The organism is Streptomyces sp. NPDC058295 (assembly GCF_042880655.1).
Taxonomy (GTDB): Bacteria; Actinomycetota; Actinomycetes; order Streptomycetales; family Streptomycetaceae; genus Streptomyces; species Streptomyces coriariae.
The window spans coordinates 88312-138976 of record NZ_JBHVYO010000003.1; the positions used below are offsets into that span (position 1 = coordinate 88312).

A 50665-nucleotide genomic window follows, 5' to 3' on the forward strand; every position below is an offset into this window, starting at 1 on the left:
GCGGGCTGGTGGGAGGGGCGCCTGGGGGCCCTCGCGAGGCGGCGGGCGTGGTGGGGGGGCCGGGGGGGGCCGGCGGGGCGGGCTGGACCCCGCCGCCGCCCGGCCTTCGGGCCTGTGATCAGCCGCCGACCTGCTGGTTGTAGCCGGCCACGATGTTCTCCAGGGCCTTGTCGGCCGACTGCTGGCCGTTGATCGCCTTGCCGAGCTCCGTCTTGGTCGGGTCCTCGGTGAGGCTCTTGCCCTTCAGCACCCAGTTGGTCTGCGCGCCGCTGAAGTAGCCGGAGATCGGGGCGTAGAGCGGGATCGACTCGTTGTACAGCTTGAACGCCGCCTGCGCCGCCTCGGAGGTGAAGGGGTACTTCGGGTTCAGACCGCTCTCGACCGGCAGGAACCCGGACGCCTCGCACAGCGCCTGGTAGTGGGCCGGCTCGTACAGCCACGACAGGAACTTCGTCGCGGCGGTGGCCGCGTCGCCGTTGTTGTTGAAGCCCACCGTCATGCCGCCGCTGTTGACGTCGCTGGCCTGCACCGGCTGGGCGGGAGTCGGGACGCTCGCCCACTCGAACTTCTTGATGCTCTCCGCGAAGGCGGGGACCTGCCACACGCCGGACCAGAAGGCGACGACGTCACCGCTCTGGAACATGGCCGACGGGTCGGCGCCACTGGTCCACACCGACTTCGGCATGGTCTTGTCGTCGTTCCACCCGACGAAGGTGTTCACGGCCTTCTTGGTCGCCTCGTCCACCGAGAACTTGCCGGAGTCGTCCGCGTGGACGTACTTCCCGCCCATCTCGTACACCATGGCGCGGAGCCTGGACGGCGACTGGTCGAACGTCAGGGAGTACTTGGCCTTGGTCTTCTCGCGGACCTTGTTCGCCGCGGCGATGAAGTCGTCCCAGGTCCAGGTCTTGTCGGGCGAGGTCGGGAAGGAGACACCCGCCTCCTCGAAGAGCGACTTGTTGATGAACATGCCGGACGCGGTGACGTCCGAGGGGATGGACAGCACCTTCCCGGACGAGTCCTTGGCGACGAAGTTGGCGTTGATCTTGTTGGTCTTGTTGTTGGCGATGGAGCTGAGGTCGATCAGCTTGCTCGACCAGATCGGGTCCAGCGCCGGGACGGCCGCCACGTCAGGCAGCGAGTTCGCCTGCGCGGCGTTGTGCAGCTTCGTCGTGTAGCCGTCGTAGGGGATGTTGACGAGCTTGACGTTGACGCCGGTTTCCTTCTTGTACTGCGCCACCATCTTCTTCCAGCCCGCGTCCTGCCCCGGAACCGTGGAGATCCAGAACGTCAGCGACTTGGAGGTCCCGCCCGAGCCGGACCCCGACCCGCAGGCGGAGAGAAGCAGGGCACCTGCCGCGGCCCCGGCAGCGAGGGGAACCAGGCGGCTTATGCCGCCGCGGCCGAGTCGGCGGGAGCGCCGCACACCCACAGTGGTCATCTTCGATCCCTTTTTTTCGTCGTAGGGGACGGAGCACGGCGCCGACCGAGGCGGCACGGGTGCATTTTGCAGGAAGGTTGCTTTCTGATGGCGTCGGCCTCGCCCGGCCGCTTCGCCTCGACGGGTGGGATCCCCGGCCATGAGGGCCGTCGTCGCACAAGCGCGCCCTCGTGCGGCTGCCGTACTTCGCGTACCGGCGGGATGCTCCACCCAAGCCGGCGTCCCGACCGACTTAGAAAGCGCTTGTCCGGACATTGGCAGACCGAGTCGCGGGCCGTCAATCCTTGGCCCGCGCGGCCTCGGTCACGGTTTGGACTCCCCGGGCGACCGCAAGCCGCGCGGCACCCGTGACGGTGCCGGTGTCGCCGACCGTGCTGCTGACCACCTCGGTGGGCCAGCTCAGCCGCGCCAGCTCGGCCCGCACACCGGGCAGGAGCTGCGGATCCGCGCCCGTGCTGCCGCCCAGCACGATCAGGCCCGGGTCCAGCACGGCGGTCACGGCGGCGGCCAGCCGGCCCACGTCCGCGGCATGGCGGCCGACGACCTCGACCGCCGGGGCCCGGCCCTCCCCGGCGAGGGCGAAGAGCCGCTCGGTGCTGCGCGGGCAGGGACCGTCGGCGGCCTGCCAGGCCGCCGCGGCCCGGCGCAGCAGGGAACGCGCCCCGATGTACTCCTCCAGGGCCTCCTGGCGCGGCTCGCGGCCGTCGTCCCAGGGGTAGGGCAGCCGGGCCAGCTCTCCCGCGGCGCCGTTCGAGCCGCGCAGCACCGAGCCGCCGACGACGATGCCGAGGCCGATGCCCACGCCGATCCGCAGATACCCGAAGGTGTGCCGGCCGCGCGCGGCCCCCTCGTGCAGCTCCGCCAGCGCGGCGCAGTTGACGTTGTTCTCCAGGTGGACGGGCACACCCGGCGGCAGCGCGACGGCCATGGCGTCGAAGACCGGGCCCGCCTTGGCGGTCGCGGGACGCATGCCGCTGCCCCGCAGGTCCCGGGCGGCGACGTCACCGACGGCGACCACGATGGAGCGCAGCGGAACCCCGCCGGGCAGCGCGGTGAGCGCCTCACGTACGGCGTCGGCGGCATCCGTCCGGGAGGCGGTCGCCTCGGCGAGCAGGGTGCCGTCCAGGGCGCAGCCCCGGACCCGGGTGAGGGCGGGGCCGAGATCGACGGCGAGTACCGCGCCGGCGGCCGGCCCGAGACCGTATACGGCCGCCGAGCGGCCGGTGCCTCCGGAGGCGGTGCCGGAGTGCGCGGCGAGCCGGGCGCCCTCCAGTTCGGCGACGGCGGAGGACACCGTCGGCTTGGACAGGCCCGCCAGGCTCGCGAGCTGCGGCCTGGTCGCGCTGCCCGCCTGGGCCAGCACGGCGAACACCGCACTCGCGCTCTCGGTCAGGCGGGGGGCTTCCGCCACGTCGAGTTCCACAGTTTCCCCCACACGGGTACAGGGCCGCGCGCCCGGACCGATCGTCTCGGCGGGCTGCGGCGATGGGATGCTCCGACGTCGCGCGTTCCCGTCCCGCGGCGGCCCGGACGGGAGCCTGGACGGTCGAGTGCGCGATTACTCTTGACGCACTGTACTTCGTTAGTTAACTTCCTAACGAACTTCACGGTACTCGCCTGCCGTGCTCGTCAGAAGCCCGTCCCGGGGCTTCCCTAGTTCACCGATCCGCAATCCATCGGACACGGTTCGCCCGCCGTCGCAGCTCGACGCAGCAACGACGAAAGAGGATCCGTGCAGGACTCTCCACCTTCGGCCGCCCTCGTGGTCGGCGTTGACGTGGGCGGCACCAAAACCCATCTCCGCGCCCTCACGGGCGACGCCGTCGTGACCGACCACGTCCGCGCCAGCACCGGCTGGCGGCCGCACGATCCGGCCGCCGCCACACGCTGGCTGACCGGCCTCGTCCACGAGACGCTGCCCGGGGGCGCGCGCCCGGCCGCGGTCGCCGTGGGCGCGCACGCCTGCGAGACACCCCGCCAGTGCGCGGAGATCCGCGATGCCCTTCAGCTCTCCCTCGGTGTGCCCGCGCGCGTGGTGGGCGACGCCGAACTGCTCGTGCCCGCCGCCGGACTGGACAAGGGCGTCGGCCTCGTGGCCGGCACCGGCTCGGTGGCGGTGGGCCGGCTGCCGGGCGGCGACCCCGTCCAGGTCGGCGGCTGGGGTGCGGTCCTCGGCGACGAGGGCGGCGGCGCCGGTCTGGTCCGCGAGGCGGCCCGGGCCGTGTGGGCGGCCCACGACCGCGGCGAGGAACCCGGAGCCCTGGCTCGGGGCCTCCTCGCCGCTTTCGGCGTGCCCGAGGTCCCGGCGCTCGGCGCCGCCCTGGAGAGCGCCTCGGACGTCTCCGCCGAGTGGGGACGGCACGCGCCCGCCGTCTTCGTGGCGGCGGCCGACGGCTGCGCGCTCGCCCGCTCCGTGATCGCCGAGGCCGGTGCGGCGCTCGCCGGGCTCGTCGCCCGCCTCGCCGCACGCGGTGTCGCGGTCGACGACGTGGTCGTGGCGGGCGGCACGGTGCTCGGCCAGCCGGCGCTCTACGAGGCGTTCGCCGCCGGGCTCGCCGACGCGGTTCCCGGGGCACGGCCCCAGCCGCTCACCGTGCCGCCGGTCGAGGGCGCGGTGGCGTTGGCGCGCGCCCTGCTGTGAGGCGCGGGCCTCTCGTTCACCCGCAGGACACGCACCGGTCGCCGGGTCATCGCGGAAGCGACACGCCCCGGCCGTAGATCTTCGCTCGTACGCGCTTCCGGCTCGCACGTCGTCACCGGACAGCCGGTTCGCACCCGATCGCACGTGCCCCGCACGTATCCCCGTATCCCCGCAGGTATCCCGCACGTCCTCGCCGGCCGCACGGCCGAAGAACTCGAGAGAGGCACACTCATGCCGTCACCCGCCGGGCAGTCCACCCCCTCGGCCGTGAACAGAAGGCGCTTCCTGAAGGTCTCCTTCGGCGGCTCGGCGGCCCTGGTGGCCGCTCCGACGCTCGTCTCCTGGCTGGGCGCCGCCGACGCCAAGGCCGCGACGAGCCCGCTGCCGTTCGTCGACGACTACAAGACGAACGTCACGACGAACCTCACGCCCGAGACCAACGCCGTGGTGCGGATCCTGGGCGGCTTCGCCCAGGTGTGGAAGACCGGCGCCGCCTGGAACACCGGCACCCCACTGCGCCCGGAGATACTGCGCGCCAACATGCGCTACTGCATCGCGATCACCCGCTCCCGCACGGAGGCCGCGGGCCGGCAGGCGTTCGTCTACGACCGTCAGCACCAGAGCTACGCGATGATCGCCGGGCTCGGTCCCCTGACGGATCTCTACAAGAGCGGCGCCAAGGCCGTCACGTCGATCACCAGCGCGCCGGACACCACTCCCGCCACCACGATCAGTGACGCCGTGCCCGCGGACGCGCCCGCCGGCTCCGCCATCGGCGCCGGCTCCTACACCTCCGACCTCGGCCAGGTCGCCAAGCTCGTCGACACCGTGCGCGGCCCGTTCGCCTCCGGCAACCCGGGCAAGTACGCCTTCCAGTACCCGCGCCCGTGGCGCATGAACGAGAACAGCGAGGTCGTCGACACCGGGAAGACCGATGCCCTCGGCTTCCCGGTGTACGACTCGAAGGTGGTCGTCGTCCCGCAGCTGCTGCGTCAGCGCGGCACCTCCGCGACCGACGACGGCGGCTTCCCCAGCGGGCACACCAACGCCTTCCACCTGGCGTCGCTGGCGTTCGCGTACGCCGTGCCCGAGCGGTTCCAGGAGCTGGTGACCCGCGCCCTCGAACTCAGCCACACCCGGATCGTCTCCGGCATGCACTCCACCGTCGACGTCCTCGGCGGCCGGATCATGGCCACCGCCCTCGCCGCCGCCGCGCTCGCCGACCCGGCCAACGCCGCGCTCAAGGCGGCCGCCCGCGCCCAGGCCCTGGCCTACTTCACCGAGAAGACCGGCACCACGGCCGACACCCTGTCCGCCTACGCGCACTCCGACGCCTCGGACGCGTACGCCGACCGGGAGGCCAACGCGCGGGCCAACGAGCCCCGCCTGACCTATGTCCTGGAGCGCCAGGGCCGCAGGACGCCCCTCAGCGTGCCCAAGGGCGCCGAGGTGCTGCTGGAGACCCGGCTGCCGTATCTGACGGCCGCCCAGCGGCGCGAGGTGCTGCGCACGACCGCGCTGCCCTCCGGGTACGTCCTGCTGGACGGCTTCGAGCAGTGGGGCCGGCTGAACCTGTTCGCCGCGGCGGACGGGTACGGCGCCTTCGACTCCGACGTCACGGTCACGCTGGACGCGTCGAAGGGCGGTTTCGAGGCGGCCGACGTCTGGCGCCACGACATCGGGGGCGAGGGCGGTCTCACCAAGCGCGGCTCGGGCACGCTCACCCTGACCGGGCACAACCGCTACCACGGCGGCACCGTGCTGGCGGAGGGCGTGCTCGTCGCCGGGCACGCCAATGCCCTCGGCCAGGGCGATGTGCGGCTGACCGGCGGCACGCTGCGCGCGGACGCCCCGGTGCGGGTGCGGGGCGCGTGGGCCCAGGAGTCCGGCGCGGTGCTGGACCTGACGCTGCGCGGGCGCCACGGGCCCGTCCTCACGGTGTCCGGGCGGGTCCGGCTGGACCGGGGCGCCGTGCTGTCGCTGCGCCTCGACGCCGACCGGCCGCCGGCCGCGGGGACGACGGTCCCGGTGATCGACGCCTCGGCGCTGCGCGGTCAGTTCGACCGCGTCGAGCTGAACTCCGACCGTCTGCGCGCCGTACCCGTGTACACGGCAGACGGTCTGTCGGTACGACTCCTGAAGCGGTAGCACCCTTCGGGGCGGGAGCCGGTGCGGAGCGAGCCCCCCCGAGGCTGCTTCGCACCGGCTCCCGCCGCCGCCCGGGCGGTGTCACCGCAGGGCGGACGATGGCAACCCAACCGCATCCGGTTCTGGAGACCACCCCCGGCGCGGAGCCGGCGCGGCCCCCGCGGTCGGCCCGCCGGCGTCGTCTCGTCCCGGTCCTGGTGGCCGTCCTGCTGACCCAGATGGCCGTCGCGATGGTCACCACGGCGGTACGGCAGACCCCGACCATCGACGAGCCGGTGTACGTCGCCGCGGCGGCCGGCTACCTCCACGAGCACCGGGTGCGGCTCAACCCGGAGCACCCGCCCCTCGGCAAACTCGTCGTGGCCGTCGGTGTGGCCCTCGCCCGCCCGCACGTGGACGCGTCGTTCACCGGCAGTCAGGAGGCGGCGGGCCGTCACCTCCTCTACGAGTCCGGCAACGACCCCTGGCGGCTGATGCTGTGGGCCCGGCTGCCGGTGATCGCGCTGACCCTGCTGTTCGGCCTGGTGGTGTTCGCCTTCACCCGTGATCTCGCCGGGCCCGCGCCCGCGCTGGCGGCGCTGGCCCTGTACGCCTTCTCCCCGGACGTCGTCGCGCACGGCTCGCTGGCGACGCTCGACGTCCCGGCGGCGGGCTTCCTGCTGACCTCGGTGTGGCTGCTGTGGCGGGCCCGCGACGGCAGGGCGCGCCGGTACCTGCCGCTCGCCGGGGCCGCTCTCGGCGCGGGGCTCGCCACGAAGATGAGCACGCTGCCCGCGGTCCCCGTGCTGGTGGCGCTGGCGGCGCTGTCGGTGTGCGCCCGGCGGCCCCGCGACGCCCGGCGGGCGCTGCGGGCGGCGGCCGTGGTGACGGTGGCCGCCGTCGCCGTGGTCTGGGCCGCGTATCTCGCGGTCGATCCGCTGCTGCGCTGGGATCCCGGGGCGACCCATGTGCCCGCCGTGCACGGCCTGCACGGGCACCTGGTCCGGATGCTGCCCTTCCCCGAGGCGTACCGGGACGGCATGCGGATCCAGTTCGGCCTGGAGAACCGGTCGTGGCAGGGCTTCCTGTTCGGGCACCGGTACTCCGGCGCCCGTTGGTACTACCTGCCGGTCGCCCTGGTCGTGAAGACGCCGCTCGGCATGCTCGCCCTGTGGACGGCCGGGGCGGTCACGATGGCCGTGGTGCGACGGCTGCGGCCCGCGGCGCCGTACGTGCTGGTCCCGGCCGCCGTGCTGCTGGCCTCGGCCATGACCGGAGCGCGGGACCTGGGGACCCGGTACGCCGTCTTCCTGCCGATGTTCCTCGCGGTGGCCGCGGGGTGCGTCCTGACGGTGCGCCGGCGGTGGGCTCCCGTGGTGGTGGGGGCGCTGACGCTGTTCGTCGCCGTCAGCTCGCTGCGGACCTACCCCTACTACCTGCCGTACTCCAACGAGGCGTTCGGCGGACCGGCCGGGACGCATCTGCGGCTGCACGACTCCAACGTGGACTGGGGCCAGGACCTCGGGCGGCTGGCGGACCGGCTGCACGGCCGCTACCGGGGCGAGCGGGTGTGGCTCGTGTACAAGGGCAGCGGGGTGCCCGCCTACTACGGCATCGAGGCCTCCGACCCGAGGCGCGTGCCGCCGGGGCAGGTGCACGGGCTGCTGGTCGTGTCGGACTCCGCGGTGGCCGAGGCCAGGGACGGGCTGGGCGTACTGCTGCGCTCCAGCCGGCCGGTCGACGAGGTCGGCGACTCGATCACGCTGTACCGGCGGTAATCCACGATCACCGGGTGCGCGAGGGGCGTCTTCGCCCACCCTGTCCGGCGGGCGCCCTGAAGTATGTTGAGCCCGTGGAAGACAAAGGAGGCGCACCGGTGCCATCGCCGCAACAGGCACGCGCACAGGCATCCGCGATCACCTCGGGCAGAACCGGTCCGGAGACGGAGGTGTCCCCGACCTCCCGGCTCAGGGCGCTCTTCGACGGACCCCATCTGTCCCCGGGGCAACGGCGCATCGCCCAGTATCTGATCGAGCACATCACCGAGGCGGCGTTCCTGTCGATCACCGACCTCGCGGACCGCGTCGGGGTCAGTCAGCCCTCGGTGACCCGGTTCGCCGCGGCGGTCGGCTTCAGCGGGTATCCCGCGCTGCGGGAGAGGCTCCAGTCGATCGCGCTGGGCGCCCTGGCCGGCGGTCCGGCGGCGGCCGAGGTGAACCGGAGCAACGAGCTCCAGGCGGCGGTCGAGGCGGAGATCGAGAACCTGGAGAACCTGCGGCGCGACTTCGCCGATCCGGACCGGGTCATCGACGTGGGCCGCAAGCTGTCGCAGTCGACGCCGCTGACCATCCTGGGGCTGCGGATCTCCGTCTCGCTCGCCGAGTACTTCGCCTACGCCGCCCGCCGGGTCCACCCGGACGTGCGGCTGGTGACCCGGGGCGGCAGCGTCGCCTACGACGCGCTCCTGCAGTCCCGGGAGGCGGGCGGGACCTGGGTGCTGGCGTTCTCGATGCCGAGGCACGCGCAGGAGACGCTGACCGCCGTGCGGGTCGCGCGCAGCGCCGGTCTCAAGGTCGCGCTGATCACCGACCTGGCGCTGGGGCCGGTGGCCGACGAGGCCGACGCCACCTTCGCCACCGGCACCGGCTCCCGCCTGGTCTTCGACTCCTACGCCGCTCCCGGCGTGATGGCCGCGGCGCTGCTCCAGGCCATGACCGACGCGGGCCCCGAACGCACCCAGGCGCGGCTCGAGGAGTACGAGCAGATCGCCGAGCAGCACCACTTCTTCCTGCGTGAGTGACCGGCCTCCCGAAGGCCACCCCCCTCCCCCGGTACTTCACAGAGGGATCATTGCGGGCATTTCGCGCATGAATGTTTTCATACGTCTTGCAAAGCGGTCGGCATATATAAATACTGCTCACGGCCGCATCCGCCCGCCAAGGGCTCATGTACGAGCACCCGAAGCCGCCGTCCCCTACCCGCGTCGGCGCCCAGGGTGTTCGGGGCATCGCTCGCGCGAGCGCCCGTGGCGGCCCCGGTCTTCCCCTGGGCCGGGGCCGCCCCGAACCGTCGGACCACCGTCACGACGCCAACACCGGAAGCGATGATCATGACCCTGACGACGACGCGCATCAGCTCGGACTGGCCGTGCCAGGTCAAGACTCCCGGCAGCTACGACTGGGAGCGCTCGGCGGCCAAGTGGCTGCGCGAGCTGGTGCCCGCGCGCTACGCGAGCTACCCGGCGCTGCTGCGCCACCCGGTACTGCTCGCCCGCCACGCGCAGATCCAGGTCCAGAACGAGGTCCGGGTGGCCCGCACCGCTCTCCAGACCGCCCGCGCCGACCTGCCCCGGCTGGGCCTGCCGGAGTCCGTCATCGAGCACACGATCAAGATGTACGCGGCCGAGGTCATGCAGTTGCAGCACATCGCCCGCAGCGTCCGAGCGGTCACCCAGGCCCTGGTCGAGCAGACCTCCGGCCGCTGAACGGGAAGATCCGTTCGCATCCCCCGGACGGGCATCACGCCTGGCGGGAGCGTTGCCGCAGGACCTCGATCGAAGCCACCCCGATGTGCCATGCTCAAGGCGTGACGAGCGAACCCGCCCTGCCCCCGCAGTCCGGCGACGCGCCCGACGTGGCGGCACTGACCCGGGTCGTGGCGCGCCAGCGCGCGGAGCTGGACCGACTGCAGGATCTGGCGGCCACCGCGGCCGTGCTGGAGCGGGCCAAGGGCGCGGTGATGGCACAGCTCGGCTGCTCGCCGGACGCCGCGCAGGAGGAGCTTCAGCAGCGGGCCAAGGCCAGGGAGCGGACACTGCTCGAGGAGTGCTGGATCAGCCTGGGCACGCTCTCCCCCCAGCCGCGCGGCGCCACCGAGCCGACTCCGGCCGAACCTCTCGCGCCCAGGACGCCCGGGCCGGCCTCCGACGAGATCGACGCGGCGGCCCTCGGTCACCTGAGCCGGGCCCTCGTCCGGGTCGGGACCTCGCACGATCTCGCCCGGTGTCTGCTGGACCGGCTCACCGCGGACGTGGGCGCCGGCGCCGTCATGATCTTCGCTCGGCGGCCGGGTGGCGGCCTGGAGCTCACCGGGCACGCCGGCATCGACAGGACGCTGGCCGAACAGTGGAGCCGGGTGCCGCCGGTCAGCGGGATCGCCGCGCTGGACGCCCTCACCGCCGGGCAGCCCCGCTGGCTGGAAGACGTCCGGGAGGACGGCAGGCGGTACCAGCTGATCGGCGACCCGCCCGAGCGCTGGCCGTCCCGCGCCTGGCTGCCGGTGGTGACCGGCGAGTCGGCCGACGTCGTGATCGGGATCCTGCGCCGGCGGGAGGGCGTCTTCCCGCCTCCGGTGCGCGAACACCTGCTGGCCGTCGCCCAGTTGTGCGCGGGGCCGCTGCGCACCTTCGGCACCCGGCCGGGTCCCTCCGTCGGCGGGGCCGCGGACGGAGTGCAGACGGTGCTCGACCGGCTGCCCGTCGCGGCGGTGCTCCTCACTCCGCTGCGTACCGCGGCGGGCGACGTCGAGGACTTCCGCGTCGACGCCGCGACCAGCGTGACGTCCGACGCCCTCGGCCGCAGCGGGCGCGAACTGGTCGGCCTGCGCTTCCTGGAGTGCTGGCCGGAGGTCGCCCACGATCCGTTGTGGGAGGGCTGTCTCGAGGCGCTGGCCGGCGACCGCCCGTACGAGAGCGAGCCGTTCGCCCGGCAGCAGATGGTGTCCGGGGTCAGCGAGCTGGCCACCTATTCGGCGCGGGTGGTGCGGCTGGGCGACGGACTGGTCCTCAGCTGGGTCCGGCACGATCCGTCCGACCGGCAGGAGCAGCGGCTGGCGGACGTGCAGCGACTGGGCAACCTCGGCTGGGCCACCTGGAACCTGGACACGGGCGAGGGGAACTGGTCCTCCCAGGTCTTCAGCATCTTCGAGCGCGATGCCGCACTGGGCGTCGTCCCGCTCTCCGGGCTGCCGCGGCTCGCCGCCCCCGAGGACCTGCCGACGCTCGCCCGCGCCGTCGGCGAGCTGGTGCGGCACGGACGGCCGTGCGATGTGCCGTTCCGGATCGCCACCCGGGCCGGCGTCCGGCATCTGCGGGTGGTCGCCGAGGCCGTCTCGGACGCCCACGGCACGCCCGTCGAGGTGCACGGCTTCGTGCAGGACCTCACCGCGCAGCGCAACGCCGAACTCGCCCTCGTCGCGAGCGAGCGGGCCATGCTCACCCAGCACGGAGTGCTGGAGGCCGAGCGCCTGGTGGCCGCCCGGCTGCAGGACGCGCTGCTGCCCCTGCCGAAGGAACCCGTCCGGCTGGCCGGGCTGCGCGTGGACATCGCCTATCTGCCCGCGCAGTCGGGCCTCAGCGTCGGCGGCGACTGGTTCAGCGCCATCGAACTGCCCGACGGTGACGCCCTGTTCGTGGTGGGTGACGTGGCCGGGCACGGCATGGGCGCCGTGGCCTCGATGGCGCTGCTGCGGTTCACCGCCAAGGGCATGGTCATCACGGGCTCGACGCTGACCGGCGCCCTCAGCCGCCTCAACGCCCTGCTGCTGCACTCCCGCGACCCGCACGGCTCGGCCACCATGATGCTGGCCCGCTACAGCCCGCGCGAACGGCGGCTGGAGTGGGCGCAGGCCGGCCACCCGCCGCCGTTGCTGGTGCGCGCCGGCGAGGCGCACTACCTCGAGCGTCCCTTCGGGATGCTGCTCGGCGCGACCGACGCGCCCCGCTACGAGGCGGCGGAGGTCCACCTGAAGCCTGGCGACCAGATCCTGCTCTACACCGACGGTCTGGTGGAGCGGCCCTCGGAGAGCATCGACCGCGGCCTGGAGCGGCTGGCCAGGGCCGCCGCGCCCCGGGCCGGCGCCGCATCCGCCTCGCTGGACCAGTTGCTCGGCGCGACGCTGGAACCCGAGGGACGGGACGACGTGTGCGTGCTCGACATCCGGGTGCCGACGGACGCCGAGCGGTAGGACGGCTCAGTCGTCGCGGTGCCGCCAGTACCACAGCGCCCCGACGACGACGGCCAGCAGGAATACGACGGGCAGCACCAGACCCGGGATGCGGGACACGTTCATGCGGACGGCTTTCGGCTCGACGGGCCGAGGTGCCGAACGCGCGCCGACCCGCCGTCCATGGTGACACGCGCCACACCGCCCGGCCGTGGCCCGTTCCCGAGGCGTCACCCGGTCATCCGCCGGCCGAGGCGGTACGGGACTCCAGATCGCGGCGGGTGTCGTCGCCGTAGACACCGCTCTCGTCGCCCCGGATGCCGTACCAGAGCTGGAACCGCGCCACGGCCTCGGTGAGAACGGTGTCGTAACGGCCGTCGGTGGGGCCGTTGGCATACACGTCCGGGATGCGCAGCAGGCGCTGCTGGAGGTCGGTCACCCCGGCGCCGCTGTCCCCCTCCCGCAGGGTGCCGGCTCCGTCGGGGTCGGCGGACTCGGTCGCGGTGGCGGCCGGGGAAGGCGTGGCCGCCGCCGGCGGGGGTGTCTGCGCCGCGGCCTCGCCGCCCCGGCCCGGCAGCAGCAGCGCGCAGGCGAAGCCGACGAGGGCTGCCGCGCACACCCCGACCGTGATGGCGCCGCGTCGCACACCCGCACCGGACCCGGGGCGGGCGCGGGCCCGCGCACCGTCCGCCGCCGGCGCGGCGCGCGGTCCGCTCCGCACCCGCGCCGCACCTCCGCGGCCGTCGCCGCCGGGCAGGGGCGGGGGGCCGCCGCGCTCACTCGCCCAGTCCCGGCCGCCGCGTGGCGTCGGCATGGTCGTCCGCGCGGTCGTGGCCGGGGCCGCCGGGCGGGGGTCCAGTGGCGGGAGCTCCTCCGTCTCCGCTTCGTCCCCGGCCGCCTCGGGCCGCAGAGGTATCGCCTCGTAGGCGTCCGGGTCCTGGGTCAGTTCGGCCATCTCGCGGAACAGCTCCGCGAGGGCGTCGGTGTTGCGCGGTCGCAGGACCCTGATGGGTTCCAGGACCGGGCGTTCGTGCGGCTTTCCGGGTTCGTCCGATGTCGGCACGCTCGTCTCCCTCCCGTGGGTCCCCCAGGAGAGATACGGGCGGACGGGCGGGCGGGTTCAGCCGGCCAGGAAACGGTGCAGGGAGCGCTTCGTCGCGGCGACGAAGGCGTCCTGTCCGGCCTCGTCCAGGGCGTCGAGGGAGAGGTACGGGTTGAGGTCCTCCAGCTCGACCAGCAGCAGTTCACCGTCGGGGGCGCGGCAGGCGTCGACGCGCTGGATGCCGTGCGCGAGGCCGTTCCAGTCGATGAAGCGCCGGGCGAACTCCAGGTCCCGCACGGTGGGCCGGTAGGGCTCCAGCTGCCAGCGGCGGTCGGGGTGTGGTGCGTACAGGGCGTACTGGAAGTCGTGGTCGACGTAGGTGAAGGACACCTCGTAGGCGAAGTCGACGCACGGCTGGACCAGCACCGAGCCGTCGGTCAGGGCGGGCAGCGCGTCGGGCGGGAGGATCCGCAGGCCTATGGAGTCGGCGCCGAGTTTGGGCTTGACGACGTACCGGTCGGCCTCCGGCAGCCGGTGCAGGTCCTCGGGGCGGTCGACGGTGGGGATGACGGGGTGGCCGGCGGCGCTCAGGTCGAGGAGGTACTGCTTGCCGGCCATGTCGGCGCGGCCGGTGAGCGGGTTGTAGACGCGTACGCCGTCGTGGAGCGCGCGCTCCCGGAAGGCTTCGTACTCCTTCCGGTAGCCCAGGACCGGGCCGCTGTTGCGGACCACGACGCCGTCGAAGGAGTGCATCAGGGCGGCCGCGTCCAGCGGGTGGCACAGGGCCAGGTCGAACTCCGCGCGCAGCCGGGAGGTGAGGAAGACGTCCTCGTCGCAGTAGCGGCGCCCGCGCGCCTGGTAGGCCAGGTCGGTGACGTAGAGGAGACGGGGGCGGGCGGCGGACATGCGGTCTCCTGATGACGGTCGAACGGTGCGGAAAGGTTACGTCAGAGGGCGTGCGGGCGGACCGGGGCCGGACCGCCGCGGCCGGAGGGACCACCGCGGCCCCCGGGACTCTTGAGGGGGCGGTGGGCGCGCGGGTCGTACGATGACAGGACCGTCGTTTTTCTCCCGAAGGGCTCGTCGACTCCCGTGACCACCGCAACACTGCTCGACGGCAAGGCCGCCGCGGCCGACATCAAGAGCGAACTCGCCCTCCGTGTCCAGGCGTTGAAGGAGCGCGGCATCCATCCGGGGCTGGGCACGATCCTCGTCGGCGACGACGCGGGCAGCCGTTCCTACGTCGGCGGCAAGCACCGCGACTGCGCGCAGGTCGGCATCGCCTCGATCCGCGTGGAACTCCCCGCCGACGCCTCCCAGGCCGACGTCGAGGCCGCCGTGCTGCGGCTCAACGCCGATCCGACGTGCACCGGCTTCATCGTGCAGCTCCCGCTCCCGGCCCATATCGACACGCATGCCGTGCTGGAGCTGATCGACCCGGTCAAGGACGCCGACGGGCTCCACCCGACCAACCTCGGCCGGCTGGTGCTGGGCATCCCGGCCCCGCTGCCCTGTACCCCGCGCGGCATCATCGACCTGCTGCGGCGCAACCGGGTGGAGATCACGGGCCAGCAGTTCTGCGTCATCGGCTGCGGTGTCACGGTGGGCAGGCCGCTGGGCCTGATGCTGACCCGCAGCACCGAGCACGCCACCGTGACCCTGTGCCACGAGGCCACCCAGGACACGGCCGCGCACGCCCGGGAGGCGGACGTGGTGGTGGCCGCGGCCGGAGTGGCCCACCTGGTCAGGCCCGACTGGATCAAGCCGGGCGCGACGGTGCTGTCCGTCGGCCTGACGCGCACGGTCGAGGGCATTCTCGGCGATGTCCATCCCGACGTCAGCGATGTCGCCGGGTCCTTCTCGCCGCCGGTCGGCGGGGTCGGGCCGATGACGCGGGCGATGCTGCTGACCAACGTGGTCGAGGCCGCCGAGCGGATGTGACACCGGCACCCGGCGCCGGGCACTCGGTTCCCCGAAGGAGGGAACTGAGTGCCATCGTGCCGATCAGGTGTTACGTTCGCGTCCATGAGCGCCACTCACAAGGCGGAGGCCAAACCGCCCATGCGGGACGCCCTGGTCGCGGCGGCCTTCCGGCTGTTCCTGGAGCGGGGCTACGAGCAGACCACCGTCGACGACATCGTTGCCCTGGCGGGCGTCGGCCGGCGGTCCTTCTTCCGCTACTTCCCCTCCAAGGAGGACGTGGTCTTCCCCGACCACGAGCGGTGCCTCGCCGACATGACGGCCTTCCTCGCCGCGAGCGGCAAGGAACACGAGCCGGTGCGCCGCGTCTGTGACGCCGCCCGGCTCGTCCTGCTGATGTACGCCGAGAACCCTTCCTTCTCCGTCCAGCGCTACCGGCTCACCAAGCAGGTGCCCGGGCTGCGGGCGTACGAACTGTCGGTCGTCTGGCGTTACGAGCGCGCCCTCGCCGAGTACCTCCGGGGCCGCTTCACCGGCCGGCCCGACGGCAACCTGCACGCCGACGTGATCGCGGCCGCCGTGGTCGCCGCGCACAACAACGCCCTGCGTTCCTGGCTGCGTTCGGCCGGACAGGGCGACGCGAGCACGACCGTGGACCACGCGCTGGGGTACGTGCAGTCGGCGTTCGGCACACCCGCGACCGCTCCGACCTCCACTGCACCCACGGCACGCCCCGCGTTCCCGTCGCTCCCGATGCCGTCCGCCGACGAGCTGCCGGACGACGTCGTCGTGGTGGTCTCCCGGCGCGGGGCACCGCTGTGGCGTGTGGTGCAGGAGATCGAGACGACCCTCGGACGGGACTGAACGCCTCAGCACCCCCGCCGGAACCCCGCCGAACCCCCGCCGAACCCCCTCAAGATTATGGGTACGCAGTGCCTTTACGAGTGGCACTGAGTGCCATACTCTGTGGGCGTGCACGGTGGCACGACTGACCGGGCACGTGCGTGCACGGGTGGGCCGGGCACGTGGATTCCGGCCGAGTGCAGGGAGTTGACCCGCGTGTACCACTACTCAGGAAACGCCGTTCAGCAGGCCGCCGGCTCCGCGGCGGGCGTCCTCGACCGCGCGAGCACCGACGGCGACACGATCCTCTTCCAGCGCTGCACCTGGTGCGGCACCGCCATGTACCACCGGCTGCTGTGCCCGGTGTGTCAGGGCAGCGACCTGCGCACGGAGCGCAGCGAGGGCGCCGGCACGGTCCGTCACGCCACGGTGGTGAACCGCAACACCCCCGCCGCCCGCAATGTGTCCCTGGTCGAGATGGCCGAGGGGTTCGTCGTGCGCGGCCGGGTCATGGGCCCGCTCATCGGCATCCACAGCGGCGACCGCGTCCGGCTGTCCACGGTCAAGGACCCGGTACGCGGCGAGCCGGTCTTCCAACTCCTCGACGAGCCGTACCGGGCCTGGCACTAGAACCTTCGCGTCACCGGGCCGAGTCCGGGCAGCGGGTACCCGCTGTCCGGATCTTTGCGCTCCGCCGACCCGATTCCCGGTCACAGGCAACCCACAGAGGTGCTTTCGCTTCCTTCGGGGCGCGAGGGGCTCCCGATACGGACGGGGCCCCCGCGCTCCGAATGTTGAGGAGTGGACCTTGATCCGTGCCCGGCGAATAGGTGTCACCGCCGTGGCCGCGCTCGCGGCCCTGGCGGGAACACCCGGACTGGCACAAGCCCGACAGCCTGCCGAGACAAGACCGTCGACCACGACCGCCGACAGCGCGCTGCCGCAGGGATGGCAGGTCGGCGGGGAGGGCACCGCGCGTGCGCTGGTCTGGCGGTCGCCCACGCCCGTGCCCCTCGGCGACGCCCGCGTGGAGTTCCGCTCGGGCGACCGACTGCTCGGCGTACCCAGGACGGAGAAGGACGGCCGCACGTTCCGGCTCTCCCTCGCCGACGCGGGCGACGCCCCCTTGAAGGACCTGCGGGTACTGGCCGGCGGGCGCCGGCTGGACGCCGCCGCCGACAACTCCGCCCCGGGTGGACGGCGTTCCCTCACCGCCGAACGGCCCCCGGCCCAGGCTCCCGCCCCCGCTCCGGCGAACTCCGTCGACCCCGGCAGGCCGGGTGCGTACCGCACGGTCAGCGGCGAGTACGACCTAGCCCCGGTTCGGTTGCCGGGGTTCGCCCAACCGGTGGAGATGAAAGCCGTCGTGGTGGCACCGAAGGGGGCCACCGGCAAGCGGCCCCTCGCGCTGTTCCTGCACGGCCGGCACACCACCTGCTACCAGCCGGGCAGCGAGGACTTCGACATCTCCTGGCCCTGCCCGGCCGGCATGAAGTCGATCCCGAGCTACCAGGGCTACCTCCAGGACCAGAAGCTCCTCGCCTCGCAGGGCTACGTCACGGTGTCGATCTCCGCGAACGGCATCAACGGCCAGGACGGCGACGCCGAGGACGGCGGTGCGCAGGCACGCTCCTCGCTGGTGCGCCGGCACCTCGCCACGTGGGCCGACTGGGCCGCGCACCCGGGCCACGCCCCGGCGTCGGTGCCCGACGCGACGAAGGCCGACCTCTCCCGTGTCCTGCTCGTCGGCCACTCGCGCGGCGGCGAGGGCGTCAACCGCGCCGCCCTGGACAGCCTGTACCCGCCGCCCGCCGCGCAGGACGGCTACCGGGGCCCGGTCCGCTGGAAGATCCGCGGGACCGTGCTCGTCGGACCGACCATCTTCGGCCAGAATCCGGTCGCCGACGTCCCGTCCGCGACGATCCTGCCCGGCTGCGACGGCGACGTCGCCGATCTCGAGGGCGAGACGTACCTCGACGGAACGCGCGGCATCAGCAACGGCAAGGCCCTGCACAGCGCCGTCTACATGGTCGGCGCCAACCACAACTTCTTCAACACCGAGTGGACGCCGGGCAAGGCCGTGGCGCCCTCCTTCGACGACTTCTGGGAGGACCCGGACGCGCAGCAGCCCGACCCGGTCTGCTCCACCGGTGCCCCCACCCGGCTGACCGCCGACCAGCAGCACCGGGCCGGCGCGACCTACATCGCCGCCGCGGCCCGGCTGTTCGTCGCCGGTGACGACCGGGTGCGCCCGCTGCTCGACGGCACCGGGAAGCGCGCGCCCTCCGCCGACCCGGCCCGCGTCCTGACGCACGCGGTCGGCGCCCGCCGCACGGGCGGCTTCGTGCCCGACGGCGGTGTCGAGGTGACCGGCGGCCGGGTGTGCTGGGCGGACCCCGACCCGGCCCGGGCCTGTCTGGACGCCGGCGCCACGGGGATGTCCCCGCACTTCGGCTGGTGGGATCTGGAGAAGGACTCCGGCAAGAGCGCGGTCGCGCTGAAGTGGTCCGGGCCGGGCACACCGACCACGATCCGTTCCCTCGCTCCGGTCTCCCTCTCCGGTGCCGAGAGCCTGGCGCTGCGGGTCTTCGTGCCGCCGAACACCACCGGCACCGAGCTGGACGTGTCCGTCACCGACGCGGCCGGCCGCAGCGCCTCGCTCGGCCGGGTCACGGCCGACGGCCTGCCGGGCTCCGACCGCACCGCCTCGTACTGGGCCCGCGAGCTGCGGGTCCCGCTGACCGCCGCCACTCGCGCGGGCCTCGATCTCGGGCACGTCAAGTCCCTTGTGCTGACTCCGCGTTCGGGGTCCGGGCAGGCGTGGTTCATGGACGCCTGGGGCTGGGCCCCCGGGACTCCGGCGGTCAGGGCGGCGGCGCTGCCGCGGGTCGACATCGGCCGGATCACGGCCAAGGAGGGCGACTCCGGCACCCGTACCTATCACGTACCGGTCCAGGTGTCCGGGCACGGCAGCGGCCGGGTCCGCTTCTATGTCGTCGACCCGGAGACCCTCGAAGCCACGGAGAAGGTGGTCACGGTCCGGCCGGGCAGCACGCCGATCGACGTGCCGATCGAGGTGAAGGGCGACACCCGCTTCGCCTACGACGTGATGCAGGACCTCCTCGTGAAGGCCGTGCGCGGCGCGGTCGTCGGCTCCTACCGGGGCGGGGTCACGGTGCAGAACGACGACCCGGCGCCGGAGGTGACCCTGGCTCCGGTCGCCGACCGGGTGACCGAGGGCGAGTCGCTGAGCTGGCGGATCACCCTCTCCGAGTCCGCCGACGTGGACTTCTGGCAGCCGGTCCGGGTGCTGCCGGTCACCGAGGGCGCCGAGCTGTCCACCAAGGATGTGGACCCGCAGTGGCTCCTCGACTACTCCGGTGACGTGCCGGACCCGGAGCGTCCGCTGTCGGACGCGAACCTGTGGGTCTGGCTGAACATCCGGGCCGGGACCACCGAGGTCGACTTCACCGTGCCCACGGTGAAGGACCAGGTGGCCGAGCCGGCCGAGTCGATGCGCCTCGCGCTGACCGACGACAACGCCGAGCCGCTGCCGGACCGGCCGGTGCAGACGGGGACGGTCGTGGACACGCCGTAGTGCGGACGCGCTGACCGAAGGGGGCCCGGACCATGCGGTCCGGGCCCCCTCTTCTCCGTTTCCGTGCTCACAGCCTGACGCGGATCCCGACGGTTCCGTCCAGACCCCTGCGCAGCCGGCTGCCGAGCAGGGTGAGGCGGCCGACGACGCCGTACTTGCGGGCAAGCAGGGTGCGATAGCGGGCGGTGGTCGGCGCGTCGCAGATCTCGGCGGTGGCCGGGATCTGGTCGCCGGTGGGGTTGCCGCGGGCGTCACAGGGACCCACGAGGACGTCGCCGCGGGCCCGGATCCGCTTCACCTTCCAGGCGTCCGCGACCGACCAGGCCCCGAGCGTGTCCCCGTCCCGTACCACCCACACGGGTGTGGCGACCCCGGTGCCGTTCTTGCGATAGCTGGTGATCAGCAGGTACTTGCCCGCTGCCAGCCGGTCGAGTGCGTTCTCAGCCATTCCCGAAGTCTAGGCATCCGTACGCCTCACCACCTCGGCAGCCTCAGCTCGTAGTCCGGCCGGAACCGCCGCATGTAACCGGTGTCGTCGCGCTGTCGCACACCCGAGTCGAGGTAGCGGCGGTGCAGCCGGTCGAGGGCGTCGGTGTCCAGCTCGACGCCGAGCCCCGGGCCGGTGGGCACCTTCACCGCGCCGTCCGACAGCTCCAGCACCCCCGGGACGATCACGTCGTCGGCGCTGTTCCAGGGGTAGTGCGTGTCGCAGGAGTGGTCGAGGTTCGGGATGGCCGAGGCGACGTGGGTCATCGCGGCGAGGCTGATGCCCAGGTGCGAGTTGGAGTGCATGGACAGCGCGATCCCGAACGCCTCGCAGACGGCGGCCAGTTCGCGGGTACGGCGCAGTCCGCCCCAGTAGTGGTGGTCGGTGAGCAGCACCTGGATCGCGTTCTGCTCGACAGCCGGCCTGAGGTGTTCCCAGGCGATGACGCACATGTTGGTGGCGAGCGGCAGCGGTGAGTCCCGCGCGACCGCCGCCATGCCCTCGATGGTTCCGGTCGGGTCCTCCAGGTACTCCAGGACGCCGTCGAGTTGCCGGGCAACGTACGTCGAGGTCTCCACCGACCACGCCGTGTTGGGGTCCAGGCGCAGCGGCCGTCCGGGGAACGCCTCCGCCAGCGCCCTGATCGCGGCGATCTCCTCGTCCGGCGGGAAGACTCCGCCCTTGAGCTTGAACGAATCGAAGCCGTACCGCTGCTGCATCAGCCGGGCCTGCTCGACGATCCCGGCCGGGTCGAGTGCCTCGGGCCAGTCGTCGCCGATGGCGGGGCGGCCGTCGAGCGCGGGGTGTTCGGCCCACTTGTAGAAGAGGTAGGCGGCGAAGGGCACGGAGTCGCGCACCCGGCCGCCGAGCAGGTCGCAGACCGGGCGGCCGAGCAGCTTGCCCTGGGCGTCCAGGCAGGCGACCTCGACGGCCGAAGTGGTCCAGCCGCGCTCGTGCGAGCTGGGCACGCCCGGCAGCAGGGCGGCGTCGATCGCGGCGGCGACGGCGGTCGTGTCGAAGACATCCATGCCGACGACCGTCCTGGCCGCGACCATCAGCCGTTCGAGGCGCGCCGCGCCGCCGGGCGACTCACCGAGGCCCACCGTGCCGTCCTCCAGGACGAGTCGGAGGATCACCCGGAGCGCGAGCGGTTCGTGGACGCCGTTGGAGTTCAGCAGCGGCGGGTCGGAGAAGGCGATGGGGGTGACGACGAGTTCGCGGACGCGCGTGGCTGGGGTGGTCATGCGGCGACGGCCTCCAGTCCCCGGTCGATGAGCTTGGCCAGCCGGGCGACATGCTCCGGCGTGGGGTCGAGCAGGGGCGCCCGTACGCCGCCCACGTCCAGGCCCCGGATCGTCACCCCGGCCTTGACCAGGGACACGGCGTATCCCGGGACCTCGTCGCGCAGTGCGACGAGCGGGCCGTAGAACGCGTCGAGGAGGCGGCAGACGAGGGCGTCGTCCCCTTGCGACAGGGCCCGGTGGAAGGCGAGCGCGATCTCGGGGGCGAAGGCGAAGACGGCCGAGGAGTAGAGGCCGACGCCGATTCCCCGGTAGGCGGGGGCGGTCGTCTCGGCGGTGGGCAGGCCGTTGAAGAACTGGAAGTCCTCGGTGCCGGGAACGGCCCGCACCGCCCGGACGACGCGGTGCATGTGCTCGATGTCGCCGACGCCGTCCTTCAGGCCGATGACCTTGGGCAGGGCGGCGATCTCGGCGGCGGTGGCGCCGGTGAGGCGGGCGCTGCCGCGCTGGTAGAAGACCACGGGGAGGTCGGTGGCGGCGGTGACCTCCTCGACGTAGCGGACCAGGCCCTGTGGGGGCGCGGTCACCAGGTACGGCGGCAGCAGCAGGATGCCGTCGGCACCGGCCCGGGCCACGCGTACGGCGTGGTCGCGGGCGACGGGGACCGGCCCGCCTGCGGCCGCCAGGACGGGAACGCGTCCGGCGGTCGTCTCGACGGCGACCCGGGTGGCGCGTTCGAGTTCGTCCGGGTCGAGGGCGTGGAACTCGCCCGTCCCGCAGGCGACGAACACGCCGCCCGCGCCGGCCGAGACACCGGCCTCGATATGCCGGCCGAGCCGTTCCTCGTCCAGCGAGCCGTCCGCGGCGAACGGCGTGACCGGGAAGAACAGCACTCCTTGGAACTTCATGTCTCCCTCGTAACTGCGTGGTTGGCGTGGGGGGTTGTGCCGGGGTGTCAGCCCTTGGTGGCACCGGCCGCGATGCCGGTGACCAGCGAGCGCTGGAGGAGCAGATAGACGATCAGGCTGGGGACGAGGGCGATGACGGCTCCGGCGAGGACCACTCCCGAGCCGACCTCGGGATCGGTGCGCAGGATGGACAGGGCGACGGTGACCGTGTAGTCGGTGGGGTCCTTGGAGGCGATCAGCGGCAGCAGGTACTGGTCCCAGATCATCACGAAGCCGAGGACACCGGCGACACCGAGCGCGGGCTTGCACAGCGGCAGGACGATCTGCCACAGCATGCGGAACTCGCCGACGCCGTCGAGCCGGGCGGCCTCCTCTATCTCGGTGGGGATGTCCTTCATGAACTCGGTCAGGAGCATCACGGAGAAGCCCCAGGCGCCGAGCGGCAGGATCACGCCCCACGCGGTGCCCTTCAGGTCCAGGCCGACGACCGGGACATGGCCGAGGACCAGGGACAGCGGGATCGCGATGACCTCCTCGGGGAGCATCATCGTCAGCATGAACAGGGTGAGGATCAGGGCCTGGCCGCGGAAGCGGTGCCGGGCCAGCGCGTAGGCGGCCAGTACGGACACCGTGAGCTGGAGCAGCAGCGCGCCGCCCGCGATGACGAGCGAGTTGGTGAAGTAGTCCCAGATGCCCCGTTCCCCCGCCACCTCGAAGTTCTGCCAGGTGCTGTCGTGCGGGAGGAAGGACAGGGAGGATCCGCTGGCGTGCGTGGTGAAGGCGCCGGAGAGAACGGTCAGGAACGGCGCCGCGAAGACGCCGACCGCGAGCGCGCAGAGCAGGATCCGCAGGCCCCACGCGAGGCCCGGCCGGTCGCTCCAGCCGAGGGCGGTGTCGAAGCGGGCGGGGGTGGCCCGGGCCGCCCTGGCGGACTCCCTTGCCGTGGCCGTCGGTGCGGGTGTCCGGACGGGGTCGATGGCGGGTGCGCTCATCGCACGTCTCCCCTCTTGCGGAAGTGGTTGACCGTGACGGTGAGCAGCAGGGTCACGCAGAGCAGCACGACGGAGGCCGCGGAGGCGCCGCCGATGTCGTTGCGGGTGAAGCCGAGGGTGTAGGCCCGGGTCATCCACACCTCGGTGGAGCCGGCCGGGCCGCCGCCGGTGAGGACGTAGACCTCGGTGAAGACGCGCAGGCCGCGGATGGCGGCGAGGGTGAGGACGATGCCGAGGGCGGGGCGGATCGCGGGGAGGGTGACGTACCGCAGGCGCTGCCACAGCGACACGCCGTCCATCGCGGCGGCCTCGTACAGCGTCCGGTCCACTCCGGCCAGTCCGGCGAGGATGATCACCATGTTGTAGGGGGCGAGCATCCAGACGCTCATCACCATGGTGGCCCACAGGGCGGTGTTCGGGTTGTCGAGGAACTGGGTCGGTCCGAGGCCGAGGAAGCCGAGGCCGTGGTTGATGAGGCCGTCGGAGGTCGGGTAGTACAGCAGCCGCCACATCTCGCCGACGACGGCGGTGGCGGTGACGACCGGCAGGAAGACGGCCGTGCGCAGGACCTTCAGGGAGCGGGCCTGGCCCTCCAGCAGCAGCGCGAGCGCGAAGCCGACGGCGATGGCGCCGAGGGACTGTCCGAGGCCGAGCAGGAGGGTGTGGCCGATGGCTTCCTGGAAGCGGTGGTCCGTGAGGACGCGGGTGTAGTTGTCCAGGCCCACCCATTGGTCGCCCAGGAAGGGCCGCACCTCGAAGAAGCTGAGCCAGACGCCCTTGCCCATGGGCAGGAACTTGAAGACGAGGGCGAGCAGCAGGCCGGGAGCGAGGAACACCCACGGCAAAACGTTTCGCTTGCTGAACGCGCCGCGGACCCGGGAGCCGCGTACGGGGGCTGTCGTCGCTGTCATTTCAGCAGGTCCTGGTCCTTGAGGTCGCCGGCGAGGGTGTCGTCGAGTTCTTTCAGGCCGGCGCGGACGTCGCTGCCGCAGTACGTGAAGATCGCGTTGAGGGCGTCGGCGGTGTCCTGCTTGATGGGGGCGAAGTCCGGCGCGTTGGGGAACTGCACGGAGGCGTCCTCGTAGGCCTTCTGGACGACGCCCCAGCGGGGGTCGTCGCGTACGGTCGCCGCGTCGAGGGTGGAGTTGACGGGGATCCGGACGACGGGCTGGCTCTTGCCGGTCATCGCGAGGCGCTGTCCCTCCGGTGAGACGAGGAAGGCGGCGAGGGCCCGTTCCTGCTCGGTCTTGCCGGTCCTGGCACCGAAGTAGATGTTCTCGCCGTCCGCGAGGACGTCGTTGCCGGCCGGTCCGGCCGGGGCCTGGACCACCTCGAACTTGTCCTTGCCCAGCGTCTGGTCGAACGTGGCGATGTTGTAGGGGCCGGTGAGGTACATACCGGCGTTGCCGTCCTGGAAGTTGGTGGCGTTGCCGGTGATGGCGGTGAGGGCGCCCGGCTGGATGACAGCGTTGTCAGGGGTGCAGAAGAGGTTCTTCTTCAGCCAGGAGACGGAGCGCACGGCGGCGGCCGAGTCGACCACCGGCCGATAGCCGCCGCCCTTGGTGGCCTCGATGACGCGGGCGCCGCCCTGCCACAGGAAGCTGGCGCCCCACCAGGCGGCGTAGCCGTTCTGTGCGCTGCCGGGGACGACCATCCCGTAGGTGTTCTTCCTGCCGTCCCCGTCGGGGTCGTCGTCGGCGAAGGCCTTGGCGAGGGTGAGCATGTCCTGCCAGGTCCGCGGCTGCGGCAGGCCGAGCTTCTCGCGCCAGTCCTTGCGGATCATCAGGGTCATGGCCTGACGGGAGTAGGGGATCCCGTAGTGCGAGCCGTCGACGCCGACGGTGGAGGCCCAGGTCTTGGCGTCGATCTGGTCGCCGCCGGCGATGGCGGCCGGGTCGATCCGCTTGAGCAGGCCCTGGCTCTGGTAACTGCCCATCAGTGCCGTGTCGTTGATCATGACGTCCGGCAGGTCCTTGGTGGACGCGCGGCTCTGGAGCTGCTGGTCGAAGTTGATGACCGGCTGGTAGTCGATCTTGATGCCGGTCTTCTCGGTGAAGGCGGCGAACACCCGCTCGTAGGTGGCCGCGGGATCCGGGTTGCTCCGGGTCCAGACCTCCAGGGTGTTCGGGTCACCGCTCCCGGCACTGTCGGAACCGGCGCCACAGGCGGCCGCCCCGAACAGCAGTCCCGCGACGGCAAGCGTGGCGGCCGGGCGGCGACTTCGTCGGCGATCCCCCATGGGCACACTCCGTTCATATCCGTGAACTTGCTTCACGAATCTAAATTGAGCGCCCAAGCTACGAACGGTTTCGGCCGCATGTCAAGACATGGCCGGGACATTGCGGGACCGTGACACGGGAGTGGTGGGGCGCCGCTCACGCGTCTCGCCCAGCACACCGCCGCCCCACCGGAGGAGCTCCGGCAGGGCGGCGGTACGGCGGGAAGACCTGCGGCTCAGCGAAGGGCGGCCGCCATCCGTCGTACACCTTCGGTGAGGATCTCCGGCGAGGTGGCGATGTTCAGCCGGACATGCCCGGCCCCGCCGGTGCCGAAGTCGAGTCCGGGGCTGAGGGCGACCCGTCCCCGTTCCAGGAAGACCGCGGCCGGATCGTCTCCGAGGCCCAGCGCCCGGCAGTCGAGCCAGGCGAGATAGGTGGCGTCGCCCGGCCGGTACCCGACGCCGGGCAGGTGCTCGGCCAGCAGCGCGGTGAGCAAACGCCGGTTGTCGTCGAGGCCGGCCAGCAGGGCGTCCAGCCACGCCGTGCCCTCGAGCAGGGCCGCGGTGTGCGCCAGCACACCGACGTGGCTCGGTCCGTGGGACACCTCCTCGGGCAGCAGGGCCAGGTCGGCCGCCGCTTCGGGGCCCGCGACGGCCAGGGCCGCCTTGAGCCCGGCCAGATTCCACCCCTTGGAGGCCGACATCAGCGACAGGCCGCTCTCCGCGCCGGGAACGGCGAGGTAGGGCACGAACTCGACCCCCGGGGCGGTCAGCGGCGCGTGGATCTCGTCGGCGACCACCCGCACGCCGTACCGCCCGGCGAGCGCCGCCACGGCGGCCAGTTCCCGCGCGGTGTGAACGGTGCCGGTCGGGTTGTGCGGGCTGCACAGCAGGTGCGCGGCGCGGCCGCCGCCGGCGACGGCGCGCCGGTACGCGTCCTCCAGTACGGCGAGGTCGAGCCGGCCGTCCGCGCCGAGGGGCGCCTCGGCGATCCGCCGGTCCATGTGCGCGACGAACTGGAAGAACGGCGGGTACACCGGCGGGTTGAGGACCACCGGATCGCCGGGCCCCGTCACCAGCTTCAGCATCTCGACGACGCCCAGCATCACGTCGGGCACGATCGCGGTCCGCTCGACCGCCGGCCCGTCCCAGCCCCACCGCTTCGCGGCGAACGTGGCCAGCGCCTCGGCGTAGGCCGTGCCCGCCGGATAGCCGGTGTCACCGAGCGCCAGGGCCCGCGTCACCGCGCCGACGACCGGTTCGGCGAGGGGCACGTCCATCTCCGCGACCCACAGCGGAAGGACGTCCGCCGGGTGGGTACGCCACTTCATGCTCGTACGACATCGGAGCCGGTCGAGCGTGAGGGCCTGTAACGGGTTCGGTTCACCGGGCGTCTCGTGCGGGATGCTGGTCATGGGGCACAAGATAGGGGGCTGTGGTGTGACCTGGGATCACCTGAACGGGACAGCTGTGGCGGACGCCGGCGGCCTTCCGGAGATCGCCTGCGACGAGTCGGGTTCGGACGGCGAGAACCTCACCGGCGGGAACACGGACGTGTTCGCCCATGCGAGTGTGCTGCTGTCGGCCGATTCCGCCGCCGGACATGTACAGGAGATCCGGAACCGGATCCGTTCGCCCGCGGAGGAGTACAAGGCGAACCATCTGCTCCGGGAGAAACACCGGGCGGTTCTGGAATGGCTGCTCTCGGCATCGGGCCCGTTGTACGGGCACGCCCACGTACACCTCGTCGAGAAGTCCTTCTTCGTCGTGGACCGGGCCGCCGACCTGCTGCTCGGTGACCCCGGGGCGGCCGTCCCGCTGTTCCGGCACGGGCGGCGGACCTTCACCGAGGAGGAATGGAAACAATTCCTGGAGGCGGCCAACCAATTGCTGTGGGTGCGCCACGAGGACGCGTCGGACACGCCCGTCGGGAATTTCTTCCGCACGATCGAAGAACTGCGGCAGCGGTATCCGGGGACGGCGGTGGCCGAGACACTCTCACGGCTCGCGGAGAAGCGCTCCCGCGCGCTCGCCTACCGGGCCGGAATCCAGGACGGACCGTTCGTGCTGACCCCGGTCCTCAATCCCCTGCTGCCCTCGATCCTGCACACGGCGGCCCATTGGAGCGCCGGCGGGCGCCCGGTCCGGCTCGCGCACGACCGGCAGAACATGCTCACCCCTGAGCGGATCGCCTGGATCGAGGGCGCGGCCCGGGTGCGGGGCATCCGCCTGGCCGGATTCCGGCTCGTCGTCTCGCGGCTCGACGCGCGGGTGCAGCTCGCCGACTTCCTGGCCGGCATCGCCCGCCGGATCGCCTCCGACGAACTCAACGGCCGCGGCGACCCGGCGCTGACCGCGCTGCTGCGCCCCTACACCGGCGCGACGGCCGTGTGGGGCGACGAGCGGAGCTGGGCGCGACTCGGGCCCGCGGCGGAATCAGGAGGACGCTCCGCGCCGCTCAACTCATCGGTCTAGATTGCTGGTTGGCCCACCGCTCCCCTTCTTCCGTACAGGAGCCGCCCCGTGACCGAGAACGCGCCGAGCGTCGAAGCGGCCGCCCAGTCGCCGTACCTCCGTATCGACACCTCCCGGCCGCACACCGCCCGCATCTGGAACTACTGGCTCGGCGGCAGGGACAACTACGAGGTCGACCGGGCCACCGGCGACCGGATCCGCGAGTTACATCCGGGCATCGGCGCCTACGCCCGCGCCGACCGGCTCTTCCTGGGCCGTGCCGTGAAGCACCTGGTGACCGAGGCCGGTATCCGGCAGTTCCTCGACATCGGGACCGGGCTGCCCACCGCGGACAACACGCACGAGGTCGCGCAGCGTCTCGCCCCGGATTCCCGGACCGTCTACGTCGACAACGACCCGCTGGTCCTGGCACACGCCCGCGCCCTGCTCACCAGCACGCCGGAGGGCCGCACCGACTATCTCGACGAGGACCTGCGCAACGTCGACGCGCTGCTCGAACACGCCGCGAAGACACTGGACCTCGACGCGCCCGTCGCCCTGATGCTGCTCGGCGTGGTCATCTTCGTCGGCGACGACGAGGACCCGTACGGCCTGGTGCGGCGCCTGGTCGACCGGCTGCCCGCGGGCAGTCATCTGGTGCTCTCGCACACCGTCACCAGCCCGGCGATGCCCGACGTGGACGAGGCCGTCGCGTTCTGGAACGAGCACGGCACCCCGAAGCTGACCCAGCGCACACCGAAGGACGTGGCCCGCTTCTTCGACGGGCTGGAGCTGCTGGAACCGGGCGTGGTGTCCTGCTCGCGCTGGCGTCCGCAGGACATCGTGGGCGGGGCCGAGCCGGACGAGGTCGCGATGTTCGGCGGGGTGGCACGCAAACCCTGAGGTGATCACCTCGGCGCTGAACGCTGCGGGGTCCTCGCACGTATGGAGGTGAGGGCACTCAACGACCGGAGCGCCCCGCGGTGTTGAGGCCGTGCGTTCGGGGTTTCGGGAGCCATGACATGAGGCATGTACGACGACGGACCGTCCGGCGAGTGACGCGGCTGGCGGCCGTCGGCGGACTCCTCCTGGGAGGGGCCATGGTCACGCAGGCGGCCATGGCGAGCGAGCCCGGCGGCACGGCCACGGCGCCGCGCAGCGCGGCGGAGTCCGTCGTCACGAATCCGGGGGCGGCCCTCGTCGAGAAGCTCGGCACCTCGCGCACGGCGGGCACCTGGCTCGGCGCCGACGGGCGCCCGGTCGTCGCCGTCACCGACGAGGAGACGGCCGACACGGTCCGGGCCGCGGGCGCCGAGGCCAAGGTCGTCCCCCACAGCATGAACGAGCTCAAGTCGGCGACGGCCACCTTGCGTTCGGCGCCCAAGGTGCCCGGCACCGCCTGGGTGATGGACTACCGGACGAACCAGGTCGTCGTACAGGCCGACAGCACCGTGTCGGCCGGCGACTGGTCACAGCTGACGCAGACGGCCACCGGCATCGGCAGCTTCGTCCGTATGGAGCGCACCACCGGCGAGTTCACCACCCGGGTCAACGGCGCCCTGCCGATCCTGTCGACCGGCGGACGCTGTTCGGCCGGCTTCAACGTGACCAACGGAACGAACGACTTCATCCTCACCGCCGGGCACTGCGGGCCCACCGGCTCCACCTGGTTCGCGGACAACCAGGCCAAGCAGCAGGTGGGCCAAACGGTGAACTCCAACTTCCCCGGCGGCGACTTCTCCCTGGTGCAGTACGCGAGCGGCAAGGCGGGCGCGGGCGCCGACGTGGTGGCCATCGGCAACGGCAACGGGGTGCGGATCACGGGCACCGGCGACGCGGCCGTCGGCCAGCGGGTCTTCCGCAGCGGCAGCACCAGCGGGTTGCGTGACGGCGAGGTCACCGGTCTGGACGCGACGGTGAACTATCCGGAGGGCAGCGTCAGCGGACTCATCGAGACGAGCGTGTGCGCCGAGCCGGGCGACAGCGGCGGCCCGATGTTCTCCGACGGGATCGCCCTCGGCATCACCTCCGGCGGCAGCGGCGACTGCACCACCGGGGGGACGACGTTCTTCCAGCCGGTGACCAGGGCGCTGGCGCAGCTCGGCGTACAGCTGATCGTGGCCGCTCCCTCCGACAACGCCGGCGCGTCCACGTCGTCCGCCGATCCCGCGCCGTCGGCCTCCTCCACCCAGGCGGGGCTCTCCCCGGGCGCGGCATCGCCGGGCACGACCACTCCCGTGACGGAGAGCGGAGTCAGCGAGACCCTGGCTGCCCGGCTGACCGACCCCAGGAACATCGGCCCCGGTCTGCTGGTCATCGCGGGCAGTATGGTCGCCCTCGTCGCGACCCGGTACTTCCGCGCCGAACAGGACCGCAAGGCTTACCAGCGGTACTACTCGGCTACCTGGGGGTGACGGCTGGGGGGTGCCCGGTGCGGGGCGCCGCTGTCGGGCGGCCCCGCGGCCGGGTGGTTGTCAGGCCGCTTCGACGGAGGACGGAGCGGCGGCCCACTCCAGGACGAGCCGCTGGTATTCCGCACGCTGCTCGACGCTCAGTGTCCCGCCCGACCGGAGCCACAGGGCCCGGATCTCCTCGTTGACCTCTGCGGCCGATCGCTCGGAGAGGGATTCAACAGTGGTGGACATGGCGTGAAGCTTACGGCTTCGGAAGTGAAGACCACGTGAGTCATCACGAATAAACCGGACATAACGGACGTGTTACTGATCACGTCCATCTGTCAACCCCCCGTGCGCTTTTCACCCCTCCGCCGCCCCGAGGACCAGCACCTGGATGGCCAGCACGGCGGCGCCGCGCGCCCAGTCGTGGAAGTCCGACACCTTGGTCTCCAGGGCCACCGGGGCGGCCAGCGGATGCCGGTGGGCGCGGATGGCCGCCTCCACCGTCGCCCCGCCGACGTCCATCAGACCGACCCCCTCACCGGCGAGCAGGACCTTCTGCGGCATGACGAAGTGCGCGATCTGCGCGATCAGGGTGCCCAGCGCGCGGGCCGCCTCGTCGACGACCCGGGCGGGCATCGGCTCCCCTGCCGCGGCCAGGCCGAGAATCTCCTCGTACGTGTGCTCACGGCCGGTGGCGGCCTGGACCTGGTAGCGGATGCTGGGGATGGTCAGCAGCGAGACGGCGCTGCCGCGTTCCCCGTCGGGGGTGAGCGGACCGCTGGGGTCGATGATGATGTGCCGGCCGAAGCCGCCGTCCTCCTCGACGCAGGGCACCCGCCTGCCCGAGAGGACCAGGCCGTACCCGAAGCCCGCACCGATGGTGAGGACCACGAACCGGTCGAGCCCGCGGCCCGCGCCGAACCAGGTCTCGGCCTCCACCAGGGCGGCGACGTCGTTCTCCAGGACCACGGGCAGCCCGGTGCGCTCCTCGACCAGTGCGGCCAGCGGGATGTCCCGCCACCCCAGGAAGGGCGACTCCGCGACCGTCGCACGGTCCTCGACGCGCCCGCCCACCCCGATGCCGATCCCGGCGAGGCCGGGATGGGCGCGGGCCAGTTCCTCGGTCATCTCCCCCAGCAGCGCGACGACCTCTTCGGGATCGCGCGTGCGGAGCGGGCGGTCGTGACGGGCGACGATGTCGCTGCGCAGGGTGGTGACGACGCCGTACACCATGTCACCGGTGATCTTGAAGCCGATGAAGGAGCGGGACTGGGCGACCACGTCGAGCGGCTGCGAGGGGCGCCCCTGCCGTGACTCCTCCGCGTTGCCCCCGTCGGGCACCTCGACCAGCAGTCCCGACTCGATCAGCGGTTTGGTCAGCCGGGTCAGGCTGCCGGCGGAGAGGTTGAGCCGCCGCGCGAGGTCGGTGCGCGAGAGCGGGCCGTGGACGAGCACCTCGATGGCGACCGAGCGCTCCCCCGGGCTCAGCGGCAGCCAGCTGGCGGTACCTGTGGTCATGAGGGTCAGACTCCCACACGATCGCTGATTTCTTTTGCCTTGGAAGTATCTAGGTCAGCATAGGGGTCGTGAGGCCTCCACAAAAGATGTTCCCCGACCCCTTGACGGCTGGATTCTTTCGCCACAAAAGTAAGCGCCCGAGGATGAGCCGCCGCGGACAAGGGAGTCTCACGATGACCATCGCCTCCAGCAGCCCTCCGTCGCGCCTGCCGCCGGGCGGCGCCGAACGGGCTGCGACCAGGTCGGGGACGGACCGGCGGCCGGCGACGGGCGAGAGCCGGGGTGACGGACGGCTCGCCGCCGTGTTCATCGCGCCGGCCCTGCTGGGATTCGTCGTCTTCCTGCTCTGGCCGACACTGCGCGGGATCTACCTGAGCTTCACCCGCTTCAACCTGCTCACACCGGCGGAGTGGGTGGGTTCGACAACTACGTGCGCATGGCGCACGACCCGATCTTCTGGAGCTCCCTCAGGGTCACGGTCGTCTACGTGGTCATCAACATCGGGGTGCAGACGGTCTCGGCGCTGGCGATCGCCGTACTGCTCCAGCGGCTGACGCAGTCGGCGCTGCTGCGCGGGATCGTGCTCACGTGCCAGCGGACGGTGGGGAGTTACGGGATCGTCTTCCCGGCGACGCCCGACGGCACGAAGGCCGCGGTGGCGGCGTACGAGAAGAAGGGCATCGACGTCGGCGCGTTCACCGAACCGGTCGCCGACAAGAGGGACTTCACCACCTTCTCCTGTCCGATCACCAACTACGCGGCCGACGTGTACGCGCTCATGCACCCCGCCATGCAGGACATCTTCGGCAACGGCGCTTCCGTGAGCGGTCTCGACCGGACCAACAGCCAGATCAACCTGATTCTCGACCAGTGATCCCGACCAGTGATCCAGACCAGTGAAGGGCACAGCTACCCATGACGTTCTCCCTCGGCATCGTCGGTGCCGGACAGTTCTCGGGCCAGTTCGCCAAGCTGTTCCAGGCCCACCCCGGCGTCGGTGGCGTGTACGTCACCGACCTGCTGCCCGAACGCGCCGAGCGGCTCGCCGCCGATGTCGGCCTGACCGGGACGTTCCCCTCGTACGAGGCGATGCTGGCGTCCGAGGCGGTCGACGCGGTCGCCGTCTTCACCCAGCGCTGGACGCACGGCCCGCTGGTGCTCCAGGGCCTGGAGGCGGGCAAGCACGTGTACTCCGCCGTGCCCATGGCGATCACCACCGAGGAGATCGCGGCGATCATCGACGCCGTCAGGGCGACCGGGCTGACGTACATGATGGGTGAGACCAGCCAGTACAACCCGGCGACGGTGCACGCCCGCAACCAGATCGCGGAGGGCGCCTTCGGCCGGATCTTCTACGCCGAGGGTGACTACGTCCACGACATGGACCTCGGTTTCTACGAGGCCTACCGGTACAGCGGCGGCGACAACTGGAAGGAGACCGCCAGCTATCCCCCGCTGCTGTACCCGACGCACTCGGTGGGCGGCGTCCTGGGCGCCTGGGGGACGCACGCGGTGAGCGTGTCGGCGATCGGTGTCGTCGACGAGCGGGGGGACGGCGTCTTCGACAAGGAGGTCAGCCGTTTCGGCAACGACTTCTCCAACGCCACCGCGCTGTTCGAGGTGGCGGGCGGTGGTTCGTTCCGCACCAACGAGTTCCGGCGGGTGGGATACCCGTCCCACATCCGCGAGTCCCGTTTCCGCTTCTTCGGTACCGAGGCGAGCATGGAACAGCTGGCGACGGTGGCACTGTGGCAGGACAAGAACGGGGTGAAGGACATCAGCGAGCTGCTCGAACCCAAGCCCACCCTGTCCCCCGACGACCCCTCGCTCCAGCACATCGCGCCCGAACTGCGGGCCGCCTTCACCTCGGGTTCGGCACCGGTGCACGACCGTGCGCGGCTGCCGCGGGAGTTCGACGAACTGCACAACGGGCACGAGGGCAGCCACCACTTCCTGGTGGACGACTTCGTGACCGCGGTCGGCACCCGTACGCTGCCGTCCGTGAACGCCTGGGTCGCGGCCCGCTACACCCTGCCGGGCATCGTCGCGCACGAGTCCGCGCGGCAGGGCGGGGCCAGGCTGGAGATCCCGGACTTCGGGGACGCGCCCGGGGCGTGACGCCCGGGGTCGGCCGGGCGCCCGCGCCGCTTCAGCGACCTGGGTGGACTCAGGTGCCCGGCTTGCGGCCGTACACGAAGACGTCGTCGCCGTTCTTCAGCAGCGACCAGTACTTCTTGGCGGTCGTGGTGGTCATGTTGACGCAGCCGTGGGAGCCCGGCGGGTTCCACATGCTGAGCCCGACCGAGTGGAAGGCCTGGCCGCCGTCGAAGAACTGGCTGTAGGGCATCGGCACGTTGTAGATGCTCGACACGTGGTCGATGTGCCGCCAGTAGATCTTCTTCAGACCGGTGCGGGTCTCGTACCCGTTGCGGCCGGTACGGACCGGCACGGGCCCGTAGACGAGCTTGCTGCCGTCCTGGATCCAGCTGATCTGGAGGGTGAGGTTGACGCAGGCGATGCGGCCCTTGTTGGTCGGGCACTTGCCGGCCTTGTTGGGCTTGTTGCCCACCGCCTTCTGCTTGTTCATGAGGTCCATCACGCCCCAGGTGACAGGCCCGGCGTAACCGATGTTGGGGGTGATGCCGTGCTTGGTCTGGAAGGCCCGGATGGCCTTGCAGTCGGTGGTCGACTGCTTGCCGTCGACGGGCCGGCCGAGGAACTTCTCCACCTGCTTCTGGTACGGCCCGGCCTGCGTCGTACAGCTCGCGGCCTGCGCCGGCCCGGCGCCCACCGCCAGCGTCAACGGCGCGATCAGGCCGGTGAGCCCGAGCACGACGGCCCCTCGTCTGCGTATGTCCCCCATGGCTGCCCTCTCCCTGGCACAGTTGTTGCGATCTCTCCCTCCTAGACAGCTCTGCACGGGCATCGGTTGTAGGCCGAGCCGTGCTGTGACAGAACAGTTAACTTCCTGTTCGCGTGGTTCATCCGATACACCCCTTGGTATCCGATTCATCCAGGACGCTCGTGCCCGGCGTCCGGTCCAGTTCCCGTCGATTGGATCGGGCGCCGACCGGTACCCCCGGCCTAGGTTGCCCCCATGCATCGCAAACTCGCCGACGATCTCTCCCGGCTTCCCGACCTCCTCCAGTCCGCCCGTGACTTCGCCGTCCGTGAGGTGACCGGCCTGGCGGAGCGGCCGGTGGTCCGCCTCGACCGGGCACCCGGCCGGGTGGCCCTGCCCGACGAGGGGACCGGGGCCGAGGGCGCTCTCGCCCGGTTCGCCGAGCAGTGGGCGCCCGGGTTCTCCGGCTCGGCCGGGCCGCGCTACCTCGGCTTCGTCACGGGCGGGGCCACGCCCGCGTCGGTCGCCGGGGACTGGCTGACCGGCGCGTACGACCAGAACGTCTCCGGGGCGGGCGGCTCGTGGGCGGCGGCGCTGGAGCACGAGACGGTGGCCTGGCTGCGTGAGCTGTTCGGGCTGGGCGAGGCGCACAGCGGGGCGTTCGTGACGGGCGCGACGGTCTCCACCACCGTCGGGCTCGCGGTCGCCCGTGAGTGGCTGGGCGAGCGGCTGGGGGTGGACGTGTCGCGGGAGGGCGCGGCCGCTCTGGGTCCCGTGGAGGTGCTCTCGGGCAGCCCGCACTCCAGTGTCGCCAAGGCGCTCTCGGTGCTGGGCATCGGCCGGGACCGGCTGCGGCAGGTGCCCGTGCTCGACGGCCGGGAGGCCGTCGACGTCGACGCGCTCGAGACGCGGCTGGCCACGCTGGACGGGCGGCCGGCGGTCGTCGTGGCCAACGCGGGCACCGTCAACACCGTCGACTTCGACGATCTGCGGGCGATCGCCGCCCTGAAGGAGCGGTACGACTTCTGGCTGCACGTGGACGCGGCGTTCGGCGGTTTCGCCGCTCTCTCCCCCGCGTACGCGCACCTCGTGGACGGGCTCGACCTGGCCGACTCGGTCTGTGTGGACCTGCACAAGTGGCTCAACGTGCCGTACGACGCGGCCGTGCAGTTCACCCGCCGCCGCGACCTCCAGGTACGGGTCTTCCACAACGCCTCGCCGTATCTCGGGCTGCCCACCGGCGAGCCCGACTTCGTCCATCTCACACCGGAGAACTCGCGGCGGCTGCGGGCGCTGCCGGCCTGGTTCTCGCTGGTGGCCTACGGGCGGGCCGGGCACCGCGAGATCGTCGAGCGCAGCGTGGACCTCGCGGCCCGGCTCGGTGCGGGGATCGCCGCACTGGACGGGCTGCGGCTGCTGGCCCCGGTGCGGCTGAACGTCGTCTGCTTCACCCTCGCCGACGACCCGACGCAGGAGCGGGTCGGCGCGCTCGCGGAGGCCGTGGCCGCGTCCGGGGAGGCGTTCCTGACGCCGACGGTGTACGGCGGGGTACCGGCGCTGCGGGCGGCGTTCAGCAACTGGCGTACGTCGCAGGCGGACGGGGAGCGGGTGCTGAAGGCGCTCACCGCGGCACTTTCCGGCTGATCGGCACCGTGCCGCGCTGCTGCGGGAGTTCGCGACGGGTGCGGACCGGGGAGAGGAACACGGGCAGGAAGTTCACCGCCAGCAGCGCGCCGCCCACCCAGAGGGTGGCCCGCACTCCGGCCAGTTCGCCGATCAGGCCGGAGACGGCGGCGCCCACCGCCAGCGCCCCGGTCAGGATGAAGCGGAAGGTGGCGTTCATCCGGCCCAGGAGGGCGTCCGGGGTCATCCGCTGGCGCAGACTCACCCCGAGGACGTTGTCCACGCCGGTCTTGAGCAGGGTCAGCACCCAGGCCGCCCCCGCGATCCACAGCCAGGACCCCCGGCCGACCAGGGGCACGAGCAGGGCCGCGGGTGCCAGGACCGACCCGGTGAGGCCGAGTGCCCGGCCGTGTCCGAACCGTGCGGCCAGCGGGCGGGCGCACCACGCGCCGAGCAGCAGCCCGAGCCCGCCCGCTCCCCAGAACAGCCCCAAGGCGCCTGCGGACAGGCCGAGTTCACGGACGAACAGGATCGGCAGCATGGTGGTGACGATCTGCGAGCCGAAGTTGCTGAGGGCGGCGGTGAGCGCGAGCGCCCGCAGCTCCCGGTCACCGAGGACGTGCCGTACACCCTCCGCGATCTGGGCGCCCAGCCGGCTCTCGGGCGCAGGGCGCGGCGGTTCGTCGCCCGGCCGCAGTGCGCAGAGCTGGAGCGCGGAGACGAGGTAGGCGCCGGCCGCGCACAGCACGGCCACGGGTGCGGTGAGCAGTTGGACGAGTCCGCCGCCCGCGCCGCGTCCAGCGATGTTGCCCACGGCCTGGAGGCTCACGACGGCCGTGTTGGCCGGCACCAGGGCGGCGCGGTCGACCAGCCGGGGCAGCACGCTCTGCGAGCCGACGTCGAAGAACACGGTCGCGCACCCGTTGAGCAGGACCACCGCGTACAGGTGGGCGAGGGTGAGCGTGCCGGACCACCAGGCGACGGGCACGGAGGAGAACAGCACGGCCCGGCCCAGGTCCGCGCCGATCAGGATCCGGCCGTGCCGCATCCGGTCCACCCAGACCCCGGCCGGCAGCCCGATGAACAGGAACGCCACCGTGCTCAGCGCGGCCAGGGCACCGACCTGTCCGGGACTCGCGTCGAGCGCGGTCACCGCGACGAGGGGTACGGCCACGTAACTCACGTTCGTGCCGAGTTGGCTCAGCGCGGTGGCCGAGAACAGGACGCGGAAGTCGCGGACGCGCCAGGGTGAGACGGTCGGCTCGCTGGGGGTGTGCACGGTTGCACGCTGCCCGACGTTCTCCGGGTGGACAAGTGAAAAGATCTGCACGGGCCGTTAAGGGCCTCTACCACGTCAACAGGACGGAGACCGTGCGGAGATGTCCGCCTTCCTCCAGCAACTCCCCGCTCTCATCGGTGTCGTGGTCGGCGCCCTCGGCTCGTATCTGGCGATCGTGCGCAGCGACGGGGCCAGGTTCCGGCGCGAGACGGCGGCCCGGTGGGAGGAGCGGCGGCTGAGCGTGTACGGCGACTACGCGCGGGCGCTCAAGAAGTCGGTGAACCTCACCTACCGCGTCGCCTCCCACCTCGGCAACGACCCGCACCCGCACCCCCTGTCCCCCGCGCAGGCCGAGCCGCTGCTCGCGGAGGCGACCGACGGACGCGACCCGGCCGGCGAGGCGCTGCTCATGCTGGGCAGCCGGGAGGTGGTGGAACGGGCGCGGGCGTGGGTGACCACGGTGATGGAGATGGAGCGGTTCATGCGCGAGGGAACGCACGATCCACAGGCCTGGCAGGAGCTGCTGGAGCGGCAGCGGGCCGGACGCGAGGGGTACTACGCGGCCGTGCGCGAGGATCTCGCCCTGCCGCCGGGGCACCCGGCGCGGTGGGCGACCGGTCCGCTCGCCGGCCCCTGAGCACTCAGCGGTAGCCGGTGGTGTCCGCCGCCTTCCCGGGGTCCTGCACCTCGACCATGTAGCGCCAGGCGTCCGGGCGGCTGCCGTCGAGGTCGGTGAAGCCGTACACCGGGGCGAGGCCTCCGCTGGACAGGGACCGGCCGTTGAAGCGGGCCACGTCGGGGTCGGCGGCCAGCGCGGCGACCGCCCGGCCGACGTAGCGGGGTGTCTCCGAGATGGCGAAGTGGGGGACGCGCTCCAGGGCGTCCCGCCAGTTGTCCTCGCGTACACCGAACTGTTCGAGCATCAGCTCCGACCGCAGCCAGCCGGGGGTGAGCGCGAGGGCGGTGGCGCCGCGCGGACCGAGTTCGTGGCCGAGGGCGAAGGCCATCCGCAGGACGGATGTCTTGGCGAGGTCGTAGAAGAAGTTCACGCGATAGGTGTCACGGTTGTACTCGGTGGTGCCGTCGGTCATCTCGACGACCAGTCCGCCGGGCCGGCGCAGCAGCAGCGGCAGCGCGTGGTGGCTGGTGATCGCGTGGGTCTCGACGGCGAGCCGGAGCAGCCGGAGCCCGTTGTCGAGGTCGTGATCCCAGACCGGGGTGTCCCATGCGAAGAGGTGTTCGGCACCCCAGATGTCGTTGACGAGGACGTCGAGGCGGTCCTGCTCGTCCGCGACCCGGTCGACGAGGGCGCGGACCTGGGCCGGGTCGAGGTGGTCGGTGGGCACGGCGATGCCGTGGCCGCCCGCCCCGGTGACCAGGTCGGCGGTGTCCTCGATCGTCTCGGGGCGGTCGCTCTCGGAGCGCCGGGCGCGGGTGGTGCGTCCCGTCACGTAGACGGTGGCACCGGCCGCCCCCAGTTCCACGGCGATGCCGCGTCCCGCACCCCGTGTCGCCCCGGCGACCAGGGCGACCTTGCCTTCCAGCGGACCGGACATGTCCGACCTCCTGCGCGTGTTCCGTCGGTGTCGTCATCGAGGATCGATGGCGTGCACGAGGATCGCGCGGAAGCCGGACATCTCCTGTCGGCTTTTCCCCGCCGGGTCACCCGGTCGGGCGCGGGCCGCGGCCGCTCTCAGTGCCCCCGGGCGATCCACTCCTCCAGATGGGGGGCCTCCGCGCCGATGGTCGTCGTGTCGCCGTGTCCGGTCAACACCTTCGTCTCGGGCGGCAGGGCGAGCAGCCGGTCCCTGATGGAGGTGATGATCGTCGGGAAGTGGGACCAGGAGCGACCGGTGGCGCCCGGTCCGCCCTGGAAGAGGGTGTCGCCGGTGAAGAGCACCCCGAGGCCGGGGTCGTACAGGCAGACCGCGCCGGGCGCGTGCCCGGGGGTGTGCAGGACGGTGAGGTCGGTGCCGGCGGCCTCGATGACCTGGCCGTCGGCCAGGTGGGCGTCGGGCTCGCGGTCCGGGTGGGTGAGCTTCCACAGCGGCAGGTCGTCGGGGTGCAGCCAGATCGTGGCGCCGGTCGCGTCGGCGAGGGCGGGCGCGGCGGAGACGTGGTCGTTGTGGGCGTGGGTGCACACGATGGCCGTCAGCCGGCGGTCGCCCACGGCGGCCAGGATGGCCTCGGCGTCGTGCGCGGCGTCGATGACGATCGCCTCGTGGTCGTCGCCGACGATCCACACGTTGTTGTCGACGTCCCAGGTGCCGCCGTCGAGGCTGAACTGGCCGGAGGTGACGAGGCGTTCGATGCGCGCGGCCATCACAGCACCACCACCGAGCGAAGGACGTCTCCGTGGTGCATGCGCTCGAACGCCTGCTCCACCTCGTCGAGTCGGATGGTCTCGGTCACGAACGCCCCCAGATCCAGGCGGCCCTGCAGATGCAGGTCGATCAGCATCGGGAAGTCGCGGGAGGGCAGACAGTCGCCGTACCAGGACGACTTCAGCGCGCCACCGCGCCCGAAGACGTCGAGCAGGGGCAGTTCGAGCTTCATCTCCGGGGTCGGTACACCGACCAGGACGACCGTGCCCGCCAGGTCACGGGCGTAGAAGGCCTGCTTGTAGGTCTCCGGACGGCCCACGGCCTCGATCACCACGTCCGCGCCGAAGCCGCCGGTCAGCTCGCGGATCGCCTCGACGGGGTCGGTCTCCTTGGAGTTGACCGTGTGCGTGGCGCCCATCTTGCGGGCGGTCTCGAGTTTGCGGTCGTCGATGTCGACGGCGATGATCTTCGCGGCTCCGGCCAGGTTCGACCCGGCGATCGCCGCGTCACCGACACCGCCGCAGCCGATCACCGCGACCGTGTCGCCGCGGCCCACGTTGCCGGTGTTGATCGCCGCGCCGATGCCGGCCATCACCCCGCAGCCCAGGAGCCCCGCCACCGCCGCCGACACCGACGCGTCGACCTTCGTGCACTGCCCGGCCGCCACCAGGGTCTTCTCCGCGAACGCCCCGATGCCCAGCGCCGGGGACAGTTCGGTGCCGTCGGTCAGGGTCATCCGCTGCTTGGCGTTGTGGGTGTCGAAGCAGTACCAGGGTTTGCCGCGCAGACACGCCCGGCACTGCCCGCACACCGCACGCCAGTTCAGGATGACGAAGTCGCCGGGAGCGACGTCGGTGACGCCCTCGCCGACCGCCTCCACCACACCCGCCGCCTCATGACCGAGCAGGAAGGGGAACTCGTCGTTGATCCCGCCCTGCTTGTAGTGCAGGTCGGTATGGCAGACCCCGCAGGCCTGCACCTGCACCACGGCCTCGCCGGGACCGGGGTCGGGGACCACGATCGTCTCCACCCGTACCGGCTCGTTCTTCCCCGGCGCGATCACTGCGCGCACTTCCTGCGGCATGGTGCTGCCCCTTTCGTCGGCGGTCGTCCGCCCCGCTGCCGACCCTACGCGTGACTGATCGGTAAGGGCACGGGCGGCAGGGCCGACGCCCGCCCCGAACCCGCCCTGCCCGGCCACGGCGCGCGGCGGCCGACGTAGCCTGAGGCCTGCCACCCGACCTCCCGAGGAGCCCCGTGACCATCGCAGAGACCGCCGGCGACCGGCCCCCGTGGCGGCTGTTGCTCGACTACGTACGGCCACACCGCCGGTCCCTGCTGGTGGGTGCGGCGCTGTCCCTGGTCACCGGCGCCACCGGGCTGCTCCTGCCCCTGGTGGCACGGAAGTTGATCGACGACCTGGGCCAGGACCGTTCCATATCGGGCGCGTTGCTCGCGCTGACGGCCCTGGTCGTCGCCAACTCGGCGGTGGGCGCGCTGGGTTCGTTCGTGCTGCGGCGCACCGCGGAGTCGGTGGTGCTCGGCGCGCGGCGGGCGCTCTCCTCGTATCTGCTGCGGCTGCGGATCACCGCCGTCGACCGGAGCGAGCCCGGCGATCTCATGGCCCGGATCACCTCCGACACGACGCTGCTGCGCGAGGTGACCACCGACTCTCTGGTGGGCCTCGGCACCGGCGGGCTCACCCTGGCCGCCACGGTCGCGATGATGGGCCTGGTGGACCCGGTGCTGCTGGGGGTCACGCTGGCCGTGATCGTCTGTGCGGGGACGGTCCTGGGCGTGATCGTGCCGCGGATCAACCGGGCGAGCCGCCGGGCGCAGGACGCGGTCGGTGTGATGGGCGCCTCGCTGGAGCGGGTGCTCGGCGCGCTGCGCACGGTGAAGGCGTCGGGCGCCGAGCACCGTGAGGAGGAGACGCTGCACGCGGCGGCGGAGGAGTCCTGGCGGCAGAGCGTGCGGGCCGCCAAGTGGTCGGCGGCCGCGGGCAACACGGCAGGTCTGGCGATGCAGACGGCCTTCATCACCGTCCTCGCGGTGGGCGGGGCGCGGGTCGCGACGGGCGCCATCGAGATCGGCACGCTGGTGGCGTTCCTGCTGTACGTCTTCTATCTCATGTCGCCGATCCAGCAGCTCGTCGGCGCGATCACCCAGTACCAGACGGGCTCGGCGGCCCTGAGCCGCATCCAGGAGGCCCTGCGGCTGCCCGCCGAGCCGGCGTCCCGGCCCGAGCCGCTGCCCTCGCCCGCCGCCGAACCGGCCTCGCTGGACTTCACCGACGTCCGGTTCCGGTACGCCGACGACCTGCCGTACGTCCACCACGGGGTGACGTTCACCGTGCCGGCCCGGGGCATGACCGCGTTCGTCGGCCCTTCGGGCGCGGGCAAGACCACGGTGTTCTCGCTCATCGAGCGGTTCTACGACCCGGAGTCCGGCACGATCGCCCTCGACGGGCGCGACCTCGCGGACTGGGACCTGTCCCGGCTGCGCTCCTCCATCGGCTACGTCGAGCAGGACGCTCCCGTGCTGTCGGGCTCGCTGCGCGACAACCTGCTGCTGGGGAACCCTTCGGCGGACGATGACGCCGTGCGGGGCGTGCTGAAGACGACCCGGCTGGAGGGCCTGGTCGAACGGCTGCCGCAGGGGCTGGACACCCTGGTCGGGCATCGCGGGACGAAGCTGTCCGGCGGCGAGCGGCAGCGGGTGGCCATCGCCCGCGCGCTGCTGCGCCACCCGAGGCTCCTCCTCCTGGACGAGGCGACCTCCCAGTTGGACGCGGTGAACGAGGCGGCGCTGCGCGACACCGTCGCCGATGTCGCCCGGACGACGACCGTCCTCGTCGTGGCGCACCGGTTGTCGACGGTCACGATGGCCGACCGGATCGTCGTCATGGACGCGGGCCGGGTCCGCGCGGTGGGGACACACCGTGAACTGGTGGCGGGCGACCCGCTCTACGCGGAGCTGGCGGCCACGCAGTTCCTGGCGACGGTCGAGTGAGCGGGCCCGCACGCGGGTGGGGGCCGCCCGGTCGTCCGGACGGCCCCCGTGGTGCTGCCTGAGACGCTCAGCCGATCGCGGGCAGCAGCCCGGTCACGGGCGCGACGAGGTCGGTGACCTGGTGCAGCTCGTTCAGCTTCTCGAGCTCGCTGACCTTGTTGAGCTCGCCCAGCTGCCGCGAGACCGGCGGGAGGTCGGCCCGGTACTCCGCGGGGATCTGGCTCGTGGCGAGCGAGTCCAGCACGGTCATCGGGTTGATTCGGCCGGTGGCCGGGGCTTCGGCCGCGCTCGCCATGGGCGCCGCGAGGCCCGTGACCCCGGCGGCGAGAGCGGCGAGAGCGGCGATGCGTCGAGTGGAGATCATGCCTACAGCAACGCCACCGGTGCCCTCGCGGACACGGGTGGGCGGCGGCGCTCACCCGACAGGCGGAGGTGACCGGCTGCGCTTGCCGAGCAGCGCCTGCCGGAGGAGCCTCGAAGGTGAGGGTCGGGCGGCCCGACCTCCCCTGGCCGCGGCCCTCCGAGGAGGTCACCATGGGCACCGCGGCAGGCTCCGCCTTCGACACCGACACCCTGCGCAGAGGCGTGGAGGGCGACACCGCGACGGCTTTGCTGTCGCTCTACGCCGATGACGCGGAGATCCGCGTCATCGATCACAACACCCAGCCCAGCCAACCCAAAGTGCTGCACGGGCGCGACGAGATCGGCCGGATGCTCGAGGACGTCTACAGCCGGGACATGACCCACAAGCTCGAGGAGTGCATCGTCCAGGGCGACCGCGCCGCCTTCAGCGAGTCGTGCCGGTACTCGGACGGCGTGCGCGTCCTCGCCGAGTCGATGATCACGTTGCGGGACGGCAAGATCGTCGAGCAGACCATGATCCAGGCATGGGACGAGTAGGCAGGAAGACCGCAGGGGTCCAGGTCAACTCCCGGCTGACCTGGACCTTCTCGGTGCGGGCGGCGCGGGGGCGGTCGCGTCCGCCCCGGACCGCGCCGTCGGTACCGGTCACCGCGGCTGGTGGGCTGGTGTCCGTCGCGCTGCTGCGGACGGCGCTGCGAGCCGTACGGTCCCTTCCCCGTCCGCCGACCCCGCGTGCCGTTCGCACCCGGTACGGCCGGCATCGCTGAGCGCTACCCGCGCGCGGCCGGTCGCGGCTCTCGTGGACGCGGGGGATCAGACCGGCGCCGACGCGCTTCCCGTGCCGGCGGGGGTGTTCTCGGCGGCGATGCGCCCGAGGCGCCGGATCACCGCGCCCAGCCTCGCCAGTGCCACCGCCGTGCCGGCACAGACGGGCACGGCGGGCCAGTACGCGAGGACGTTGCCGAAGGCCGCGCCGACGAGGAGCGCGAGCAGCGCCGCCATGCCGACGGCCGCCCCGAGCGCGCACGGTCCGAAGCGGTCGTCGCGGCTCGCCCGGACCCGGCCAGTCCTGGCCGCCAGGAAGGCGGCGGCGGACACGGCGAGCGAGATCAGATAGGCCGTCGTCAGCGGGGTCAGCACGATCAGTGTCACGTCCAGCGTCCCGAAGTGCCAGCCGCGCCAGACGTCCTGACCGTCGATCTCCACGACCCGGCCGTGCCACAGGCCGAGCACGACCCGCTTGCCCTCCCAGAGGTCGTGCCCGACCTGGTCCGCGACCTTGTCGACCCTCTTCTGCCCTTCGCCCAGGGCGAGTCGGACGGTGTACTCGGTGTGGGTGAAGTACGTGCCGCTGCCGCCGGCCTGGCCGCCGCCCGAGTACCCGGAGACCGTGTGCGAGGTCAGCCCCGTCACGCTCGCCTCGGCGGTGTGCAGGGATCCGTCCGACCGGGCGAGCGCCACGGCCGTCTCCTGGTAGGTGCGTCCGGCGAGCAGCAGGATCAGGGCGGCCATGACGAGGCGGAACACCGCGCGCCGGACGCGCCCGCCCCCGCTCCTGACCGGCTCGGCCCCGCTGGTGTCCGAAGACATGGTCCCCCCTGGTCCCGCACGTCGACTGGTCCGGCATGTCGACAGACACGGGAAACGTCCGGCCGGTTCCCCGTCAACCTGCGCTCGGACACCTCTGCCTGGGGGTGACGGGGGCCCGACCCGTGGGCCGGGCCCCGGCCCGGAGGGTCAGGTCAGCGTCCATTTCTGGTTGTCGGCGGTGCCGCAGGTCCAGAGCACGATCGGGGTGCGGTTGGCCGTGCCCGCCCCGTTGGCGTCGAGGCACAGCCCCGCGTTGACGTTGGTGATCGTGCCGTCGCTGTTGACGCTCCACTTCTGGTTGTTCTGGCCGTTGCAGTCCCAGATGACGACCTTGGTGCCGTTGGTGGTGCCGAGGTTGTAGGCGTCCAGGCACTTGTTCCCGTACACCACGAGCTCCTTGCGGGAGGTGTACGTCCAGGCCTGGTTGGAGCCGCCGTTGCAGTCCCACAGTTCGGCCTGGGTGCCGTTGGTGATCGTGCTGTTGTACAGGTCCAGGCAGCGGCCGGACTGCTTGCCGACGACGAGGGTGCCGTTCGCGCCGGCGAGGGGCTTGACCGTGATGTCGGCGAGGGTCGGGGCGTTCGTGAAGGCGAGCGTGTTGGACGAGCCCTTCGACAGGGCCACCTGGAGGGAGACGGTGCCCTGCGCGGAGCCCGTCGGCGGGAAGGAGACCGTCGTCGCGGTCTGGCCGTTGACCTTCAGCGTCGCGGTACGGGCGGTGGAGGCCGTGTTGGTGTAGGCGACGTCGACGACCTTCAGGCCGGTGTTCCCGGCGACCACGCCGGAGAAGCTCGACGTGCCGGTGTAGGTGCTGCCCGAGGCCTCGGTGCCGCCGGTGACGGTGAGCATGACCGAGCCGCCCGCCGGGACGTTCGCCGTGTAACCCGTGGCGTACGAGCCGACGTCGGCGCGGGCCCACAGGTCACGGACGGTGGCGGAGGCGCTGGTCAGACCCAGGTCGGACCAGCGGACGGTGATGTTCTGGGCGGCGGAGGTCCGGTTGAGCAGGACGACGGCACGCTTGCCGTTGCCCGCGAGGACCTTGCCGTACACCTGCGCCCCGGAGGCGTCCTCGGCGACCTTGACGCCCTGGAGGCCGCGCGCGTCCTGGTCGACGGCGATGACCTCGGGGTTCTTGAGGATGTTCGCCGTCTCCGTGGTCATCGTGGTCAGGTCGTTGCCGGCGAGGAGCGGGGCGCCGGAGACCGCCCACAGGTTCATGTGGGTGCGGTTCTGGGCGGCGGTGAAGCCGGTCATGCCGACCATCAGCATGTCCGGGTCGTTGTAGTAGCCGGTGTGCTGGGCGGTGGGGTGCAGGCCCTGGTCGAAGTTGGACAGCAGGTTCGTCATCGACGGGTTGTTGCCGTAGTAGATGATGTCGGTGCTGGTCCGGAACATCGGGGCGAGGCCGGGGGCCCAGTTCCAGGTGTTCTGGTAGCCCCAGTTGCAGAGGGAGAGGGTGAGCGGGCGCCCGGTGGCGGCCGTCGCCTTCGTGACGGCACCGCTGATCGCGGTGTAGGCCGTCGCCGCGTCCAGGCCCTCGGCGTCACCGCCGCACCAGTCGACCTTCACGAAGTCGAAGCCCCACTGCGAGAACTGGAGCATGTCCTGGTCGTAGTGGCCCTCGCTGCCGCTGCCCGGGGCGGCGGGCCGGCCGGTCGGGTAGTAGTAGCCACAGCCGTCCTTGCCGGCGTCCGTGTAGATCCCGGCCTTGAGGCCCTTGCCGTGGATGTAGTCGGCGATGGCGCTCATGCCGCCGGGCCACTCGGACTCGTCGACGGTGATGTTGCCCCCGCTGTCGCGGGTGCCCTGCCACCAGCCCTCGTCGATGTTGATGTACTTGTAGCCGGCCGCCGGCAGTCCCGCGGCGACGAACGCGTCGACCTGCTGCTTGATGACGTTGTAGTCGATCTTCGCGGCGAAGCTGTTCCAGGAGGCCCAGCCCATCGGGGCGGTGGGCACGGCGATCTGCCGCGAGGTCGCGGCCTGCGCCGGGCCGGGCTGGGCGAACACCAGGGCGGCGGTCACCGTCAGCAGCAGGGCGAGGACCCGGGCGGCGGCGGATCTCCAGCGCCGGACCGGGCGCGCGGGGGGTGGGGGAAACATACGGCGGCTCCAAGCTTCGAAATATCGAACAAGGGTCGGCAAACCGAACGCGTTGCGCGCCGAAAGTAGAGCCGCCGGAGAGTGAAGTCAACGGCTGCGACAGAAGTGATGTGACCGCTCTCAACGACGAAGTGGCCACTTTCGCAAGGTCGTTCACCCCGGGCCGGGCGCCCCGCCCCCATACTGTCCGTCGTGCGAGTGGCGATCATGACAGCGGGCTCCCGGGGTGACGTGGCCCCCTTCACGGGGCTGGGCCATGGGCTGGTGCGGGCGGGACACGAGGTCACCCTGGTCACCCACGCGCGGTTCGCACCGTTGGTGGCCGGCTCGGGGGTCGGCTTCCACGCGCTGCCGGTGGATCCGCGGGCGGAGCTGGAGTCCGAGCGGGGCCGGGGGCTGCACCGCAGCACCACCGGTCCGGGCAAGCTGCTGCGGGTGGCCCGGATCGCACGGTCACTGGTGGGGCGGATGACCGACGACCTGCTGACCGCCGCGTACGCGAGCGACGTCCTGCTGCTGTCTGCCTCGGTGGCGCCACTGGGGCACACCATCGCCGCGGGACTGTCCCTGCCGAGCCTCGGCCTCTACCTCCAACCCGTCGCCCCCACCAGGGAGTTCGCGCCACCGATGCTGGGCGGCGGCTCATGGGGAGCGGTCGGCAACCGGCTCGCCGGGCACGGGGTCGGGGTGGCCGTCGAGCAGATCTTCGCGCCGGTCGTGCCGGCGGTACGGGCCCGGCTGGGGCTGCCCGCCGTACGCCGTCCCGGCACCGGTCTGCGCGGCCGAGCCCGGCACGGCTGGCCGGTCCTGCACGGTTTCAGCCCGCTGGTGGTGCCCCGGCCCCGCGACTGGCGGGCGGAGCTGGACGTCACCGGGTACTGGTGGCCGTACGACCGGGAGAGCCGACTCCCGCCCACCCTGCGGGAGTTCCTCGACGCCGGGCCGCCGCCGGTCTTCGTCGGGCTGGGCAGCGCGACCGTGCCCGACCCGCGGCGGCTGAGCGCCGAGATCGTCCGGGCGCTGCGGCGGGCGGGGCTGCGCGGGGTGATCCAGCGCGGCTGGGCGGGCCTCGCGGCCGACGGCGACGACATGCTGACCGTCGACGACGTCCCGCACGCGCTGCTGTTCCCGGAGACGGCCGCGGTGGTCCATCACTGCGGCGCGGGGACGACGGCGGCGGGCGTACGGGCCGGGGTCCCCGCCGTGCCGGTGCCGGTCCAGTTCGACGAGGCCTTCTGGGCCGACCGCCTGGTCGGCCTCGGCGTGGCGCCGAACGCGGTGCCACTGCGCCGGCTGACGGCAGAGACCCTGACCGCCGCGCTGGTGCGGGTCACCCGGGAGCCCGGCTTCCGCGAGCGGGCCGGGGAGCTGGGGACCCGGGTGCGCGCGGAGGACGGGGTGGGACGGGTGGTGGAGGCCGTGGGGCGGCTGTCGCCCGGCCCGTCCGACCGGTCGGGCGGAAGCGGCCGGGGCGGAAGCAGCTAGGCGGGAGGGGCAGGGCGGAAGCGGCCAGGTCGGGAGCGGCTAGGCCGGCTCGGGCGCCCACCCCGGGGGTCGCAGTATTCCCAGCAGTTGGCACACCAGCTCGTCGACCACCTCGTCCAGGGTCGCGTCCACCCACCCGGCGCTCCAGTCGTGGAGGAGACCGTTGACACTGCCGATGAAGGCCGTCGCCGCGAGGCGGTAGTCGCGGGGGGCCGCCTCGCCGCGGGCGGCGGCCGCCGACGCCTCGGCGCAGATGAGGTCGACCCAGCGGGCGCGGCGGGCCAGTCGCTGTTCCTCCAGCCGGGGGCTGACCCCGACGATCTCCACGAAGGTGATCCGGATGCGGCGCGGGTCGGAGGTCACGTCGGCCGCGTAGGCGCGGAAGATCGCGGTGACCCGCTCCAGGAGCGGCATGTCCTGGGCGGTGGTGAAGGCGGCCAGGACCGCCTCCTCGGCCCAGTCGTTGACCTGGAGGTGCAGCGCGGCCAGGACGTCCTCGAGGGTGCGGAACTCCTCGTAGAACTGGCGGGTCGACAGACCGGCCGCCTCGCTGAGCGACGCGACCGTCGTGCCGCGATAGCCGGGAATGTCCCCGAACAGCCGCAAGGCCGCCGCCAGGAATCTTCCGCGCCGCTCGGCCTGCCGCTGCTCGGCGGTCTTGCCACCGTAACGGCCGGTCGGCGCCCTGAGCCTGCCCGCCACTGACCCTCCCTCGTCGTTCCGTGCTCCCCCGCCGCCAATTTTGTCGTGTACGGAGTCTTGTGGCGAAGGGCCCACCTTCCTTACTTTCCAGTAAGTAAAGTCTGAATGCCTCCGTGTTCAGACTGGGCGGCCCTGTTCCGCCCTGCCCCCACGCTTCCGCCCCCAGAGGAGAGAGCAGCCATGCCTGCCTTCAGATCCAGGCACCTTTGCTCCGTAGCCGCCGCCCTCGTCCTGACCGTCACCGCCCCCGCCACCGCCGCCACCGCCGTCTCCGACGCCCCGACCGCCGCCGCACTGCGCGAGGTGCTCTTCGTCGGCAACAACTGGGAGGGCACCGCGGACGTCATCAGGTCCAGCGGTGACTTCGCCAAGATCGGCCGGATCAACGTGATCCCCGACAAGGACGCCCGGATGGCGGCGATCAACGCCGACCCGATCAAGTGGATCTACTTCCAGGCCATCCGCAACGGTGTCGGCGAGGGCCACGACCAGTTCGTCGACGACATGTACACCACGCCGGACGGCGCCTCGGTGGTCGTCTCCCGGCCCAGCTTCGCCGACGTCGTCTCCATCGACCTGGCCACCGGGAAAATCAACTGGCGCTTCCCGGTGTCCGGTTACCGCTCCGACCACATGGCCGTCTCGCCCGACGGCACCCGGGTGGCGGTCTCCGCGTCGATCTCGAACACCGTGCATGTGCTGAACATCGTCACCGGCAAGCAACTGGGCTCGTTCAAGACCGGCGACAAGCCGCACGAGAACATCTTCACCAAGGACGGCAAGTACATCTACAACATGTCGATCGGCGACGTGAACACCTCGCAGGACGCCCCGTGGCAGGACTTCACGAAGGGCGACCGGCGCATCACCGTCATCGACGCGACCACGTACCAGCAGGTCAAGGTCATCGACATGCGGCAGCGGCTGGACGCGATCGGTCTCACGGACTACTCGGACGCGGTGCGTCCGGCGGTCTTCTCACCGGACGAGTCCAAGCTGTACTTCCAGGTCTCGTTCTTCAACGGCTTCTTCGAGTACGACCTCGCCACGGACCGCATCACCCGGACGAAGACCCTGCCGAAGAACCCGGCGACCAGCGACGACCGCACCACCTTCGTCAACGACTCGCGCCACCACGGCATCTCGATGAGCCCCGACGGCAGCAAGCTGTGCGTGGCGGGCACCATGGACGACTACGCGACGGTCGTCGACCGCGCGACGCTTCAGGAGGGCCCGCTGGTCACCGCCTCCAAGCCCTACTGGGCCACGGTCAGCGGTGACGGCAAGAGCTGCGTGATCTCCGAGAGCGGCGCCGACCAGGTCACGGCGATCGACTTCGCCACCGGACAGAAGGTCGTGTCGGTGCCGGTGGGCGACCATCCACAGCGGGTCCGGATCGGCCATGTCGCGGCGAACTGGAGCGGAACGAGCGCCGGCTGACGGCTTCTCGCACCGGAGGGGTGGGTGGGGGGGGGCCCCCCCCCCCCCCCGCGGGGGGGGGGGGGGGGGGGGTGGGGGCGTCGCCGCGGGGGGGGCCCCCCCACATGGGAAGCCCCCCCCCCCCCAC

Annotated in this window: 42 protein-coding genes and 2 pseudogenes; 22 read left to right on the plus strand and 22 right to left on the minus strand. The window is 72.1% G+C overall.

The genetic code is table 11. The features are described from left to right. Nucleotides 1-118 precede the first annotated feature (118 nt). Complete coding sequence (locus ACFVYS_RS04495) at nt 119-1441, minus strand: extracellular solute-binding protein (RefSeq protein ID WP_389498759.1); 1323 nt, start codon at nt 1439-1441, stop codon at nt 119-121. Nucleotides 1442-1718: 277 nt separating this feature from the next. Continuing rightward, nucleotides 1719-2852, minus strand: a complete 1134-nt coding sequence (locus tag ACFVYS_RS04500) for an ROK family transcriptional regulator (protein ID WP_389498761.1) — start codon at nt 2850-2852, stop codon at nt 1719-1721. A gap of 321 nt (nt 2853-3173) precedes the next feature. Between ACFVYS_RS04500 and ACFVYS_RS04505 the strand changes: the two genes are divergently transcribed. From ACFVYS_RS04505 to ACFVYS_RS04530, 6 genes are all read left to right on the plus strand, one after another. Continuing rightward, complete coding sequence (locus ACFVYS_RS04505; protein ID WP_389498763.1) at nt 3174-4082, plus strand: N-acetylglucosamine kinase; 909 nt, start codon at nt 3174-3176, stop codon at nt 4080-4082. A 231-nt stretch (nt 4083-4313) separates the two neighbouring features. Continuing rightward, entirely contained in the window at nt 4314-6230 is a 1917-nt protein-coding gene (locus tag ACFVYS_RS04510) for a phosphatase PAP2 family protein (RefSeq protein ID WP_389498765.1), read from the plus strand. Nucleotides 6231-6328: 98 nt separating this feature from the next. Continuing rightward, complete coding sequence (locus ACFVYS_RS04515) at nt 6329-7987, plus strand: glycosyltransferase family 39 protein (RefSeq protein WP_389498767.1); 1659 nt, start codon at nt 6329-6331, stop codon at nt 7985-7987. Between the two features lie 98 nt (nt 7988-8085). Then, entirely contained in the window at nt 8086-9009 is a 924-nt protein-coding gene (locus ACFVYS_RS04520) for a MurR/RpiR family transcriptional regulator (RefSeq protein WP_327186659.1), read from the plus strand. Between the two features lie 303 nt (nt 9010-9312). Continuing rightward, nucleotides 9313-9693, plus strand: coding sequence for a hypothetical protein (locus tag ACFVYS_RS04525; protein ID WP_020129043.1), 381 nt, complete (start codon nt 9313-9315; stop codon nt 9691-9693). Nucleotides 9694-9794: 101 nt separating this feature from the next. After that, nucleotides 9795-12173 (plus strand): SpoIIE family protein phosphatase, encoded by a 2379-nt coding sequence (locus tag ACFVYS_RS04530; protein ID WP_389498769.1) that lies wholly within the window; start codon nt 9795-9797, stop codon nt 12171-12173. A gap of 217 nt (nt 12174-12390) precedes the next feature. Here the strand turns inward: ACFVYS_RS04530 and ACFVYS_RS04535 are convergent, their stop codons facing one another. After that, on the minus strand, nt 12391-13215 hold the full coding sequence (locus ACFVYS_RS04535) for a peptidoglycan-binding protein (RefSeq protein WP_389498771.1): 825 nt from the start codon (nt 13213-13215) through the stop codon (nt 12391-12393). Nucleotides 13216-13272: 57 nt separating this feature from the next. Then, nucleotides 13273-14100 carry a hypothetical protein gene (locus ACFVYS_RS04540; protein ID WP_389498773.1) on the minus strand — a complete coding sequence of 276 codons (828 nt, stop codon included), beginning with the start codon at nt 14098-14100 and terminating at the stop codon, nt 13273-13275. A gap of 186 nt (nt 14101-14286) precedes the next feature. Here ACFVYS_RS04540 and ACFVYS_RS04545 point away from each other — a divergent pair, with 186 nt between their 5' ends. From ACFVYS_RS04545 to ACFVYS_RS04560, 4 genes are all read left to right on the plus strand, one after another. Further along, a complete protein-coding gene (locus tag ACFVYS_RS04545; protein WP_384125271.1) occupies nt 14287-15135 on the plus strand; it encodes a bifunctional methylenetetrahydrofolate dehydrogenase/methenyltetrahydrofolate cyclohydrolase in 849 nt (282 codons plus the stop codon). Nucleotides 15136-15255: 120 nt separating this feature from the next. Further along, nucleotides 15256-15978: a TetR family transcriptional regulator gene (locus ACFVYS_RS04550; RefSeq protein ID WP_389499095.1), complete on the plus strand. Its 723-nt coding sequence runs from the start codon at nt 15256-15258 to the stop codon at nt 15976-15978. Nucleotides 15979-16173: 195 nt separating this feature from the next. Beyond that, nucleotides 16174-16587, plus strand: coding sequence for a Zn-ribbon domain-containing OB-fold protein (locus ACFVYS_RS04555; protein WP_020129036.1), 414 nt, complete (start codon nt 16174-16176; stop codon nt 16585-16587). A 178-nt stretch (nt 16588-16765) separates the two neighbouring features. Continuing rightward, nucleotides 16766-19555: a hypothetical protein gene (locus ACFVYS_RS04560; protein ID WP_389498775.1), complete on the plus strand. Its 2790-nt coding sequence runs from the start codon at nt 16766-16768 to the stop codon at nt 19553-19555. Between the two features lie 67 nt (nt 19556-19622). Here ACFVYS_RS04560 and ACFVYS_RS04565 read toward each other — a convergent pair whose 3' ends face one another. The 7 genes from ACFVYS_RS04565 to ACFVYS_RS04595 all read right to left on the minus strand — a co-directional run bounded on the left by ACFVYS_RS04565 (nt 19623) and on the right by ACFVYS_RS04595 (nt 26816). Then, complete coding sequence (locus tag ACFVYS_RS04565; protein WP_389498777.1) at nt 19623-20003, minus strand: PPOX class F420-dependent oxidoreductase; 381 nt, start codon at nt 20001-20003, stop codon at nt 19623-19625. Between the two features lie 26 nt (nt 20004-20029). Beyond that, complete coding sequence (locus tag ACFVYS_RS04570; RefSeq protein WP_389498778.1) at nt 20030-21286, minus strand: glucarate dehydratase family protein; 1257 nt, start codon at nt 21284-21286, stop codon at nt 20030-20032. Then, nucleotides 21283-22191, minus strand: coding sequence for a 5-dehydro-4-deoxyglucarate dehydratase (locus ACFVYS_RS04575; protein WP_389498780.1), 909 nt, complete (start codon nt 22189-22191; stop codon nt 21283-21285). The genes ACFVYS_RS04570 and ACFVYS_RS04575 overlap by 4 nt, the downstream gene beginning before the upstream one ends. Nucleotides 22192-22238: 47 nt before the next feature. Further along, the gene (locus tag ACFVYS_RS04580; protein WP_389498782.1) at nt 22239-23183 is read right to left on the minus strand and encodes a carbohydrate ABC transporter permease; all 945 of its coding nucleotides are present in this window, start codon (nt 23181-23183) and stop codon (nt 22239-22241) included. After that, nucleotides 23180-24094 carry a carbohydrate ABC transporter permease gene (locus tag ACFVYS_RS04585; protein ID WP_389498783.1) on the minus strand — a complete coding sequence of 305 codons (915 nt, stop codon included), beginning with the start codon at nt 24092-24094 and terminating at the stop codon, nt 23180-23182. The genes ACFVYS_RS04580 and ACFVYS_RS04585 overlap by 4 nt, the downstream gene beginning before the upstream one ends. Then, complete coding sequence (locus ACFVYS_RS04590; RefSeq protein ID WP_389498785.1) at nt 24091-25422, minus strand: sugar ABC transporter substrate-binding protein; 1332 nt, start codon at nt 25420-25422, stop codon at nt 24091-24093. The genes ACFVYS_RS04585 and ACFVYS_RS04590 overlap by 4 nt, the downstream gene beginning before the upstream one ends. Before the next feature lie 215 nt (nt 25423-25637). Beyond that, on the minus strand, nt 25638-26816 hold the full coding sequence (locus ACFVYS_RS04595; protein WP_389498786.1) for a MalY/PatB family protein: 1179 nt from the start codon (nt 26814-26816) through the stop codon (nt 25638-25640). Between the two features lie 25 nt (nt 26817-26841). Here ACFVYS_RS04595 and ACFVYS_RS04600 point away from each other — a divergent pair, with 25 nt between their 5' ends. From ACFVYS_RS04600 to ACFVYS_RS04610, 3 genes are all read left to right on the plus strand, one after another. Then, on the plus strand, nt 26842-27876 hold the full coding sequence (locus ACFVYS_RS04600; RefSeq protein ID WP_389498788.1) for a hypothetical protein: 1035 nt from the start codon (nt 26842-26844) through the stop codon (nt 27874-27876). A 48-nt stretch (nt 27877-27924) separates the two neighbouring features. Continuing rightward, entirely contained in the window at nt 27925-28758 is an 834-nt protein-coding gene (locus tag ACFVYS_RS04605; protein WP_389498790.1) for an SAM-dependent methyltransferase, read from the plus strand. A 119-nt stretch (nt 28759-28877) separates the two neighbouring features. Then, entirely contained in the window at nt 28878-30269 is a 1392-nt protein-coding gene (locus ACFVYS_RS04610) for a S1 family peptidase (RefSeq protein ID WP_389498792.1), read from the plus strand. Nucleotides 30270-30329: 60 nt separating this feature from the next. On the opposite strand, the gene ACFVYS_RS04615 is transcribed toward ACFVYS_RS04610, so the two are convergent. Beyond that, nucleotides 30330-30500 carry a hypothetical protein gene (locus ACFVYS_RS04615; protein WP_020129024.1) on the minus strand — a complete coding sequence of 57 codons (171 nt, stop codon included), beginning with the start codon at nt 30498-30500 and terminating at the stop codon, nt 30330-30332. A 111-nt stretch (nt 30501-30611) separates the two neighbouring features. Then, nucleotides 30612-31772 (minus strand): ROK family protein, encoded by a 1161-nt coding sequence (locus ACFVYS_RS04620; RefSeq protein ID WP_389498794.1) that lies wholly within the window; start codon nt 31770-31772, stop codon nt 30612-30614. Between the two features lie 173 nt (nt 31773-31945). On the opposite strand from ACFVYS_RS04620, the pseudogene ACFVYS_RS04625 reads away from it, so the two are divergent. The 3 genes and pseudogenes from ACFVYS_RS04625 to ACFVYS_RS04635 all read left to right on the plus strand — a co-directional run. After that, nucleotides 31946-32361, plus strand: a pseudogene (locus tag ACFVYS_RS04625) (carbohydrate ABC transporter permease); the annotation flags it as partial. Beyond that, nucleotides 32362-32646: pseudogene (locus ACFVYS_RS04630) on the plus strand (sugar ABC transporter substrate-binding protein); the annotation flags it as partial. A gap of 41 nt (nt 32647-32687) precedes the next feature. Then, nucleotides 32688-33890 (plus strand): Gfo/Idh/MocA family protein, encoded by a 1203-nt coding sequence (locus ACFVYS_RS04635; RefSeq protein WP_389498796.1) that lies wholly within the window; start codon nt 32688-32690, stop codon nt 33888-33890. A gap of 49 nt (nt 33891-33939) precedes the next feature. Here ACFVYS_RS04635 and ACFVYS_RS04640 read toward each other — a convergent pair whose 3' ends face one another. Beyond that, nucleotides 33940-34635 (minus strand): L,D-transpeptidase family protein, encoded by a 696-nt coding sequence (locus tag ACFVYS_RS04640; protein ID WP_389498798.1) that lies wholly within the window; start codon nt 34633-34635, stop codon nt 33940-33942. 234 nt (nt 34636-34869) lie between these two features. On the opposite strand from ACFVYS_RS04640, the gene ACFVYS_RS04645 reads away from it, so the two are divergent. Next, nucleotides 34870-36258, plus strand: a complete 1389-nt coding sequence (locus ACFVYS_RS04645; protein WP_389498800.1) for a pyridoxal phosphate-dependent decarboxylase family protein — start codon at nt 34870-34872, stop codon at nt 36256-36258. Here ACFVYS_RS04645 and ACFVYS_RS04650 read toward each other — a convergent pair. Beyond that, the gene (locus tag ACFVYS_RS04650) at nt 36236-37516 is read right to left on the minus strand and encodes an MFS transporter (RefSeq protein WP_389498802.1); all 1281 of its coding nucleotides are present in this window, start codon (nt 37514-37516) and stop codon (nt 36236-36238) included. The genes ACFVYS_RS04645 and ACFVYS_RS04650 overlap by 23 nt on opposite strands. Nucleotides 37517-37616: 100 nt before the next feature. Between ACFVYS_RS04650 and ACFVYS_RS04655 the strand changes: the two genes are divergently transcribed. Next, nucleotides 37617-38153, plus strand: coding sequence for a hypothetical protein (locus ACFVYS_RS04655; RefSeq protein ID WP_389498804.1), 537 nt, complete (start codon nt 37617-37619; stop codon nt 38151-38153). A 4-nt stretch (nt 38154-38157) separates the two neighbouring features. On the opposite strand, the gene ACFVYS_RS04660 is transcribed toward ACFVYS_RS04655, so the two are convergent. The 3 genes from ACFVYS_RS04660 to ACFVYS_RS04670 form a co-directional block, all read right to left on the minus strand. Beyond that, nucleotides 38158-39072, minus strand: a complete 915-nt coding sequence (locus ACFVYS_RS04660; protein WP_389498806.1) for an SDR family oxidoreductase — start codon at nt 39070-39072, stop codon at nt 38158-38160. Between the two features lie 137 nt (nt 39073-39209). Then, entirely contained in the window at nt 39210-39839 is a 630-nt protein-coding gene (locus ACFVYS_RS04665; RefSeq protein ID WP_389498808.1) for an MBL fold metallo-hydrolase, read from the minus strand. Then, the gene (locus ACFVYS_RS04670) at nt 39839-40924 is read right to left on the minus strand and encodes an S-(hydroxymethyl)mycothiol dehydrogenase (protein ID WP_389498810.1); all 1086 of its coding nucleotides are present in this window, start codon (nt 40922-40924) and stop codon (nt 39839-39841) included. The genes ACFVYS_RS04665 and ACFVYS_RS04670 overlap by 1 nt, the downstream gene beginning before the upstream one ends. A gap of 173 nt (nt 40925-41097) precedes the next feature. On the opposite strand from ACFVYS_RS04670, the gene ACFVYS_RS04675 reads away from it, so the two are divergent. Further along, nucleotides 41098-42852 carry an ABC transporter ATP-binding protein gene (locus tag ACFVYS_RS04675; protein ID WP_389498812.1) on the plus strand — a complete coding sequence of 585 codons (1755 nt, stop codon included), beginning with the start codon at nt 41098-41100 and terminating at the stop codon, nt 42850-42852. 67 nt (nt 42853-42919) lie between these two features. On the opposite strand, the gene ACFVYS_RS04680 is transcribed toward ACFVYS_RS04675, so the two are convergent. Beyond that, entirely contained in the window at nt 42920-43216 is a 297-nt protein-coding gene (locus ACFVYS_RS04680; RefSeq protein ID WP_389498814.1) for a hypothetical protein, read from the minus strand. A gap of 170 nt (nt 43217-43386) precedes the next feature. Between ACFVYS_RS04680 and ACFVYS_RS04685 the strand changes: the two genes are divergently transcribed. Further along, nucleotides 43387-43752 (plus strand): nuclear transport factor 2 family protein, encoded by a 366-nt coding sequence (locus ACFVYS_RS04685; RefSeq protein WP_389498816.1) that lies wholly within the window; start codon nt 43387-43389, stop codon nt 43750-43752. A gap of 276 nt (nt 43753-44028) precedes the next feature. On the opposite strand, the gene ACFVYS_RS04690 is transcribed toward ACFVYS_RS04685, so the two are convergent. Further along, complete coding sequence (locus ACFVYS_RS04690) at nt 44029-44805, minus strand: hypothetical protein (RefSeq protein WP_389498818.1); 777 nt, start codon at nt 44803-44805, stop codon at nt 44029-44031. Nucleotides 44806-44952: 147 nt separating this feature from the next. Further along, nucleotides 44953-46911, minus strand: coding sequence for a ricin-type beta-trefoil lectin domain protein (locus ACFVYS_RS04695; RefSeq protein ID WP_389498820.1), 1959 nt, complete (start codon nt 46909-46911; stop codon nt 44953-44955). 207 nt (nt 46912-47118) lie between these two features. On the opposite strand from ACFVYS_RS04695, the gene ACFVYS_RS04700 reads away from it, so the two are divergent. Then, nucleotides 47119-48396 (plus strand): glycosyltransferase, encoded by a 1278-nt coding sequence (locus tag ACFVYS_RS04700; RefSeq protein ID WP_389499098.1) that lies wholly within the window; start codon nt 47119-47121, stop codon nt 48394-48396. A 39-nt stretch (nt 48397-48435) separates the two neighbouring features. Here ACFVYS_RS04700 and ACFVYS_RS04705 read toward each other — a convergent pair whose 3' ends face one another. Continuing rightward, nucleotides 48436-49098 carry a TetR/AcrR family transcriptional regulator gene (locus ACFVYS_RS04705; protein WP_389498822.1) on the minus strand — a complete coding sequence of 221 codons (663 nt, stop codon included), beginning with the start codon at nt 49096-49098 and terminating at the stop codon, nt 48436-48438. 180 nt (nt 49099-49278) lie between these two features. On the opposite strand from ACFVYS_RS04705, the gene ACFVYS_RS04710 reads away from it, so the two are divergent. Beyond that, complete coding sequence (locus ACFVYS_RS04710; RefSeq protein ID WP_389498824.1) at nt 49279-50538, plus strand: YncE family protein; 1260 nt, start codon at nt 49279-49281, stop codon at nt 50536-50538. Nucleotides 50539-50665 lie beyond the last annotated feature (127 nt).

Excerpts from the sequence above, each read along its gene's own strand:
- ACFVYS_RS04495 (WP_389498759.1), bottom strand. The coding sequence starts at position 1,441 with ATGACCACTGTGGGTGTGCGGCGCTCCCGCCGACTCGGCCGCGGCGGC.
- ACFVYS_RS04510 (WP_389498765.1), top strand. The coding sequence starts at position 4,314 with ATGCCGTCACCCGCCGGGCAGTCCACCCCCTCGGCCGTGAACAGAAGG.
- ACFVYS_RS04515 (WP_389498767.1), top strand. The coding sequence starts at position 6,329 with ATGGCAACCCAACCGCATCCGGTTCTGGAGACCACCCCCGGCGCGGAG.
- ACFVYS_RS04525 (WP_020129043.1), top strand. The coding sequence starts at position 9,313 with ATGATCATGACCCTGACGACGACGCGCATCAGCTCGGACTGGCCGTGC.
- ACFVYS_RS04540 (WP_389498773.1), bottom strand. The coding sequence starts at position 14,100 with ATGTCCGCCGCCCGCCCCCGTCTCCTCTACGTCACCGACCTGGCCTAC.
- ACFVYS_RS04550 (WP_389499095.1), top strand. The coding sequence starts at position 15,256 with ATGCGGGACGCCCTGGTCGCGGCGGCCTTCCGGCTGTTCCTGGAGCGG.
- ACFVYS_RS04565 (WP_389498777.1), bottom strand. The coding sequence starts at position 20,003 with ATGGCTGAGAACGCACTCGACCGGCTGGCAGCGGGCAAGTACCTGCTG.
- ACFVYS_RS04570 (WP_389498778.1), bottom strand. The coding sequence starts at position 21,286 with ATGACCACCCCAGCCACGCGCGTCCGCGAACTCGTCGTCACCCCCATC.
- ACFVYS_RS04575 (WP_389498780.1), bottom strand. The coding sequence starts at position 22,191 with ATGAAGTTCCAAGGAGTGCTGTTCTTCCCGGTCACGCCGTTCGCCGCG.
- ACFVYS_RS04580 (WP_389498782.1), bottom strand. The coding sequence starts at position 23,183 with ATGAGCGCACCCGCCATCGACCCCGTCCGGACACCCGCACCGACGGCC.
- ACFVYS_RS04585 (WP_389498783.1), bottom strand. The coding sequence starts at position 24,094 with ATGACAGCGACGACAGCCCCCGTACGCGGCTCCCGGGTCCGCGGCGCG.
- ACFVYS_RS04590 (WP_389498785.1), bottom strand. The coding sequence starts at position 25,422 with ATGGGGGATCGCCGACGAAGTCGCCGCCCGGCCGCCACGCTTGCCGTC.
- ACFVYS_RS04595 (WP_389498786.1), bottom strand. The coding sequence starts at position 26,816 with ATGACCAGCATCCCGCACGAGACGCCCGGTGAACCGAACCCGTTACAG.
- ACFVYS_RS04610 (WP_389498792.1), top strand. The coding sequence starts at position 28,878 with ATGAGGCATGTACGACGACGGACCGTCCGGCGAGTGACGCGGCTGGCG.
- ACFVYS_RS04615 (WP_020129024.1), bottom strand. The coding sequence starts at position 30,500 with ATGTCCACCACTGTTGAATCCCTCTCCGAGCGATCGGCCGCAGAGGTC.
- ACFVYS_RS04620 (WP_389498794.1), bottom strand. The coding sequence starts at position 31,772 with ATGACCACAGGTACCGCCAGCTGGCTGCCGCTGAGCCCGGGGGAGCGC.
- ACFVYS_RS04635 (WP_389498796.1), top strand. The coding sequence starts at position 32,688 with ATGACGTTCTCCCTCGGCATCGTCGGTGCCGGACAGTTCTCGGGCCAG.
- ACFVYS_RS04640 (WP_389498798.1), bottom strand. The coding sequence starts at position 34,635 with ATGGGGGACATACGCAGACGAGGGGCCGTCGTGCTCGGGCTCACCGGC.
- ACFVYS_RS04645 (WP_389498800.1), top strand. The coding sequence starts at position 34,870 with ATGCATCGCAAACTCGCCGACGATCTCTCCCGGCTTCCCGACCTCCTC.
- ACFVYS_RS04655 (WP_389498804.1), top strand. The coding sequence starts at position 37,617 with ATGTCCGCCTTCCTCCAGCAACTCCCCGCTCTCATCGGTGTCGTGGTC.
- ACFVYS_RS04660 (WP_389498806.1), bottom strand. The coding sequence starts at position 39,072 with ATGTCCGGTCCGCTGGAAGGCAAGGTCGCCCTGGTCGCCGGGGCGACA.
- ACFVYS_RS04665 (WP_389498808.1), bottom strand. The coding sequence starts at position 39,839 with ATGGCCGCGCGCATCGAACGCCTCGTCACCTCCGGCCAGTTCAGCCTC.
- ACFVYS_RS04670 (WP_389498810.1), bottom strand. The coding sequence starts at position 40,924 with ATGCCGCAGGAAGTGCGCGCAGTGATCGCGCCGGGGAAGAACGAGCCG.
- ACFVYS_RS04680 (WP_389498814.1), bottom strand. The coding sequence starts at position 43,216 with ATGATCTCCACTCGACGCATCGCCGCTCTCGCCGCTCTCGCCGCCGGG.
- ACFVYS_RS04685 (WP_389498816.1), top strand. The coding sequence starts at position 43,387 with ATGGGCACCGCGGCAGGCTCCGCCTTCGACACCGACACCCTGCGCAGA.
- ACFVYS_RS04690 (WP_389498818.1), bottom strand. The coding sequence starts at position 44,805 with ATGTCTTCGGACACCAGCGGGGCCGAGCCGGTCAGGAGCGGGGGCGGG.
- ACFVYS_RS04695 (WP_389498820.1), bottom strand. The coding sequence starts at position 46,911 with ATGTTTCCCCCACCCCCCGCGCGCCCGGTCCGGCGCTGGAGATCCGCC.
- ACFVYS_RS04700 (WP_389499098.1), top strand. The coding sequence starts at position 47,119 with ATGACAGCGGGCTCCCGGGGTGACGTGGCCCCCTTCACGGGGCTGGGC.
- ACFVYS_RS04710 (WP_389498824.1), top strand. The coding sequence starts at position 49,279 with ATGCCTGCCTTCAGATCCAGGCACCTTTGCTCCGTAGCCGCCGCCCTC.